Below are 57,671 nucleotides of genomic sequence, written 5' to 3'. Positions count from 1 at the left end.
CGTACAGGGCATCACGGCATAAGCGCCGTCGTAAATTCCGGCAATGCCGCACAATTGGCCGCTCCCGACGGGAACCGCGTCGATACCGAACGTGCTGGCCTGGCGGGCGTAAAGCACGAACCGTTCGTCGTCCTGCGTCTGCACGGTGACGTTGTCGCTCAGCTTCTTGTTTATGTCGCTGACCACTACCTGCACATTAAGCGTCACGAACATCGACTCATACTCGCCGGACATCAGTTCGGCATAGGTCACGGGAATCGCCGCAGGCGTCACCTGCGTCGTCTCCGTCCGGCTCACCATCTCGTCCGAAGCAGGCTTCACCTCCATCACGCCGGTCGCGGCATTCACCCCGACGACCGCGCCTTTCAGGTCGATCTCCAGCTCTTCGCCCGGTTTGCGGTAGAGCACCTCGTCGGTGCGCAGCGTGATGCCGCAGTTGGCTTTCAGGGCGCTCTGAAGCGCGATGCAGTTGTCATAATAATTGTTGTCCTGGACACTCGACACCACGATTCCGCGCATCTTCACATCCTGCGTCACCGTGTAATCGCCGTCGGCGGCCAGTTTCCGCAGGTCCGGAATGCTCAGGTAACCCTGTGCCGTCGACGAAGCCTGCACGAAGGACAACTCCTCCACGACCGACGGGTTCCGTTTGGCCGTAACGCGGATCGTCAGCGTCCGGGCCCCGGAAGTATCGTTTTCGGCGATAGATACCGCTACGGTAGCCATACCCGTGGCTTCGGTCTTCGAAAGTTCGGCCCACGAGGTGTCGTCACCCGCTACGGAGATCGTCCAGTCGCAGTTGGCCGCAACGTCGAAAGAGAGCGTCGTTGCGAACGACGGCGCGAGAATCGCATGCGTGCTCAGCGAAACCGACTGTCCGGGCAGGTCCACGCCGTCTTTGCACGCCCCGGCCGCGAGCAGCAGCGCGAAGGCTGCCGCGATCCGGAAAAAGCTATTTAAAAATCTGTTCTTCATAATGCTTACTTTTTGAGGTCTACCAATACGGGAAGGTGGTCGGAAACCGTCATCACGTTGATCTCCTCATACGACGGCACGGCTGTCCCCAGCACCTCGTATTCCGGCGAGTTGCCCGTGTAGACGAGCACATAGTCGATGCGCGACGGCGAAGTGGTATTCACGAAGGTATTGGCCGAGGTGCTGATAATCTTCCACGATTCGAGCGCCACAGCCGGCAGTTTCGACGTGTTGAGGTCGCCGGCCAGGTAAATCGGCTTGGTGTAGGAAGCATAGTTGGCGGCGATATACTCGCTGATGATCTCGAACGACCGCAACCGGTTCGCCTCTTCCTGGTGACAGAAGTGCGTGGCGATGAAGATGTAATCGTCGAACTCCGCGAGGAAGAACTTGCGGGCCTCCGTACCGGGCAGGTCGCCGGCATAGGTGGTCTTGGGCGCCGCCTTGCAGAGGATGCCGATACCATATTCACCCCCGCGGTAGTCGATCGTCTTGCAGTAATAGGGACGCAGGCCCGTGCGGTCCGCCAACTCCCGTAACTGGTCGTTGGGATGCCACGTGGTGTTCTTGTCCAACTCCTGCAGCGCGATCACGTCGGGGTCCATCAGCGAGATGACCTTGGCCGTGTTGTTATAGTTCGCACGGTCGGTCCCGGAGTTCTGGGTCCACCCCTCGCAGCGATGGGTGTTGTAGGTCGCCAGCCGGACCGAATTGGGCAGGCGGTCGTAACCCTGCCCGTCGTAGGGATTCTCGGGTTCGTTGGAGGTCATGTCCCCGAAATCGAAATCGGAGTTGTCCCCGTCCAGTTCGGAGCAGGCCGCTCCGGACAGCATGAGGCAGCAACCGGAGAAGGCGAGCAATATGAATCGTTTGATTTTCATGATCTTTCGTTTTTCAGGTTAGAAATTCAGGCCGTCGTTCCAGCCGGGATTCTGCGAAATGGCGCCCTGTGTCAGCACCCGGTCGTCGGTAGGCACAGGATAGAGGTAGTCGCGCGCTTCGTTCCACGTACGGGTATAGTCCGTGTGAACGATGACGTAACCGCTCCCGCCCCCGCTGAGGAATATCTCCTTGCCGAGTTCGTACACCACCGGCGCCGAGGTCGAGGGCTTAGAGCCCGACCAGATACAGATGTCATCCACGCCGTCGCCGTTCAGGTCGTAGGAACCCGTGCCGGGGAAATAAAGTCCCGTGAAGGGCTTTTCGAAACGTTTGCCCTCCTTCCAGCGCATGATGTCCCAGTAGCGGAGGTTCTCCATCAGCAGTTCGACGGTACGTTCGCGGCGGATTTCGAGAATCACGCCCTTGTTGTCGCCCGTCACATTGGCATAGCCCGTTTCAGCCGACGCCAGGTAGGGGTCGGGGGCGGCATTGGCTGCTTCGAGCGAGAGGTTCACAACGCCCGCACGGTCGCGCAGCGGCTTGATCGCAAGGTCGATGTCGGCCTGCGTCAGCGTTCCCAGTTCGGCCTTGGCCTCGGCATAGTTGAGCATTACCTCGGCCGCGCGGAACAACGGCATGTCGCTCGTCGATGCGTTGTACGAATCGTACTTGGCCGCCTGCAGGTATTTCACCAACTGATAGCCGGTCATCGTCGCCGCAAGGTTCGGGGCCGACAGGGCCGTGTCGTCGATGCGTTTGTAGCCGGGCGTGCGAACCGTCTGGGCGAAGCGGCCGTCGCGGTTTTTGCTCTCGTCGGGCAGTTGCATCGTCTCCCAGCCGGGCTGCGCCGTGAAAGGCGTGCCGTCCTTCATCAGGTACATGTTGGCAATGTTCTTCAGCAGGCCCGGGCGTCCCATCGTGATACTCGTCAGGTAGCCGTTTACGTCGTGCTTCAGGCCGATGGCCGTGTTATAGGCCCGGGCGAGAACGATCTCCGTGTCGATGGCTTTGAGCGACGAGAACAGGTTGAGGTAAGGCGTAGTCCCCGACGTATAGACCGAATAACCGCTCTCGGTCATAAAGCGCTTCGAAGCCGTCTCGCACGCCGAAAGGTAACTTTCGTAACCCTCCAGTCCATGGTATTTGCGGAAGGTTCCCTCAAACAGGCAGACGCGGCTCTTGAGCGCCAGCGCCGTCCAGCGCGTCACGCGGTAAACCGACTTTTCGGCAGGCAGGTTGGCGATAGCGAAATCGAGGTCCCCGATCACCTTCTGCATCACCATTTCGCGCGAATCGCGGCCCTTGTAGAGTTCCTGGTCGTCCGAAGCGATCGGACGGTCGACCCAGGGCACATCGCCGTAGTACTTCACCTTTTCAAAATAGAAGTAAGCCCGGAAGAAACGCGCCACGCCTTCATACTGAAGCCGTACATGCTCGTCGGTACAGTTGGAAGAGTATTGCAGGAAGAAATTGATGTCGCGCAGTTTTTCCCATTTCCAACTGTCGGCCTTCGCCGGAATCGTGCGGTTGCCCAGCACCTCGCTCGTAAGCGTGGTTTTGGCAATGATATCCGCCGTCTCGCCGTAGATCGTCCCGGCAGCGGGGAAAATGGTATAGAAATCGTTGGTATAGAGCTGGCACTCCTCTTCCGTGTGGAAAAATTCGTCGGGAGAGAGCCTGTCTTTCGGGAAGCGGTCGAGTGCATCCTCACAGCTGTTCAGTCCGCACGCAGCCACTCCGGCAAGTAGATAAAGAATGTATTTTTTCATAACGGCAGTCGCTTTAGAAGGTTAAGTTCAGGCCCACGGAGTAGGTCCTACACCAGGGATAGACGTTCGACTTCTTGTCCTTGTCAGCAGCAGCCTGCTCGGGATCGAGGAAATCGTTTTTCAGGGCACTCCACGTAGCAAGGTTCTCGCCGCTGAAATAGACGCGGCACTCCTTGATGCCGACCTTCGAGGTCAGCCGCTTGGGAATCGTGTAGCCGACCGTAAGGTTTTTCAGGCGGCAGTAAGCCAGGTTCTGCAGATAGCGGTCGTTGGTATAGTAAGCCGTACCGGACGACGCATTGAGCGACGTGTAGGCGCGGGCACGCGGCAGGTAAGCGTCGGGATTGTCCTCGCTCCACACCCGGCTCATGAAGTTTTTGGGAATGAACGTCGCATAGGGACGGCTGTAAGGGCCCCAGAAACGCAGGTTGTCCGCGCCGGGATACCAGTCCAGCCGGCCGATGCCCTGCATGAACACCGAAAAGTCGAATCCATACCACGAGAAGTTGAGCGTGAGTCCGTACTGATAGCGGGGCGACGAGTTGCCGATCACACGGCGGTCGCCCGGATCGTCGAGCGTACCCGCGCCGCCGTTGACGATGTTGTTGCCGTCCAGGTCGAGGTACTTGATGTCGCCGGCGCGCACGCCTTTGCCGTAAGCGCCCGTTGCGGAGTAGTAACCCGCCGCCACGGTCGAGAGGTCGATCCGCGAAGCGTATTCGGCAGCCTCCTCGTCGGTGCGGAACAGTCCGTCGACCTTATAGCCCCATATTTCGCCGTATTTCTGGCCCACATAAGGCTGGTTGATCAGCCCCGAAGGGTTGTCGCACTTGGTATACTTGGCCGTATAGTCCGAGAACGAGCCCGTAATGCCGTAGCTGAAGGTGCTTCCCGCCAGTTTGAACGAGTCGCGCCAGCCGAGCACCAGTTCGTAACCCTTCGTGCGCAGGTCGCTGGAGTTGACCTGCGGCTCCGTAGCACCGTAGATCGAAGGCAGCTTCTTGCCTGTTCCGAGAATACCCTTCGTATCGCGGATGTAGAAATCGGCCGTGAGCGACAGGCGGTTGCTGAACATATTGAGGTCGAGTCCGAGGTTCTTCGAAACGACCTTCTCCCAGGTCTGGTCGCCCGACACGGGATCGCTCACCGTGGCATGCTGCCCGAGCGCCGTGCCGTCGAACGAGTAATCGCTCATCGAACCCTTGGTCGTGATGGTCTGGATGAAATCGTAGTAACCGATCTGCTGGTTGCCGAGCGAACCGTACGAAAGGCGTATCTTGAGGTTGTCGACCGTCTTGCGCAGGGGTTCGAAGAAAGCCTCTTCGCTGATGCGGTAAGCTGCCGAGAACGAGGGGAAGAAGCCGTAACGCTTGCCGCGCGGGAAGCGCGACGTACCGTCGTAACGGCCGTTGACCTCGGCCAGGTACTTGCCTTTATAATCGTAAGCCACACGATAGAACACGCCCATGATGGCATACTCGTTACGCCCGCCGTTGAGCGTAAAGTTGTTGGTTCCCTTGGCCAGGTTGAAGTCCGAAAGATCCTCGGACAGCAGGCCGTCGTTAGCCGCCGTAAGGTCGCGGAAATACTTGGCTTCGTAGTTGTAACCGCCGATAACCGTCAGGTTGTGCTTCTCGTTGAAGGACTTGTTGTAGGTTCCGTAGACATCGGCGACGTAGTAGTTCTGGTCCCACACGACCTCCTTGTATTTATTGGGGAAACTGCCCTCGGGTTCGGTCATCACCTCGCCCGGATACTGCGAATACTGGACATTGACGCTGCGGTAGTCGTTGTGCAGGTAACCCTGCGTATAGCTGAAATCGGCCTTGACGTTGAAGTTCTTGTGCAGCTTGAACGTGGCCTCGAACGTCGTGGTAATCTCCTGCGTCTTCTTGTTGCCGAAGCTCTTTCCCTTCTGCATCATGGCGCTGTAACCGTCCATCAGGTAGTGGGTCGAAGAGTTGGTCACCGACGTGTGCGACACGGCTGTTCCGTCGGGATTCACCGGCACGAACGACGCCAGCGCATGCAGCGTGGGTTTGCGGAAGTTGTTGTACTCGTCCTCGTAACCGTAATATTTGTAGTTCGACTGGAAGAACTTGGTGTTGCTGGCGATGGTCAGCCACGGTTTGATCTCGGCCTGCAGCTTCACGCGGAAGTTATAGGACTTGAACATGTCGGGCTCGATGCGGTTGACGCCTTTCTGCTGGTAGTAGCGCCCGCTGACCATGTACGACAGCGATTTGGTTCCGCCCTTGATGTTGATATTGTGGTCCCACGTCGGGCGGCTGTCGTCGTAGAGGTAGTTGTACCAGTCGAAGTTGGCCAGGTAGACATACTGCTGGCGGCCGTTGCGCTTGTCGGTAATCACCCACGGACGCGCCGGATTCTCGGTCTTGTCGTTACGCCGCTCCCAAAGGGCCTTGTAATCGGCATCGGTATAAGAGGTGTAGGGCGTGTTCTGCGTCGACATCATGAAGAAGTCGGCGATCTTGGCCGAATAGTAACCGCGGGTCTCGTAGTCGGTCGAAGTCGTGGGACTCGACACCGAAAAATAGCCGTTGTACGACACTTCGGCCTTCTCGTTGTATTTACCGCTCTTGGTCGTGATCAGGATCACGCCGAAGGCTCCGCGGGCGCCGTAGATGGCGGCCGACGAAGCGTCCTTCAGGACGGTGATCGACTCGATGTCGTTCGAGTTGATGCGGTCGGGATAGGTTTCCACGCCGTCGATCAGCACCAGCGGGTTACCGCCGTTGGGCGAGGTCGTACCGCGGATGTTGTAGGTGGCTCCGGCTCCGGGCTGGCCCGACGAGAGCGTCACGTTGAGGTTGGGGATTACGCCCTGCAGGGCGCGGCCCACGTTCGACACGGGACGGTCTTTCAGTTCCTTCTGCGATACGGTTGCCACGGCTCCCGTGAGGTTGGCCTTCTTCTGCACGCCGTAACCCACCACGACCACCTCGTCGATGCTCTGCTGGGCATAAGTCAGCACCACATCGAAGAACGTGCGGCTGCCGACGGTGGATTTGTAGGAGTCGAAACCGATAAACGACACCTCGATCAAGGCTTCGGGCGTAAGGGCCGGAACCGTGAGGGTGAAATTACCGTTCAGGTCGGTCGAAACGCCACGGGTCTGCCCGGCGTCGGTGAGCAGCACCGTCGCACCGATCACGGGTGCGCCCTTCTCGTCCTTGACGACGCCCTTCACCGTCTGGCGCTGGGGCGCAGCGTTCTTGACGAGGATGATGCGGCGGTTTTCGAAACGGCACGAACAGTCGGGCAGCATCTCGCGCACCACATCGGCCACGGGCTTGCGGACAACCGAGACGGAAACGATCCGTTTGAGGTCGAAATCGCCGTTGTTATAGAAAAACGTGTAATTGGTAAGTCGCTCTATCTCTTTTAGAACCTGCTCGATAGAGACATTATCCTTAGTGATGCTCACCGTGGGGGGGGGAGTTTGGGCCCGTCCTCCCGTGGCCAGTAACAGCAATAGCAGGGCTACACCAAGGATTTTGGCTTGGATAAGTTTACGCATGGGTTTGTAATTTAGGTGATGGTAAAAATGGCCCGGAACGGGGTCGGTGTTCCGGATGTGAAAGCGGGAAAGTCCAGGTCCTTTCTACATAGGCGCGTATTTTTATTGTTTTTTCGGGTGTTTGGGAATGATCGTTATGTGACGCCCGGCGCAGACATAGTCCATCTCCACGACGAGCGACATGGCTTTGAGTATCTCCTCGATATTTTCCTTGCGGTCCAGTTTGAACGACATGCGTACGTGCTGCACCCACTCGTCCGGCGCGTCGATCTCGACGGCATACCAGCGTTCGAGATTGGTGAGAATATCGCCCAGCGGCGTATCGTCGAACGACAGCGAGCCGCCCATCCACTGCGAGTAGTTCTGCGTCGAAACCGCCGAGCGCGAGGCCCGGCCGCTCTTCTTGTCGAAAACCAGCCTGTCGCCGGGTTTCAGCGTCACGGGCGCCGGCAGGCGGCCGCCGTAAGCGCGGATACTGCCGCTGCAAAGGATCGCTTCCGTCGTGGCGAACTCCTCGTAGTTGATCACGTCGAACTCCGTACCGAGCACCTCGATATTCATGTCGTTCATCTGCAGGATGAAGGGACGTTCCGCGTCGTGCCGTACCTTGAAGAATCCCTCGCCGCTGAGCTCCACCACCCTGCGGCGTCCTTTCAGGTCGCCGTAATAACGGAGCACACTCCCGGCATTGAGCCAGATTTGCGTACCGTCGGGCAGCATATACTCGCCCTTGTCGTGGGCCGAAGTCACGATATTGGTCTGCACTTTCGTTTGCAGGTAATTTTTCACGACGACGTAGTTTGCCCCGATCGCGAACAGCAGTACGGCAGCCGCAGCAGCTACGATGCGCCGAATGCGGCGCAGGCGGAACCTCTCGTCGCGGCGCATCGCCTCGTGGAGCCGTTCGAGTTTGCGCTCCCGACCCGCATGCTCTTCGACATGGAGTCCGTTCCAATACGCTTCCAGTTCCCGCTCCTTCTCGTCGCGCGAGGCAGGATCGCGCAGCCAGCCCGCGAAGCGCTGCTGCACCTCCCGGGGCATATCGTTGCCGAGGAAGGTCTCAATAATGTTTTTTACTCGATTTACAGACATAACAATCTTTCCCGTTTCATAGATAAGACGGTTTGGGCGTACGATACGCACGCCTGAAAAACAAAAAAGTTTTTTTTAGATGAAGAACAGGATCAGTGTGACGAGTTTGCGCAGCTCGGAGAGGGCCCTCGAAATCTGGTTTTCGACCGTACGGATGCTGATCGAGAGCTGCCGGGCAATCTCCTCGTTGGCAATTCCCTCCTCGCGGCTCATGCGGAAAATACGACGGCGCTGCCCGGGCATCTTCTCCACGGCCAACTGAATCAGCAGCAGCAGGTCGCGGTTGTCCACGTCGGGCAATTCGTATTCGGGCAGCAGATTGACCTGTTTGGCGAAGTTCATCCGCACCGTACGGCTGTCGAAACGGTCGTAGACGGCATTGCGGGCCATCCGGAACAGATAAGGACCAAACACGGTAACGCCGGCCATCGAAGTGCGGTTCTGCCAGATTTTCAGGAACAGGTCGTGGGTGATGTCCTCGGCCTCAGCCCGGTCCTTGAGCATGCGGCACAGGAATTCCTCCGTCTTCGCCGCATACCTCATATAGAGAGCGTCGAACGACGCACGGTCGCCGCGGGCAAGTTTTTCAAGCAGTATTCTTTCGTCTTCCATGGAAATCGCCGAACATGAACAGGCGGGGTAAAAGTAATAATTTTTTACTACTTGGTTACAGTCTGTGCAAAATTTAGTCTTTTTTCACCGGAGCATCCTACAAAAAGCGCATTTCGAAATTCGGGACGAAAAAACAGCGTTTGTTTCGAATATCGAAAATAGCCGACACGGGATCGTCGCATTTCGAAAACTAAGATGCAACAAAAAGTTTTATCCACGAAATTAGAACATAACACGATGAAATATTTCGTTTTCCGACTTGGTTCTTCCGATGAAATGGAGTACGTTTGTATCAGTTCCGAGAGGGACTATGAAGAATTCAGTTTGCATGTAGTGACGCCCACAGAAGTTGGAAGGATTGCTAAACAGTGACGCAACTATGTTCCGCACATCCGGAAGCTTCGGAGGGGAGGGTTGGGAAATCCTCCCCTTTCTTTTTGTACCTGTACGAACCCTCCGCCCTTAGCCCAGCAGACTGACGATTTCGCGCTGGCGCTTGAAATAGTGGATGCGCCGCAGCTCTCCGCTGCCGGATATGAGCGTCGAAAACCGGCTCTGGGTCTTAATCCATTTTTTCACATATTCATACATCTGCGGATCGGGCGTCCGCAGCCCGTTCAGCGAGAACAACCCGATGTTCACGGCCTGGTGTTTACTGGTCGTGACATAGCTGTACGACGATTCGAGGTCGATATCCGAAAGGTACAGGAAGACCTTGTTCCCGTTCGGAAATTCCCCGTTGACGGCCAGTTTCTCCATTTCGTCGAGCATCCCGAACAACTCGTCCCGCAGCACCCGGACGCTTTCCGGCGAAATCAGGTGCATCTCCCGGTATGCACGCAGGGCGTTGAGCCAGTGCATGAAATTACTGTCGTCGAAGATCAGGTAGGTCGTCGCGACCGACTGCGCCCACACGACATATTCCTGGCAGTTGCGCTGCAGTTTTTCGGGGAGTTTCAACTCCTCGAAGGTTCTCACCGCCGGATCGCCCACCTCGTGCTGGTAGAGCCACTTGAAGAGTTTGAAACGGTTCAGATTCTCGTATTTGCCGTAAAATTCCGCAGGCAGCGAATTGCTGGCTGTTGCGAATTCGGTCACGGGATCCGACGACACTTCGCGCATAAAGGCGATGTCACGCTCCAAGATCTCGTTATAGGTTTCGAGCGGCGATGTAAACTCCTTGAATTTGAGTTGGAACGACACGTTCTCCGTTGCCGCCAGCCCCAATACCCGGTCGAGCGAAAAGTGCATTTCTGCACACAGCAGACATGCCTCGCCGAAGGTGAACGGCACTTCGCCGCGCAGTCTGCGGTAAGCAGCTTCGCGGCCTATATTCAGGATATCCATGAGCATCACGGCCGGATTCGAATGGTGCGGCGTATGTGCATGGATCGCCTCGATCAATGCTGCATTCGATTTTTCAAGCATAGGTGTAGTCAAAAAAATTCTCTTCCCAGTTTGCAAAGATACGAAAAATAATTCGGAAACAGCAATTTGCGGTTCCACCCCGGGGATAAAGCAAAGGAGGGCCCGCGGGCCCTCCTTTGCTGACAGCATGCGGATTCGTTATTTTCCGAGTCCCATTTTCTCGATGAGGGCTTTGGTTTCGGGCTTGTGGCCGCGGAAACGCACGTAGAGCTCCATCGGATGCTCCGTGCCGCCCTTCGAGAGGACATTCTCGCGGAACGACGACGCCACTTCGCGGTTGAAGATGCCTTTCTCCTTGAAGAGCGAGAAGGCGTCGGCTTCGAGTACCTCGGCCCACTTGTAGCCGTAATACCCGGCCGCATAACCGCCCGAGAAGATATGTCCGAACGAGGGGGCCATCGCCGTTCCGGGAACGACGGGCAGTACCTGCGTCGGGGTCATCGAAGCAGCTTCGAACTCCACCACGTCGCCTTCGAAAGGCTCCGTGAGCGTATGCCATGCCATGTCGGTCAGGCCGAACGACAACTGGCGGACATTGCTGTAAGCAGCCAGGTAATTCTGCGCAGCGACGATGCGGTCGACCAGATCGGCGGGAATCGGCTCCCCGGTCTCGTAATGCACGGCCCACAGGTCGAGAAACTCCTTCTCGGTAGCCCAGTTCTCCATCAACTGCGAAGGCAGCTCCACGAAGTCGCGGTATACGCTCGTTCCGGTCTGCGATTCGTATTTGCCCTCGCCCAGCATGCCGTGCAGGGCGTGGCCGAACTCGTGCAGGAAGGTTTCCAGTTCATCGAACGTCAGCAGCGAGGGGGCCGTTTCGGTCGGCTTGGTGAAATTCATCACCAGCGACACCAGCGGACGGGTCTCCTCGCCGTTTTCGATCTTCGCGCCGCGGAACTCAGTCATCCACGCCCCCGAACGCTTCGATTCGCGGGGGAAGAAATCGAGGTAGAGGACCGCCATGAAACGGCCGCTCTCGTCCGTCACGTCGTAAGCCGTCACGTCGGGATGGTAAACCCCGATCTTGTCGTTGGGCGTGAAATTCAGCCCGTAGAGCTTGTTGGCCAGCATGAAGACGCCCTTCTTCACGTTTTCGAGTTTCAGGTAAGGTTTCACCAACTCGGTGTTCAGGGCATATTTCTCATCCTTGTATTTTTCGGTGTAGTAAGACCAGTCCCAGGGCATCAGTTGTCCTTTGAAGCCGAGCGATGCGGCGTAGTCGCTCACCATGCGGTAGTCGGCATCGGCATAGGACTTGGTCGCCGTCAGCAACTCTTCGAGGAAAGCATTGACCGTCGGGGTGTTCTCGGCCATGCGCCGTTCGAGCACATAATCCGCATAGCATTTGTAACCCAGCAGGTTGGCGATTTTCAGACGCGTGTTGGCGATCTTTTTCACGTTTTCGCAGTTGTCGAACTCGCCGCCCAGCGCGATCGTACTGCGGGCGCGCCAGAGTTTCTCCTTCAGGTCCCGGTTCGACGAGTAGGTCATGAACGGCAGGTAACTGGGCTGTTGCAGCGTCACGGTCCAGCCTTTCTCGCCGCGGGCCTTGGCATCGGCGGCCATACCCTCCTTCACGAAAGCAGGCAGTTCGGCCACCACCTTCGGATCGGTGATGTTGAGCGTGAAGGCATTGGTTCCGGCCAGTGCGTTCTGCCCGAACTGGAGCGTCAGCGCCGAGAGTTCGGAGGAGTACTTGCGGTAAAGCTCTTTATCGGCATCGGACAGGGCCGCACCGCTGCGCGCGAAACCCTGGTAGGTGTCTTCGAGCAGCTTTTTATCCTCTTTTTTGAGGCGTCCCGGATGCTCGTAAACATATTTTACCCGGGCGAACAGCTCGGGATTGAGCGAAAGGTCGTTCGAGAACTCGGTCAGTTTGGGCTGCACACGCAGGGCGATCTCCTGCATTTCGTCCGACGTGTCGGCTTCGAGCAGGTTGAAGAAAATGCCCGAAATGCGGTTCAGCAACTCCCCCTGGCGCTCCAGCGCCACGATCGTATTGCCGAAGGTCGGCTTTTGGGGGTTGTTGACGATCGCGTCCACCTCGGCGCGCGAGCAGGCGATCGCAGCGTCGAACGCCGGTTCATAGTCCGAAAGTTCGATCTCGGAGAACGGCGGAGTCTGGTGGGGCGTATTCCACGCCGCCAGGAGGGGATTCGACAGATCAAGTTCGGGCAGTTGCGCTTTGGGGATCGAATTGTCGGCGCAGCCTGCCGCCATAGCGGAAAATGCCATAATTACCAGTGCTTTTTTCATTTTATATCAGTTATGCGGTTTCTTCTCGATGGGTTACAGGTCAGATTTCGGGGGCAGCGGGCGCGGCGTCTTTATCGGACGGTTCGGGTTCGTCCAGCAGGCCGCGGCTGCGAAGCATCGCTTTCTTGTCGGGGTCCTTGCCGCGGAAATCGCGGTACATCGTCATACCGTCCTCCGAACCGCCGCGGGCGAGCACCTTGCGGCGGAAATCGTCGGCGATCTTCTTGTTGAACAGGTCGCCGCTCTCGCGGAAAGCCTCGAACGTATCCTTGTCGAGCACCTCGGCCCACGTATAAAAATAGTAGCCTGCCGAGTAGCCTCCGTCGAAGATGTGCGAAAAATAGGGATAATGGTAGCGCGGCTCGATCTGCGGGATCAGTCCGCGTTTTTCGGTCAGGGACTTGCGCTCGAACTCCATCGGATCGAAAGGCGCATACTCGGTCATCGAATGGATATCCATGTCCGAAAGCGACGAAGCGATCAGTTCGGTCGTCATAAACCCTTGGTTGAAGAGTTCGCTGCGGTGCAGTTTTTCGACCAGGTATTTCGGGATCACCTCGTTCGAGCGGTAATGAACGGCATACTGCTTCAGCACTTCGGAGTCGAACGCCCAGTTCTCCATCAACTGCGAAGGCAGTTCCACGAAGTCGCCTTCGACCTCCGTGAGGCCGCGGTACTTCACGTCGTGGAACAGGAAGTGGAGCGCATGGCCGAACTCGTGGAACAGCGTCTCGGTCTCGTCGAGCGTCAGCAGCGCGGGAGTATCGCCCACCGGGCGCGTGAAGTTGCAGACGATCGACACCACGGGCGCCACACGCTTGCCGTCCTCGTAAGTCTGCTCGACATAGTTGCCGCACCAGGCGCCCTGGCTCTTGCCGTCGCGCGGGAAGTAGTCGAAATAGAGCACGCCCAGGTGTGACTGGTCGACATCGAGCACCTCGTAAGCCGTGGCGTCGGGGTGGTACAGCGGCACGACGATCGGCCGGAACGTGATGCCGTAAAGGCGGTTGGCCAGGAAGAAAATGCCTCCCTGCACGTTCTCCAGCGAGAAATAGGGCCGCAGCATCTCCTCGTCAAGCGCATATTTCTGTTTGCGGACCTTCTCGGCGTAATACCACCAGTCCCACGAAGCGAACTCGCCGTCGGGGAAGTCCTTCTTGAACAACGCCTCCATCTCGGACAACTCGCCCTTGGCGCTTTCGAGCGCCGGGGTCCAGATCTCCTCCAGCAGGCCGTACACGGCGTCGGTCGTTCCGGCCATCTGGTCGGCCACGACGTAGGCGGCGTACGACGGATAACCCAGCAGGTGGGCCTTCTCCGTACGCAGGCGGATGAAATCGTTGATCAGTTGCTTGTTGTCGTACTGGTCGCCGTTGTTGCAGCGGTTGATATAGGCTTTGTAAATCTCCTCGCGCAGTTCGCGCTTCGAAGCATAGGTCAGGAACGGGATCAGACTGGGTTTGTGCAGCGTAAAGACGTATTTACCCTTCCGCCCCATCGCCTCGGCCTTGTCGCGGGCCTGATCGCGGGCCGAAACCGGAACCCCGTCGAGGTCGGCCGCCGTAAGTTCCAGCGCATAGTTGTTGTTCTCGGCCAGGATGTTCTGTCCGAATTTCACCGACGTGAGCGACAACTCCTCGTTGATCGCCTTCAGGCGCGCCTTCTGCTCCGCGTCGAGCAGCGCTCCCGCACGTACGAAATCGCGGTAGGTCTTCTCCAGCAGGCGGCTCTGTTCGGCGTCGAGACCCAACGCGGCGCGCTGGTCGTAAACCGCCCGGATGCGTTCGAAAAGTTTTTCGTTGAGGCGGATCTTATCGCTGTGCGCCGCCATAAGGGGCATCACCTGCTCCTCAAGCGCCTGCATGGCCGGGGTATTCTCCGCGGCGCAGAGCATCCCGAAAATCAACTCTACCTGCGAAAGCATTTTCCCCGAATTGTCATGGGCGAGGATGACGTTCTCGAACGTCGGGGCGTCGTTGTTCGACGTGATGGCATCGATCTCGGCCTCGTGCAGCGACATGCCGCGTTCGAGCGCGGGCAGGAAGTGCCCGGGTTCGATCTTATCGAACGGCGGCACGCCGTAGGGAGTTTCCCAGGCAGAGAAAAATGGATTTTCACCTACGGTTTTCCCGGACTTGCAGGATACGAATGTCATGGCCAGAAAAAGTGTTAATAAAGCGGTGATACGTTTCATCGATCGTGTTATTTTATGTAACTTTGTCGCGCATTATTTGACAAAGTTATAATAAAAATCTGTAAATAAAATAAATAATACGTCTCCAACATGCAACTCTTTTACGCGCCGGACATCGTTCCCCCGCTCCATACGCTGAGCGAGGAGGAGTCGAAACACTGCATCCGCGTACTGCGGCTCCAGCGTGGCGGGCGCATTCATATAACTGACGGACGGGGCAATTTATTTTGTTGCGAAATCACCGACGACAACCCCAAACGCTGTACCGTGCGGGTTGTCAGCACCGAAGCCGGATTCGAAAAACTGCCCTACGCGCTGACGATGGCCGTCGCGCCGACCAAAAACTCGGACCGCTTCGAATGGTTTCTCGAAAAAGCCACCGAAGTAGGCGTCACGGCGTTCATCCCGTTAGAAACGGAACACAGCGAACGCCGGGTCTTCAAGCCAGAACGGGGCGAAAAGGTCGTCACCGCGGCGCTCAAACAATCGCTCAAAGCCTACCGGCCGCTGCTGGAACCGCTCACGCCCTTCCGCGAAGCGGTGCTGCGCCCGTTCGAAGGCCGGAAGTTCATCGCCCACTGCGCCCCGGCCCAGTCGCCCGCCGGCAAAGCCTACCTGGCCCGGACACTCCGTCCGGGAGAGGCGGCCCTGGTTTTCATCGGTCCCGAAGGCGATTTTTCACCTGCGGAAATCGATTTTGCGCTGGCAAACGGTTTCGAAGAGATCACCCTCGGGCAGCAACGCCTGCGCACCGAGACCGCGGCCCTCACGGCTGTGGTCATGGCAGCGGTGGTCAACGGTTAGGAATACAATAATTGCGAAATATGTTTTTTCTCTATTCACTTCTCGCCCTGGGGGTGGTGGCGGCAGCCGTTTTTGCCGCGCCGCTGCGGTCCAAAGTCTGGACCGCACTGGCCCTCACGGCCGTCGGAGCCCTGTGGTGCTCGGCGCATGCCGTCGGGGTGCTCGCCGGAACCGCCCACGAGCTGCTGTGGTCGATCCCCGGCACGATTTTCGGCGGCGACACCGGCTCGATGGACAGCCTCTCGGCGCTGTTCGTTTTAATCATTTCGGTCGGTGCGGTCTCCGCAGTGCTCTACTCGCGGGGCTACCTCGAGCACTACCTCCGAAGCAAATCCCCGGCCCACATCTCGCTGCACTACACGGCGCTGGTGGTGATGTTTTACGCCATGCTGGGCGTGGTCCTCTCCGACGGAGGCTTCTCGTTCCTCTTTTTCTGGGAACTGATGACCGTGGCGTCGTTCCTGCTGATCCTTTTCGACGCCCAGCGTCGCGAGGTCCGGCGTGCGGCGCTCTCCTACCTGATCATGATGCACATCGGCTTCGTGCTGCTCATCGTGGGTTTCGTGCGGCTCGACGCCGTCTGCGGCGCCGCCTCGTTCAGCGCGCTGGGCGAATATTTCCGCACCGAACCGGCCCTGCCGCTGCTCATCGTCTTCCTCCTCGGCTTCGGCATGAAGGCGGGCCTTTTCCCGATGCACGTCTGGCTCCCGGAAGCACACCCCGCAGCCCCGTCCCACGTTTCGGCCCTGATGTCGGGCGTGATGATCAAGACGGGCATCTACGGCCTGCTGCGCGTCACGGCTGCGCTGGGCGAACAGCCCGCCCTGCACACCGCAGGGGTGATCCTGCTCACGGCAGGCATCGTTACGGGCGTCTGGGGCGTAATCCTCGCCGTCCTGCAAAACGACGTAAAGCGCCTGCTGGCCTACTCGTCGATCGAGAACGTCGGCATCATCCTCATCGGCCTCGGCATCGCCGCGCTGGGTAAATCATCGGGCAACCAGCTCGTCGCGCTGTGCGGCATCGCGGGCGCCCTGCTGCACACGCTCAACCACTCGCTGTTCAAGACCCTGCTCTTCTTCGGCGCGGGCAACCTTCTCTCGCAAACCCGCACCACGTCGCTCGATGCGCTGGGAGGAGTGGCGAAGCATATGCCCCTCACGGCAATCCTTTTCCTCACGGGGACCGTGGCCATCTGCGCCCTGCCGCCCCTCAACGGCTTCATCTCGGAACTGCTCATCTACCTCGGGATGCTCGACGGCATCGCTTCGGGCAGTAACGTGCTGGCCTCCGCCGCCGGACTGGCCGCACTGGCCCTGATCGGCGGGCTCGTCGTCATGGCCTTCACCAAACTCTACGGCACGGTCTTCCTCGGCTCGCCCCGCACCCACGAGGTCGCCGAATCGACCGAAGCCGACAATTTCCGCATCGCCGCCATGGCCCTGCCGCTCGCAGGCATCCTCTTCGTCGGGCTTTTCCCCCGGGCGGCCGTCTCGGCCGTGACCCGCGCCGCAGGCTTCTTCCTCCGCACCCCTGCCGACGCCGCCGACTGGCTGCTCTCGCCCACGCTCTCCGCCGTAGGACGCACGGCATGGCTGCTGATTGCCGTGGTATGCCTGCTGCTTTGGCTCCGCCGCCGCACCCTGCGCACACGCACCGTCGCCAAAGGCCCCACCTGGGGCTGCGGCTTCACCGCGCCCAACGTGAGGATGCAGTACACGGGCGAATCCTTCTCCGAAGGGTTGCAGTCCATCGCCACGTCGCTGACCCAGAACAGCGGCGAAGGCTCCCCCGTGGGCAAAGGCGAAATCTTCCCTGCGGCCCACACGTTCGACATCGGCCACCGCGACCGCATCGGCAAACTCTTCTCCGCCTGGTGGGTCGAACTGCTGCGTATGATCAACCAGCGCGTGATGCGCCTGCGCACGGGCAAGATCAACCATTACATCCTCTTCGCACTGGCCTTCCTGGGGCTGGTGTTCCTGTTGTCGGTATTTAACATGATATAAAAGATGGCAGTACTCAATACACTTCTGCTCCTGCTGGCAGCCCTCGCGATTCCGGGTCTGATCAACCGCACCCGGGCGCTCCTGGCGGGCCGCAAGGGCATCCGTTTCGCCCAGCACCTCTACGACGTACGCCTGCTGCTGCGCAAAGGCGCCGTCTACTCCCCTACCACTACGGCGCTGTTCCGCACGGCTCCGTCGGTCATGCTCGGCACGGCGCTCGTCGCCGCACTGCTGATCCCCGTCGGCGACCTGCCGCCGGTGCTCTCGTTCGACGGCGACCTCGTCGCCTTCGCCTACCTGCTGGCCCTGGGCCGCGTGGCCCTCATCCTGGCGGCCATGGACACCGGAAGTTCGTTCGAAGGCATGGGCGCCAGCCGCGAAGCGTTGTACGGCGCACTCATCGAACCGGCCCTGATGCTGGTCTTCGGCACGCTGGCCCTGTTGTCGGGTTACACCTCCTTCGCCGCGATCTTCTCCGGCGACGCCGTGAACGGCGTGCAGCTCGTCGTCGTGCTGCTGCTCGCAGCCTACGTGCTGACGAAGATCGTCTTCACCGAAGCCGGGCGCGTACCGGTCGACGATCCCCGCACGCACCTCGAACTGACGATGATCCACGAGGTGATGTGTCTCGACTACTGCGGCGTCGACCTGGCGTTCATCAAGATGGCCGGATGGCTCAAAACCGCCGCACTGTCGGTGATCGCAGCCAACGCCGTCGCCGCGACCTGCTGTCCCCGCTGGTGGGCGGCGGCCCCGCTCGCAGTGCTGATTACAGGACTTTCGGTGGGCATCGTCGAATCGACCCAGGCCCGCAACAAACTCGCCCGCAACACCACATTCATTCTCACCGTCGCCGCATTGGCCGCCCTGGTCTTCTTCACGGGCTACCTGCTGCAACTTAACATCGGTATCCAATGATTCTGCCGCTGATTATCCTCTATGTCGTGACGCTCGTCTACCTGGCGATCACCGAACGGTTCCGCAACTTCGCGTCGCTGATCGGCCTTCAGGGGTGGCTGCTGTTCGCCATCGCACTGGTGCGCCTGCACGCGATCAACCCCGCCGAGCTGGCCTTCATCGGCCTCGAAACCCTGCTTTTCAAAGGCATCCTCGTCCCGGGAATGCTCTTCGCCGTCATTCGCCGCACGAAGATCAACCGCGTGAGCCGCTCCGGCTCGACGCAGTCGGGATCGCTCCTGCTGTCGCTCATGGCGCTGGCCGTGAGCGCCTCGGTCACCTACTACATCGCCGACACGACCATCGACCTGGTGTTCTTCGGCGTAGCCCTCTATTCGCTGCTGAGCGGCCTGATCCTGATCGTCATGCGCCGCCGCATCTTCTCGCACATGATCGGCTTCCTCGTGATCGAAAACGGCGTGTTCCTCTTTTCGACGGCCATCGGCGTCGAGATGCCGCTGCTGATCAACTTCGCCATCCTGCTCGACATCCTCATCTCGGTACTGATGCTGGGCATCTTCTTCACCAAGATCGACGACAAGCTCCACGCCGACGACGCCGATTCGCTCACCAACGTAAAAGACTGACGCCATGATCTGTTACCTCATCCTCAGCATCCTCGTCGCCGCAGCGGCCTTCACGGCCCGCCGCGAAAGCGTGCTGCGCCTCGCGGGCATCGTCTTCTACGCCGTGCAGGCTGCTTTTGCCGTCTGGATCGCCGCCGGAGGACTCTACGGGCAGACTTCGGCCGCCTGGTTCACCTTCGACGCTCCGGGCACGCTCTTCTACGCACTGCTCTGCATCGTCTCCGGTTTCGCCTTCTTCCACTCGAAGGCCAGCCTCCACGATTGCAGTTTCAGCCAGGTCCGTACCTACTCGGGACTCCTGATGCTCCTCACCACGGCCATCGCGGGGGCCTATTTCGCCTCGAACCTCGCCGTGACGTGGATTTTCATCGAAGCCACCACGCTCTGTTCGGCGGGCATCATCTACCACCGCCGCACGGCCCAGGCGCTCGAAGCGGCCTGGAAATACGTCTTCGTCTGCTCGACAGGTATCGCCATGGCCTACCTGGGCATCCTGCTGCTGGCCGCTGCGACCAAATGCGAGTCGCTCGGCTACGAGGCCGTAGCCGCCGCGGCCCCGGGCAGCAACGCCCTCTACCTGAAGACCGCCTTTTTGCTGATCCTCTGCGGTTACAGTTGCAAATGCGAACTGTTCCCGCTCTATACCGTGGGTATCGACGCTGCCTTCGCCGCCCCGGCGCCCGCCGCGGCATTGATCTCTACGGGACTGGTCAACGCCGGGTTCCTGGCCGTCTTCCGCATCTACAAACTGCTCGCCGCCACGGAGGTTTTCCCGTGGGTGCGCTCCGTACTGCTGCTCGTCGGCGTGCTGTCGCTCATGATCGGCGCGCTGTTCCTGCGCCGAACCAACAACTACAAGCGCTTCCTGGCCTACTCCACGGTCGAGAACATGGGGATCGCGGCCATCGGACTGGGCATCGGCGGCATCGGGGTCTGGGCCGCGGTGTTCCACGTCGTCTGCCACACGCTCGTCAAGAGCAGCCTGTTCCTCCAGATGGCCGTCGTGCGGCAGGTCTATGACAACTACCGCATCAACCGCATCGGCGACTACATCCACATCAACCGCGTAGGTGCTGTCGGGCTGCTCACGGGCATGGTCCTCATGGTGGCCTTCCCTCCGTCGCCGTTCTTCCTCTCCGAGTTGATGATTCTCAAGCAAACCATCGCCGAAGGGCGCTGGTGGCTCGTCGCCGGAATGCTCCTGCTCCTGTGCATCGTCATCTATTCCTTCTGCTCGCGCCTGCTGCGCCTCTGCTACCAGCCCAGCCAGGGCGAACTGCATCCCTCGAAAACCGCCCGCACGCTGTCGTGGTCGGCACTGTCGCTGCTCGCCGCCGCCATCGTGCTGGGCCTCTGGCAACCGCAATTTCTCCTGACGCTGATCGACCAAATCGCTTCGCTATGAATTACTACGTAACCGACAATACTGCCCGGGCCGTATCGTTGAGCGACATCCCCGAAGTCTCCTACGCCGCATTCTACGAGGACCTTTCGGCACGGCTCGCCGATGCGCGCTACCATGTGGCCCACTATTTCGCCCTTCCCGCAGGCGACAGGATGCGTTTTTTCTGCCTCCTGCTCGACGACGCCGAAAACCGGGTGCTGATCACCTCGCACGCTACGGATTATTACGACGAAGCCGAACTCCCCTCGCTCACGGCCCTGCATCCGCAGATGCACCCCTTCGAGCGCGACATCGCCGAGCGCTACGGCATCCGCTTCGAAGGCATGCCGTGGCCCAAGCCCCTGCGGTTCCCCGCCGACCGCTACGACCGCCGCAGTTCGATCGAAAATTATCCCTTCTACACGATGGAGGGCCGTTCGCTGCATGAAGTCAACGTCGGACCGATCCACGCAGGCATCATCGAACCGGGTGCGTTCCGCTTCATCTGCAACGGCGAGCAGGTCCTGCACCTCGAAATCGCGCTGGGCTACCAGCACCGGGGCGTCGAGCAGGCCTTCGAAACGACGGACAATCGTCTGCGGCAGGCATGCCTCGCCGAAGCCGTCGCCGGGGACAGCGCCGTGGCGCACGCCACGGCCTTCGCCCAGGCCGTCGGGAAACTCTCCGGCTTCCAACACCCGGCACGCCTCGAACGCGAACGCGCCATAGCCCTCGAACTCGAACGCATGGCCATGCAGATCGCCGACACGGGCGCGCTGTGCATGGACGTGGGTTATCAACTCGGGCAAGTGGCCTCGGAAGCTCTGCGCACCCTGACCATCAACACCACCCAGGCATGGTGCGGCAACCGCTTCGGCAAAGGGCTGATCCGCCCCCAGGGAACCGACCACCCGCTGACGGCCGAAAAGTCGGCGATGATCCGCCGCAACGTACGCGAAATCGCCCGCCGCTACGACCAGGTGCGCCGCGACATCAAGTCGTCGCCTACGCTGCTGGCACGCTTCGAGCAGTGCGGCATCGTTCCGCGCGACGAGATGCAGCGCATCGGCGGCGTGGGACAGGCGGCCCGCGCGAGCGGTCTGGCCCGCGACATCCGCACCTCGCATCCGTGGGGCGTCTTTGCCGGACCGCTGCGCCACGAGAGCATCGTCCGCACGCAGGGCGACGTGATGGCCCGGCTGATGGTGCGCAGCCGCGAGGTGCTGCAATCGGCCGAATACATCGACCGCCTGCTGGAAACCGGCGAACAGGAACGCACCGCGGCGGAAAATTCCGCCCCCGACTACACGGCGCCGCTGGCCCCGTCGTCGCTCGCATTCGGGCTTGTCGAAGGGTGGCGCGGCGAGAGCTGCCACGTCCTGCTGACCGACGCCGAAGGCCGCATCGCCGCCTGCCGCATCAAGGACCCGAGCCTGCACAACTGGCTGGCGCTGGCCCTCGCCGTACGCAGCGAAGGCATCTCCGACTTCCCGATCTGCAACAAGAGTTTCAACCTCTCCTACTGCGGGCACGATTTATGATTTTTAATGCTTAATTTTGCGGATATGATCTTTCCGAAAATAAAGGTGCTGCACAGCCACGGACGGCAGGCGATTCCCGATCTCGACGCCGTGGAACTCACTCCGGAGTTCCGGGGCCGTCCCGTGCTGACCGCCACCGAAGACACCGGCGACACGGAGCGCGCCGCCGCCATATGCCCCACGGGAGCCCTTACGGCCGCACCCCTGGCGCTCGACCTGGGACGCTGCCTCTTCTGCGGCGAATGCGCCCGCATCGCGCCCCGCAACGTCCGCTTCACCAACGACTACCGCATCGGCTCGCCCACGCGCGAAGGCCTCGTCGTCCGTCCGGGCGATACGCGCATAGCCTTCGACGCCGAAAAGGTGCGCCCCGAAATCCGCCGCTGCTTCTCCCGCACGCTCCAGTTGCGCGAAGTTTCGGCCGGGGGCGATGCCTCGGTCGAAATGGAACTGGGCGCCACGGGCAATGTCAATTTCGACCTCGGGCGTTTCGGCATCGGCTTCACCGCCTCGCCGCGCCATGCCGACGGTGTGGTGATCTCCGGCCCCGTCACGGCCAATATGGCCGAAGCGCTGGCGATCTGCTACGACGCCGTCGCAGAGCCCAAGATACTGGTCGCCTGCGGCACGGAGGCCTGCTCGGGCGGCCTGTTCGCCAACAGCCGCGCCGTCGACCGCACGTTCCTCGACGACCACACCCCCGACCTCTGGCTGCCCGGCGCACCGACCCACCCGATGACCTACATCGACGGCATGCTGAACCTGCTGGGCCGAAAAAAACGCGAATGACGATGCAACGGCTGAGCACCATCTTCTTTTCGTTCCTGAAAATCGGAATGTTCACCTTCGGGGGCGGCTACGCCATGCTGCCGCTGATCGAGCAGGAGCTGATCACCAAACGCAAATGGATCGAGCAGAAGGAATTTCTGGACCTGCTGACCCTTGCGCAGTCGGTTCCCGGCCCCATCGCCGTCAACACGTCGGTATTCGTGGGTTACAAGGTCCGGGGATTCGGCGGGGCCGTCGCCGCCCTGCTGGGTTCGGTTCTGCCGTCGTTCGTCATCATCCTCGTGATCGCCATCTTCTTCACCGACATCCGTCACAATCCGGTCGTCGACGCGGCCTTCAAGGGCATGCGCCCGGCTGTCGTGGCGCTGATCATCGGTCCGGTGATCTCACTGGCCCGCGGCATGCACTGGATCATGTTCATCGTCATCGCCGCCGCAGCCCTCGCCATCTGGTGGCTCGACTGGTCGCCGATCTACGTACTCGTCACAGCCGCGGCCATAGGCATCGCCTGGGAACTGGCGGTCGCAGGAAAGCACCGTCCCGAACGGAAAAAGAAAGATTAAAAGCATAGAACCATGAAAATCAGCCTATTCACCATAACGCTTTCCTGCATGCTGTTCGCCGCAGCGGCAAACAGCCGGGCCGTCGCCGGCGAACCGGCAACCGCCCCGAAAGCCGGAACGGAGCAGACGCAGACGTTGCTGCAAGCGTTCTACACCGACTACTGCACGTTCATAGCCAAAGGTCCGGATTCCGCCGCAGAGCCGAAACTTCGCGAATACCTGACCCCGGAGACCCTGCGGAAAGTGACCCGAGTCCGCACCGAACAGTTCTACGACCCGATTATCCGGGCGCAGGATTTCGACACGGATGCCGTGGCGACGATCACCGCCACGCACGTCGACGGAGCCTGGTATGCCGTAGCCTACCTCGACCGGTATAACAACAAGTGCGTCGTCATCCCCGTGAAAGCGACGGTGGAGAACGGCGCGCTGAAGATCACCGACATCACAATCCAATAACCGGCATACCGCAGGCATATGATTCTCTGGCAACTTTTCATCAGCTATCTCAAAATCGGATTCTTCGGATTCGGCGGAGGCTATGCCATGCTGTCGCTGATTCAGAACGAAGTAGTCGTACAGCACCAATGGATGACTGCCGCCGAATTCGCCGACATCGTCGCCGTTTCGCAGATCACCCCCGGGCCTATCGCCATCAACTCGGCCACCTATGTCGGTTACAGCGTCGGTATCCAGACCGGACACACCTGGTGCGGCATCCTCGGCTCCGTGATCGCCACCTTCGCCGTCTGCCTGCCGTCGCTGACGCTGATGATTCTCGTGGCACGTTTTTTCATGAAACTCAAGGGAAACCGGCTGGTCGAAGGAGCCATGCGGGGCATGCGCCCCGTGGTGATCGGCATGATAGCCGCCGCAGCCCTGCTGCTGATCTTTCCCCACAGCACCGCTCCCGGCGACCAGAACTTCATCGACGCGTGGAGCTGGGTGCTCTTCGGCGGGGTTTTCATAGGCTCGTGGCGCAAGGTCAATCCCATCCTGCTGATCGTCCTCTCGGCCGCGGCCGGAATCCTGATTTATTACGTATTCTAACCCGAACACACCATGAAGAAATCCTTGAAAAAACGTTTAAAAAACTGGAATATAGGCGACTACGTCCGCCAGTTTTCGATCGTTACCGGCGGCGTACTGCTGACACTATGGCTGACGGCCAGAATCACCGACTCGGCCCGGCAGAAAGAAGTACGGCAGGCCATGCAGCTCGTCGTGCTCGAACTGCGCGACAACCTGCAAGTTATACAGGATTACAAATGGATGTACAACGACGAGAAACGGGTCGCATACCGTCTGAAAGAGCAGGATTTCTCACTCGACAACCTCCCCGCCGACACGGTTGACTACTATACCCGGCGGATCACCGGCGGCATGGGCAAACCCTATCGCTTCCTGACCGACGCGCTGGAGATGTTCAAGACGACCGGCATCGCGTCCGACATCGCCGACAAACAGATCGTCATCGACCTTCTGCACTGCTACAACGACCTCGGGGCATTCGACAACTCGATGAATATCTACTACGACCAGCGCATGAAAGCCATCCTGCCCGAACAGATGGGGGAAACCCTGTGGTCTGCGGATACGAATATCGACAAGGCATTCGGCAAAATGCTCGCCAGCAAAAAGGTGCGGAACTGGCTCGGCATGATTCCGCGGGCTTTCGACACGCGCTACTTCGAGACGAACGAAGAAAAGATCGAAGCGATGATCGCCGAGCTGGAGAAACGCTACCGGTAGATCAGATGGCGGCCAGAACCGCCCCGCCGATGCCGAAGCGGCTGGTGAAGCCGATGCGGCGGCCTCTCCCCGCAACACCATTCCGGATGAAAAAACGTCATCGGCACGTGGCAGCGGATGCTCTTCGGCGGAGTTTAGCGGGTACGTGGCGCAAGGTCAACTTCATCCTGCCGATCGTCCTCCCGGCCGGGACGGGAATCCTGATTTACTACGTATTCTGAATCGCGGCGGCTTGGCGGCCAATCCGCCATACAGACGCCGCAGGCGCAGCAAAATATGCAGGGTTCCCAGAACACCCGCGACAAGCCCTGTTCCGTAGTGCAGCAGCCCGACCGGCGTATTGGCCCCTTTCACGCCGCACAGTAACACCACGGCCGTAACCAGCACCGGTACACACACGAAGGAGAACGCCAATATGATTCGGCTTTTGCCTTTCGTACCTTTTGCAACCAAACCTTTGTACCACCCCAGGTGGTCTTTGACATGCAGGATGCCGAACCCCGTAAACGACAGGCCGGCAAGCGTGTGAAATACCGCCCAGTCATGCCAGGCCCCATGATCCGCGCCGTGCCCCGCAACGTGCAGTTCGATCCCCGAGTATACCGTCAGGACAAAAAGGGGTATCAATATCAAATCCGTAAGAAAAATAGACCGTCTTCCTCGCATCGTTTTTTTGTTGCAAAGTAACGACTTATCGAGAAGCCAGAGAATAGACGGTGCGAGGTGAAATCTGGACTATTCGAGGTATTTCATCCGGTATGCGGTGGGACTCATTCCCGTGAGGCGGGTGAACAGGCGGGTAAAGTAACCGGAATCGTCGAATCCCAGGCTGTGGGCGATCTCCCCGATCTGCTGCGGCGTATAGACCAACATGCGTTTGGCCCTCAATACGATCTCGCTCTGAATATACCTGCTGGCGTTTTCCCCGGTTACGCCCTTCACGACTTCGTTCAGGTAGACCGGCGAAATATGCAGGGCCGCCGCATAACGGGACGGACTTCCGGCAATCCGGTCGTCCTTCGCCAGCAGGTCCCTGAACGCCAGCATGATCTCGACATGCCGCCGGTTTGCGGGCAACCGGCCGGCCGCCTTCCGCATCTCTTGCGTTATCAGACCGATAACCGCATCCGACAGGCTCCGCACGACACCTTTCGAATCGTTGTCTCCGAAATCGCCTATCCGGCGGGCGATCATCGCAAACAACTGGCCCAATTCCGCCCGCTGTATATCGGCAGGACGAAAAGGGGCCGGACACAAGGCATACTCGGCAAGCACCCGCCGGGCCGCAGGACCGACGAATGCGCCGTCCACAAAGAGAACGGACCTCCGCGCATCGCCCACATCCACAACCCGGTGGACCTGCCCCGGCTGGACAGCGATTATTTCGCCCTCCGACAGCCGGTACTCCTTGAAATCGATGGCGACACGGCAGCTTCCGCTGTCGACCATCCCGAATACATAGTAGTCGTCACGGTGGGCATATCCGACAGGCTCTTCCGGCAGAACGAAAGAGTTGCCTTTCAGGAATATCCCGAAATCGAAGCGTTGGGCCGCCTTATGCAGGGGTATGGACATTTCGCCCCGGTTTTACAACGACAGCAGCACGGCCCCGCCTGTCAGGGCCAACAGCAGGAACACGAAGAGGAACAGCAGTCCCAAAATGGCGACGAAGGTTCCGATACAGCCCCAGCGCTGTCCGCCGCCGGGCAGCGGATCGGTCAGCAGGGCGACGATAAGCCCCACCAACGGCGTGAACAGCAGGCTGATAAGGAACGCCCAGCCGAAGCCGATGCGGCGGTGGCTGCCGATAATGCCGACCAGCACGGCGAGGAAACAGCCGCTCAACAGACCGAATATTACGGTTAAAATGCTCATAGTCGTATTTAATTTCTATTTAAAATCCAGTACGAACAATCGCCCAAACCAGCGTCAGACGGCCCGCCGCAGGCGAAGGCGTCCGAAACCGCGAAACTTACCGTTTAAAGCGGTAATATGTTCCCAGGGGCAACTCTTTGCCGGCCCGGTCGGTGAAGCACAACTCGCCCCACTGCTCCTCGTGCGGCGCGCCGAATGCCTGCCTCACGGCCGTGCGGGCCAGCGTCGACGACAATCCCATCGAATAGAGGTTCAGCACCAGGAATGCCCGCTGCGGTTCCAGCAACCGGGCACAGCAATCGAGCATTTCGCCGATATTGTCCTCCAGAATCCATTTCTCGCCGTTGGCTCCGCGCCCGTAAGCCGGGGGATCGAGGATAATCCCACGGTAGCGGCTGCCGCGGCGCACCTCGCGCTGAACGAATTTCAAGGCATCCTCGACAATCCACCGCACACCCTCCAGGCCGCTCAGCTCCATGTTCTCGCGCGACCAGGTCACCACCGGCTTTACCGAATCGACATGCGTCACCTCGGCCCCGGCAGCCCGCGCCGCGAGCGTCGCGCCGCCCGTGTAAGCGAACAGGTTCAGCACCTTGGGCGTAAAACCTCCCGCAGCGACCATCTCCCGGCAGTTGTCGTAGATGAAATTCCAGTTGGCCGCCTGCTCGGGGAAGATACCCACGTGTTTGAACGACGTGAGGGCCAGCCGCATGCGCAGCCGCATCTCCTTATAGGCATACTCCACCACCCAGCGGTCGGGCATCTTCTCGCCGAGACACCACTGCCCGTGCTCGTCGCTGCGCGCATCGCGCAGGAACGAAGCGTCGGCCGTTTGCCGCCACTCTTCTTCGGAGAGTGTCCGCCGCCAGATGGCCTGCGGCTCGGGACGGCGCGTCACATAGCGCCCGAAACGTTCCAGTTTCTCGAAATCGCCCGTGTCGAGCAATTCATAATCCCCGAAATCGGGTGTAAGCTGTTCCTGCATAAAGTTTCGTATTGCAATCGGTTATAAACTTTCCAAAGCCCGCTTCCCGAGCGGTTCGTCGATCAGGGACATTTCGCATGCCGCACAGTCGAATTCCAGCCGGTAACGGTATGCGCCGCGTTCGAGATAAAGGTCGCCGCGAAGCCGCGGACGCTCCCGGAGGCATTCGCCGATCTCACGGCGAATGCAGTAGGACGAGTGCATCACACGCCGCCCGGCAGTAGCCGGCGCAAGGTCCAGCCCCCGCTCGATCGTCCGGACCCCGTGATCCCTGTAAAACGCTTCGGCCAGCCGGTTGGTCACATTCTCTTCGGCCGCAAGCTGCTCCGAGGGGTATTTCGCAGCGGGGTCCCCGGACAGGATACGGTGTTCCGGCGTCCGCTTCCGGCTGGCCTCGGCCAGCCCGGAAAGTCCTTCGCGTCGCAGTTCCGCCGCCAGTGACGCAGGCACGAACCACTCCGCACCCCGCACTTCGACCTCCCGGACCAAAAAAATCGTATCGCCGCCCTTCATCGCCTGCGTACGCAGCGCAGCGGCATTGGCATCGGAATTTTTCGCCCGATCGAGTTTCACGCTCCGTTCCGCCGAAGCCGTCACCCCCTCGCAATCTGCATAGGTAATCCGAATCCCCTCCGCCGTCGCCTCCGCCACGGCCCTGGCCGGAATGACCCGCCGCGTACGGCTGCGTTCCAGCGCCAGCGTAAAACGGCGGTCGAAATTCCGGTACACCTCCGCACCGGGGATGATCCCCTCCATGCGGTTGGGCGTGATACGATTGCCGTCCACGGCGTTGACGTTGGTTCCGGTCACGCCGCGCGGCGTGATGAAGCAGATACCGTCGCCCGGCGCCAATTCCGCCTCCCCGAGAAGCATAAAACCATTCGGGAAAACCTTCGCCACGCGGCCCACCCGTTCGCCGACGGCCTTCGGAGTGTCGAACGAAGCCACTCCGGCCCGCTTTCCGGAGAGGAAATAAGCCGACTCCCCGCGTGTAAAACTTTTCGACGGGTCGGGCCTGAAATCCGGAACGCTCTCGCCGACGGACGACCGTACGAATCCAGGACGCACGGCCAGTGCCTCGTCGACCGCCCGGCGGTAATAAGCCACAACGTTCTTGACATAAGAGAGATCCTTCAACCGACCTTCAATCTTGAATGAGGTAACGCCCGCATCCAGCAGGTCGCCAATGGATTCCGAAAGATTCAGATCGCGTACCGACAACAGGTGCTTCCCGGCGATATACGTCCGGCCCTTTCCGTCGGTCAGGTCCCACGTCAGGCGACAGGGCTGGCTGCACGCACCACGGTTGCCGCTGCGCTCGGACATCGACCGCGACAGGAAACAACGGCCGCTGTATCCCACGCAGATCGCTCCATGGACAAAACACTCCACTTCGGCCGCCGTAGCGTCGCAGATGGCCCGAATCTCCTCCAGCGACAGGTTGCGCTCCAGGATCACCCGGGCGAACCCGACCTCCCCCAGAAACCGCGCCCCCTCGGGAGTCCGGTTGCAGACCTGCGTCGAGGCATGCAGTTCCACCGGAAGATCCATCTGCCGCAGGGCCATGTCCTGCACGATCAGCGCATCGATCCCCGCCGCGATCAGTTCGCGGGCCTGTCGTTCGGCAGCCTCCAACTCACCGTCCCACAACAACGTGTTGAGCGTCGCATGAACCCTCACGCCGAAACGGTGGGCATACTCCGCAACCCGGGCGATCTCTTCTACGGAGTTTCCCGCGGCCTGCCGCGCACCGAATTTCGCACCGCCGATATAGACGGCATCGGCGCCGTAATCCACAGCGGCCACTGCCGAGGCAAAGTCTTTGGCGGGCGCCAACAATTCGACGGTTTTCATCATTTTCTTTTTGCAAAAATACAAAAAACACGACAATCCCCGAACTATCTCCCGAAAATAGCGCACACCGATTATAAACGAAGAGATGACACCGCCGAAACATGTCAATATTTAACAAATAAACCAAATTTCACCGACAACATTCCCAGTCAATATATTACAACATAAAACAAAACGGATGACAGAAAGCAAATACGACATAATACACTATAAATAAACATATTAACAATATAAGAATTATTCAAAATTCGCAATAAAGGCAATTTTTCGAAAAGTTTTCAGGCCCAAATCGAATAAAACACGCTATTTTTCTTATATTTCGGACCGGAACAACGAAAATATTCGAACTTTATTATATTCAATTTTCAACAAATGCAGTCAACCTGGATTCAGGAGGTCTGTATCGGTGTTTATTCATTTTAAATTATTACCTATGAGAAGATGTTTTACACTATTGACGGTTCTTTTCATCCTGGCGGCCAGCAGTTGCGATGACAAGACCAAAGAGGAGGTCGCTGACGTGATCGTCCTCTCGCGAAGTAGTGTCGCATTCGCGGAAAGCGGCGGAACAACCAGCGTCTCGGTAGCCACACCCTCCGAATGGAAGGTAAGTTGCCCGGACAGTTGGGTAACGCTGACTCCCGAAGAGGGCCTGCTGACCATCTCCGTAAACGGCAATGCGACCGACGATGTCCGTAGTTCGAAGATCACCGTGCAAACGGACAGCGACAAACAGGAAATCGCAGTTTCGCAGGCCTTTTCGCGGGAAACGGTACTGCTGTCGACCACCGTTTCGGATGAAATTTCATTGGACTCCGAAGGCGAAAGCGTCCTGTTCACCGTCGAGACCAACGGCCAATGGGGTGTTTCGAGCGATGCTGATTGGGTGTCCGTCACCAGCGATCCGGTCTCCGGTACAGTACGGATCGAGGCCCCGCGCAATCCCGACGCCCACCGCAACGCAACACTAACCATCCGTTCGACCAGAGGTTCGGCTACGGAATCCTGCGAGGTGGCCGTTTCACAAATCTCACGCGAGGAAAACCCCTATTACCAGATGCTCGGTTACTACGGGCTTTATGCGGAAAACTGGTATTACGGCCGCCAGCCGGTCGGCGTGGACGGCACGGGTACGTTCTGCACGGTCGAAGAAAAAGAGTACCGCAAGAGTTTCAACATCAAGGACCTTTTCCTGAAAGGCACGGTCGTAGAAGCGAAATACGATAAAAATACCCATACCATGTCGATCGAACTCGGCAGCACCCCCTGCTTCATCCGCGAGATTTCCTCAACAGTCATTCGCTACCATTACCTGCGCTACATAAACATGCAGGGAAGCGGCCTGCGCAGCGGCATGCTGACCGGCACGCTGGGCGAAGGCTACAACGACATTGCGGAAGAAAACCGCAAGGCGATCCGCCTGACCGGATTCGAGGAGCCTTATACCACGTTGGGCATAACCAGCCTGCAAAACCAGCAGTGGAGCATGTTCGGCGATCTCTACTACGCCACCGGCACGATGTACCTCGTGGACAACGACCTCCCGGCCTCCGAAGCCGCTTCGACCTCCGTGACCCGGGCCGCCGAAGCCATCACGCCGGCCGCCGAAGGTTTCCCCTTATCCAACAATTAAACCGCAGCACACATGAAAAAACTATATGCACTGATAGTCGCACTGCTCGGCATAATGGGATGCTCTGAAGAGACGATCACCTACACCAATCCGGTTCCGGGCGACGAACCGTCCGGTGTCACAGCCGAATTGGGCATCTCTTCGAAGAACACGTGGTTCGACACCGAGGACAATCTCAATGGCTCCATCGGCTTCAAAAGCCTCGGCGGCGAAGTCGTCGTGGACATCCGGACCAACACAACCTGGAAATACGCCGCCGTAAACGCCGACTGGCTGACCATCGAGAAAGACGATGTCGCCGACCAACTCGTCCTGAGCTGCGAAGGCAACAAAGTCGAAACGGAGCAGAAGGCAACGATCACCATCACCGCCGGTGACAAGACCGCCACCATCGCCGCGACACAGAATCCGTACGGCACACTCGAAATCGCCGCTTCGAAAAACAATTTCCTGATTCCTGCCGTCGGTGAACTTACCGCCGAATTCGAGGTGCAGTCGACCGACGAGGACTGGATCTTCGAAACACAGAACTGTCCGTGGCTGCTGCTCGAGCAGGAGGGCAATAAAATTAAGATGACGCTCGATCCCAACGAAGAGATAGAGGATCGTGAAACGACTTTCCAACTGATTGCCGGCAAGGGGGGGGGAAATCCCGCTTCTGAAACGATCCGCGTCACGCAGGACCGCGCCGTCTATATCCGTGTCTCGCTAAAAACCATCCCGCTTTCGCCAACTCCCACCGAATCCGATAAAAAAGAGTTGGCCGTCGAATCCAACTACGACTGGGAATACATCGTTTCTGAAAATTCAGAGTGGCTCTCCGCCACAAAAACCGAGCAGGGGCTTTCGCTCACCGCCGAAACCAATTCCAGCGGATCATCCCGCACCGCATCCATTACCGTATCGGCCGGCGACGGCAAACAGAACCAGACTGAACAGGTTATCACCGTCTCGCAGTCCGGCCTGGACCTCGACGCCTTCATTCTCGGAATCGACATCACCCAAACGAGCCTCAAGACCTACCTTCCCTTCGACAAAGCGATCGACGCCACGATCGACTGGGGCGACGGCAACGTCGAGGAAAACGTAACATCCACCTATCCGACACACACCTACACCGACCCGGGCTACTACATCGTCTCGGTCAAAGGCAGCGTGCCTTCGCTCAACTCCTACGACATTCCCACCTACGGCCTAGGCAATCAGTTCGTCGAGGTTTACAACTGGGGACGGACGGGGCTCACTTCGATGTCCCGGGCCTTCCAGAACTGCCGCGGACTGGAGCGGATTCCCGCCGACAAGACCGAAGCCTTTGCCAAGGTTACCGCCTTCAACTACGCTTTCTGCGACTGCCGGGCTCTCGGATCGATCCCCGACGGACTGTTCGACCACGCGGCCGAGGCGAAAACCTACGAGTACTGCTTCCAGAACTGCGTACTGATCGAAGAAGTGCCCGCCGACCTGCTCTACAACAGTCCCGGAATCACCTCGGTATGCTCGCTTTTCTCGGGCACGGCGATCTCGACGATCGACGAGAATTTCTTCTCTCACAACACGGAACTGACCGACTGCTCGATCATCTTCTCGAACAGCAAGATGACTTCGGTTCCCGAAAAGCTCTTCGCCAACAACAAAAAGGTTACGACTTTCAACTCGCTGTTCGCCAACACGCCCTCGTTCGAATCCGTTCCGGCCGGACTGTTCGCCAACAACCCCGAGGTCGAGTCGTTCCGCATGCTGTTCTCGGGCACAGGGCTGAAAACCATTCCCGACGGACTGTTCGCCAACAACAAAAAGGTTGAGAATTTCCAAAGCACATTCAGTAAAGCACCCATCCAAAGCGTCCCGGAGGATCTGTTCGAAGGATGCGACCAAGTTACAACCTTCATGTCCTGCTTCACCGGCTGTTCCAAACTGCAAAGTATCCCGGCCGGATTGTTCAGGAACTCCGGAGCCTTTGAGACCGTTACGAAAACCGCTTTCAACAACATCCTCAAGGACTGCGCCGCACTGACAGAAGTGCCCGCCGGCATATTCGACGGATTCTCGAAAGTAACCGCCTTCAACGACGCTTTCAGCGGCTGCACGTCACTCGCGACGCTGCCCGCCGGACTGTTTGCGACGAATACGGCAGTCACCTCGTTCTCCAACACGTTCAAGTCGTGCACCTCTTTGAAAGGCATTCCCGCAGGACTTTTCCAGGGGCTGAACAAAGTAACCTCGTTCTCGGGATTGTTCGCAGGCTGTTCGGGATTGGAAGAGATCGGAGCCAACATCATCTCCGGATGTACCGCCTGCAAGAACATCTCCTCGATGTTCAAGGATTGCAGCAACCTGAGAACTATCTCGGCCGAAGCATTCGCAGGCGCCCCCGCAATCACCAGCATCTCCAGCCTATTCGAGAACTGCACCCTGCTCGAAAACGTTCCCGAAGAAATCTTCGCCGACATGCCGGGACTGACGACCGCCACCAGTGCCTTCGCGGCATCGGGACTGAAAACAGCGCCGGCTGACCTGTTCCGCCATAACCAGGCTATTACGGGCTTCGGCAAAGTCTTCCAGAACTGCGCCGCGCTGACGACGCTGCCCGACGGACTCTTCACCGGAAACCCGAAAGTAACGGTCTATTCCAACGCCATGGAGAACTGCACGGCCCTTGAATCGGTCGGCGTCCTCTTCGGGACGAGCACGGCCGCGGTCAAATGCGACCTGTTGTTCTCGGGATGCACAACCCTGAAGACCCTGCCCGCCGGAATCTTCGACGGACTGACCGGCGCAACGGCTTTCAACAGCGCATTCGCAGGCTGTACCGCTCTGGAAACCCTTCCCGGCGAACTCTTCGCGAAGAATGTCAACGTAACGACCGTAGCCCTGTGTTTCCAAAACTGCACCCGGCTCAAAGCCGTTCCTTCGCGCCTGTTCAACGCGAATACCAAGACGAAAACCCTGTCCGAGATGTTCACCGGCTGCTCGGGAATCGAAAGCATCGCAGCGGATGCCTTTACGGGACTGAACGGCACGTCGCTAAACTTCATGAAAGCTTTCATGAACTGCACGTCGCTCAAAGAGCTTCCCGACGGACTGTTCAAAACCCAGCAGATTTCAAACTACACAAGCCTGTTCTCCGGCTGCACAGGGCTGCTCAGCGTCGGCTCCGAAGTATTCAACTGCGCCTCGGCGACCACCTTCAATTCGGTCTTCGACGGGTGTACCTCGCTCCGGCAGGTCGGCGAAAAGATGCTGGTCGGCGCCACCAAACTGACAAGCATCCTGAATCTCTTCCGCAACTGCTCGTCGCTCACGGCCATCCCCGTAAGCATGTTCGACGAGGCCGTAAAGCTCAAAACGCTGACCTCAACCTTCGAGGGCTGCATATCGCTCGAAGGCGAATCGCCCTACACGGTTGTTAACGGCGTCAGGTATCACCTCTACGACCGTACGCCCGAAAACGCCGCTGCTTCGGGGCTGACGGCGATCACTGCCGCCCTGAGCAGCTTCAAGGGATGTACGAAACTCTCGGACTACGACAAGATACCGACCACGTGGAAGGAGTAGAACATATGAAAACTATCCGGAACATGAAAAACACGATTATATTCAGTATTGCAGTGTTGTTGACCGTTTTGTCGGCAGCCTGCACCGAGACTACCCGGATCTGGCCGGAAGAAGGCGAAGGCAAAGCCTACGTGGAGGTTTCGAGCGAAAAAGTGATCTTCGACGCCGACGGAGGCAACGCCGTAATCGTTGTGGCGACAAACGCCGACGGCTGGGACTACACCAGCGAGGGCGAATGGTTCACCGTCGCCCGGCAGGACGACAACTCTCTGCTGGTCGAAACCGCGATCAACGCCGGGGCCGAAACCCTGACCGGCAAACTCACCGTCAACGGCAAAAAAGGAGGCGAGACCATTTCGCAGGAGGTTTCGCTCGTACAGCGCGCCGAACGGAGCGTCAACCTCAGCGCCCAAGGCACAGCCAACTGCTACATTGCACGAACCGGTGGCGTCTATAAATTCGATGCCACGGTCAAGGGCAACGGCGGCGGCGACGGATTCAGTGACTACATCGCCAACTACGGCGCAGGGATCGAAGACGGCGTTTTCGCAGAACTACTTTGGGAGTCACGCCACGACGGTGACAAAACCATGTCGCGCGAGATCATCGACGGCGCCCCGATCTACAGGGGCGGCTACGTGAGCTTCTCAACAGGCCGCTCGGAGGGAAACGCCGTGATCGCCGTGAAGGATATCAAGGGTGACATCCTCTGGAGTTGGCACATCTGGGTCTGCAACGACGAAATCACCTCACATGACCACGTCGATTCGGACGGCAACGTCGCTGCCGTGATCATGGACCGCAACCTTGGAGCGCTGAACAACATCCCGATGGATGTCGGCAACCGCGGCATGTTCTACGAATGGGGCCGCAAAGATCCGTTCACGCCTTCGCGTTCGCCTTATCACGCCGACACCGACGGCAACAACGTTCCGGCCTACAACGAACCGAACACCGCAATCGGCGACGGCATGGGCGCCTGGATTTACGATGCACAGGCCGCCATCCTCACCACGCCGCCGGCAAATATCCCCAACTCAGTCCGCAACCCGATGACCTATCTTCAATCCCCGTTCAACGGCCATGCCGACTGGTACTGCTCGGGAACCGACGAAAAGGCGACGCATCCGGGACTGTGGGGCAGGGAAAAAACCATCTTCGATCCCTGTCCGCCGGGTTACAAGGTTCCGGGGGCTAACCTTTGGGGTGTTCCCGCCGGCAATACCTCCATCACCAACGGCGGCACTGTCGACGAATACGATGAAAACGGCGTCAGCGCCAAATGGGACTGGAACGTCTACAAAGACTGCGGCCGCTGCTGGAAAAACACCGGCGACTACTACCCGATGGTCGGCAACATCTACTACACCGACTACATCTACGTCAGCATCTGCAACTACACGGGCGGCATGGCGTTCTACTGGACCACACAGGAGGCTCCCGAGATGAGTAAAACTTCGGTTTACTTCGTGAACTTCAACACCAACTGGTGCAATTACCGACTCGGCGAGCACGACTGTTCCGCACAGATACGCTGCATCAAGGAATAATTAAAACTATGATCGTCTATGAAATACATATTTAAATCGCTTCTCCTGGCAGCGGCCGTTTTCGCAGCGGCGTCATGCGCCAAGGACGACACGCAAAACGGCGGCGGCACGGATTCGGATTCGGGTCCCGTCATCGTCAACGCCTCGTCGGCAGCCATCGGCGGCGAAATCATCCTCAAGCTGAAAAGCGAGGCGTCCGGAATCGCCGAAAAGAGCCGCGCCCAGGGTATTCCGAACAGCAGCGGCATCGACGAAATCGACCGCATCCTCAACTCGGTGAACACCGTCCGGTTCGAACGGCTATTTCCGGACGGCGGACGTTTCGAAGAACGCACCCGCCGGGAGGGTCTGCACCTCTGGTATTACGCCAAATACGACCCGTCGGTCCCGACATCCGAAATGGCCCGGATGCTCGCCTCGTGCAAGGAGATCGAGATCATCGAATACTCGCTGGCGGCCGAAACATCGGACTATCGGCACACGGCATCCCCGGCCAGCGAGGCGCTCAGCGCTACCCGTGCCATCAGCGACGAACTGCGTAACGTTCCCTTCCCGTTCAACGAGAACGAGCGTTCGCAGCAGATGCAATGGCACTACAACAACACCGGCAATATCTTCGCACAGGAAACCCGGCTGGCCGCCGACGCCAACGTCTATGCCGCCTGGGAACTTTCGACGGGCAATCCCGACGTGATCGTCGCCGTAGTGGACCAGGGCGTCAAGCACGACCATGAAGACCTGGCCGCCAACATGTGGGTGAACCAGGCCGAACTGAACGGCACGCCGGGCGTCGACGACGACGGCAACGGCTACGTGGACGACATCTACGGCTTCAACTTCACCAATAACACGGGTGAACTGAATTTCTCTGGCGAACTGATGCACGGCACACACGTCGCCGGAACGATCGCCGCCGTGAACAACAACGGCATCGGCGTATGCGGCATCGCAGGCGGCTCGGGCAAAGGCGACGGTGTGAAGATCATGTCCTGCGAAATCCTGGGCAAGTCGGAGTCCGGATCGTCGGGCGCAGGCCTGGCCGGACAGATCCGCGCCATCAAGTACGCCGCCGACAACGGCGCCGTAATTTGCCAGAACAGTTGGGGCTACCCCGCAGGAACCATCCCCGCGACCGACTGGTCGCGCGGCTCCTACTCGGCGCTATCGCGCGCCATGGAATACTTCAACAAGTACGCAGGCCTGGACGAAAACGACAACCAGACCGGTCCGATGGCCGGCGGCATCGTCATCTTCGCCGCAGGTAACGACGCCTCGAACGAAAACTGCTACCCTGCCGCCGATCCCAACGTAGTCAGCGTGGGCGCTACCGGATTTACCGGAGCCCCGGCCTACTACACCAACTACGGCAAGTGGGTCCAGATGTCGGCCCCGGGCGGCGACCAGAAACTGAGCAACTCCTATGGAGGCGTTTACAGTACAAGCGTGGCCGCAGACGGATCATCGGGCTACGAAGGCAGCCAGGGGACCTCGATGGCCTGCCCCCACGTGTCGGGAGCCTGCGCGCTGGCGGTCAGCTACTATTACGGCACTGAAAAACGCAAGGGGCTCACAGGCGAAATGCTCCGTCAGGCATTGCTGAGCAGCACCCGACCTATTGACCGCTTCTGCGTCGGCGAATACGGACAGTACCTGGGCAATATGGGCATCGGCAGTCTCGACACCTACAAACTGCTGCTGACAGTGGCCAAGATGGACGGCATCCCGGCGCAGAAGGTCGACGTGGGAGCCACCGTAAACATCGACCTGAGCCGTTATTTCGTCGACATCAATATACTGGTATACACAGTTTCGGATCCCGCTCCCGTGAAAATCACGCTTCAGGGCGGAGTGTTGAAACTCACCGGCATCGAAAAGGGACGCACGACGATTGTCGTTTCGGACGGCGCTGCTATCCGCAAACCGATCGAGATAACTGTCGGATGACGCATTCACTAATGTTAAACGAGAATCAGAACTATGAAAACCTTCTATAAATACGCGGCATTCGTTGCGGCGGGCCTCGTGGGCCTGTGCGCCTGCTCGTCGGACGACGATACGCCGGACAGTTCCGGCAAAACCGCTGTCGCGCAGCCGCAGATCGTCGTCAGCGACCTGACGACCACCGGCTTCGCCCTGCGCTGGGAAGCAGTCGACGACGCCGGCTCCTACCTGTATACGTTCAACGACGGCGCCGAGACCTCGATCAGCGACTGCCAGGTGGCGTTCAACAACCTGGAACGCCGCAAAGAGTACGTCGTAGCCATCAAAGCCTGCCCGAAGGACCCGGCCGAGTATACCGAATCCCCCTTTACGTATATCCATGTGATAACCGACGATCTGGAGCAGCTACCCAAACCGACGATCACCCTCGGTAGCGCCTACGCATCGAAAACCATCATTTCATGGACAGAAGTCCCCGAAGCGAAACTCTACGAGGTTTCGCTCGACGACGGGGAGCCTACGACCACCGCGGAACGAACGATCGTCCTGTCGAAACTCGCCAAAGGGGAATCCTATACTTTCTCCGTCCGCGCCATGACGGCCGATGCGACGCGCTTCGCCAACTCGGAAGCCGCCCAGCTCTCGTTCGTCACCTCGGAAGACGACATTCCGCCGCTGCTCATTGCTCCGACGACGGTCATCTCCGACGCCGTGGCGTTCGACATCTACGCCTCCAGCGACGAGACCTATTATTACGAACTCCTCCCGGCCACGACCTTCGCCAAATATTCGCCCGAAGAGCTCATGACCACATTCCAGACGTACATCGTCGAATATGCCAAAAAACAGGGTATCAGCCTCCAACTGGCCATGGCCTCACTGCTCAAATCGGGAACCCAGAGCCTGCAGGTTACAGGCCTTACCCCCGAACTGAGCTACGTGATCTTCGCGTTCGGCATGGACCTCCGGGGCAACATCACCTCGAATCTGGCCAGCAAGCAGTTCAAAACCCCGGCCGACGGCTATTCCGACGGTCCGAACTACGGCGGCAGCGACTGGTTCATGCAGCGGTTCTACATCACGAACGCCTACCTCGCTCTGACGGGTTACGGCTGGACCAACTCCGTATGGACCCATTGGAAAGGAGAGGACGTAACTGACATTCGTTACCGCACGCTGAAAACCGACCTTTTCAACCAGGTCTTCGCCGATCCCTACGACCAGCAGGCCATCGCCGCGTTCCTAAAGGACCCCGCCTACGGAGTCCAGTTCAACCCCGCCCTGCTCTCGGCGACGGTCAACAGCGCCGACGGCTACAACGGCCAGACCCAGAATGTCAGCACGGGAACTTCCTACACACTGCTCACGCTGGCCACTTCGTCGAGCGGCGCCGAGACGCTCTGCGTCAATTCCGTCACCACGAAGACCAGCACGGATGCCGCCGCCTGGTTCGCGGCCTATCCCGCAACCAACGAAGCCTACGGCCCGACACACAACACGGTAGCCTGCATCATGCGAGGAGTCGACATCGCCTCCATCCGTTACAAACTTTTTTTAAGCACGTCGATTTCAGACATCGCCACGTCGCAGTACGAGCAACTGATTCAGGGATACGGCTCCGACCTGAAACCGGAATACCTGACCTCGGTCAACGGCAACGGCTTCGCCATCGTCTACCCCGAAGGGGCAGGCATCGAGCCCGAAACCTCCTACACGTTCATCGCCACGGCGACAAACACCGTAGGCGACAAGATCACCAAGTGGGGATCGGTCAAGACGACGGCTGCGCCGGGCGAAACCGCAACGGCCTCGCGTACCATGACCCGCGGCGCCGGACGACAGTTCTTCGATTTCGTCGGAAAACCCGTTACCGATCCGGCTCGGATCTTCGACCCGGCAGAGGTCGTGCGGTTGCCGGCCGGTGCGAAGCCTGAAGGCGACCTCTGGACCCTCATTCACAATACGCACAACATCAAATAAGCATACACCTATGAACAAAATAGTAGCATTTCTCTGGTGTCTCCTGTCGCTGGTGTGGATGATACCCTCCACGGCGCAGAACGCCACCGTCAGCGGTAAGGTTACCGGAGCGGGCGGTGAAGCCGTCATCGGTGCGAACGTCCTTATCGACGGAACCACACAGGGCGTTACGACCAACGTCGACGGCGTCTATACGCTGCCCAACGTCCCGGCCAATGCCACCCTTGTCTTCTCCTATGTAGGCTACAAGACGACGAAGATCCCCGTAGGCAGCAAAACCAAAATCGATGTCCTGCTGCAGGAAGACGCCGCCGAAATCGAAGGCGTGATGGTCGTGGCCTACGGTACGGCCAAGAAAGAGTCGTTCACCGGCTCGGCCGCCGTCGTGAAGGGCGGCGACCTGCAGAAGCGCATCGTGGGCAACGTCACCAAATCGTTCGAAGGAACCGTAGCCGGCGTGCAGGTAGCATCCGGCGGCGGACAGCCGGGCGAGGCCGCTTCGGTCGTCATCCGAGGCATCGGTTCGGTGAACGCTTCGGCAACCCCGCTCTACGTGGTCGACGGCATTCCCTACGACGGTTCGCTGAGCGCCATCAACCCGGCGGACATCGAAACGATGACCGTGCTCAAGGACGCCTCGGCAGGTACGCTCTACGGCGCCCGCGGCGCTAACGGCGTCATCATAATCACCACCAAGAAGGGCAAAAACGACAAAGTCCGGATTTCGTACAAAGGCAATGTCGGCATCGCCTCGCGGGCGCTGCCGCGCTACGACCTGGTGAATATGAAGGAGTATGTCGAGATGAGTTACGAGGCGCTGCGCAACAGCGCCCAATACGGTACGGGCATGGATTTCGAAGGCGCGAGCCGCTATGCGGCAGCCAACCTTGGCCAGCAGATCGGCGGCCTGAAGAATCCCGAGTACTACAATCCCTACAAAAACTACAAATGGGAGACGCTGATCGACCAGTCGACCGGAAAGATCCGCGCAGACGCCCAGGCGGCGTGGAACGAAAACTGGATGGACGAGATCAGCGACGACTCGGCCGTGCGAACCGAACACATCATTTCGGTCAACGGCGGTTCGGAACGTTCGAACTACCTCATATCGCTGGGTTACTACATGGAGGACGGCATTCTCCAGAACACCGATTTCACCCGCTATACAGGACGCGTAAGCGCCGACACGCAGGCGAAAGACTGGTTCAAGATCGGCCTGAACGCCAACTTCGCGCACAGCGAATCGGACTACCAGAACTTCGAGGACACCGCGACCTCGAACGTCTGGTATACGGCGCAGTTCATGGCTCCGGTCTATCCTGTTTACCTGAAAGACATGAATGGCGTCAACATCCTCGACGCGAACGGCAACCGGCAGTACGAATACGGTTCGGAGGACGACAACGGTTACGCCAACCGTCCTTCGGCGCAGGGATTCAACTCGAAAGCGGAACTGTTTAACAACAAAGCCTACTACGGGCGCAATTCGCTGTCAGGCCGCACCTACGTTACGTTCGGAACGATCAAGGAGGACGCAAAACTCTACGGGCTGAAATTCACGATGAATCTCGGTATGGACTACACCGACTATCAACGCACGCTGGTCAACGACAAGAACCACGGAAATGCGGCCCAGCAGGGCGGGCGCATCAGCAAAACCAACACCCGTACGCTGAGTTATACGTTCAACCAACTGCTGACCTACGACCGCACGTTCGGCGACCACTCCGTCAGCCTGCTGGCCGGACACGAGTACTACCGCTACAAGTACAACTACGCCATTGGCGAAAAGACCGGCATCGTGGAAGGCATCGATGAACTCGGACCCGCCGTTACGACCACCGACAACGACAGCTATTCGCACAACTACGCCGTGGAGTCCTATCTCTCGCGCGTCAACTACGGCTACAAGAATCGCTACTACATCGACGGCAGTTGGCGCACGGACGGCTCGTCGCGCTTCCACAAAGACGGCCGTTGGGGTAATTTCTGGTCGGTAGGCGCATCGTGGCGCATCTCCGAAGAGTCGTTCATGGAGGGAACCCGCTCATGGCTGGACAACCTGACCCTGAAAGTCTCCTACGGCGTGCAGGGCAACGACAACCTGGGAACCTATTACGCCTGGCAGGGACTCTACGACTACACATGGCCCAATGCCACCGATGCGGGAGCCTTCGTCGACAAACTCGAAAACAGGGAGGTGACCTGGGAGAAGAACGGAAACCTGAACACCGGCATCGAAGCCACGCTGTTCAACGGACGCATGGGCGTCTCGGTCGAGTACTACAACCGCAAGACGCGCGACATGTTGCTGCAAAACCCGCTGCCGATCTCGACCGGATTCAAGGGATTCAACGACAATGTAGGTTCGTTGCGCAACCAAGGTCTGGAAGTCTCGCTGCGCGGAACGATCTTCAACAAAACAAACTTCCGCTGGGACGCCACGCTGATGGGATCGTTCAACCGCAATAAGGTGCTTTCGCTGACAGGCGGACAGGACGTGATCACCTCGGGCATCCGGGTCATCGAAGTCGGCAAGCCGATCTACACCTTCTACCTGCCGAAAACCGCCGGCGTAGACCCCGCCACCGGCAAGCAGCTCTACTACGCCTACTGGACCCAGACGGTCAACGACGAAGGTTCGCTGGTGAACACGCGCTGCGACGAATACATTACCGACGACGTGGCGATGGCCACGCTGAGCAAGTATTACAAAGGCAGCCGCGAGCCGAAACTCTTCGGCAGCATCGGTTCGACGTTCACGATCCTGAAGAACATCGACTTCTCGTTCCTGACGACCTATTCGATCGGCGGATGGGTTTACGACGGCCTCTACAACGGATCGATGTATGTACAGTACGCAGGCAACAACTGGCATCAGAACGCCAAGCGCCGCTGGCAGAAGCCCGGCGACAAAACCGACGTGCCGATGCTCGAAGTGGGCGGTTCGTACGCCACGGCCGACAATTCGCTGATCGACGCCTCATATTTCGCCATCAAGAACATCACCGTCGGCTACACGCTCCCGAAGCGCTGGCTCAAGAAAATCGACATCGAATCCGTACGCATCTACGCAACGCTGGACAACATCGTCATGTTCAACCACATGGACGGCATGGACCCGCAGTATAACTTCACGGGTACGGTGGCTTACAGTTACGCCCCCTCGCGGGTCATCGCATTCGGCATCGATTTGAACTTTTAACCAAGGGAGGAAACAACTATGAAAAAAGCAATATATCTCATCATCGCACTGATCGGATTATCGGCTCCGTCGTGCAGCGATTCGATGCTCGACTTCTCGCCCACCGACTCCGGTTCGGGCAAAGAACTGCTAAAAAACGCATCCACGGCCATCTCGTCGGTCAACGGCGTCTACCGCTCGATGTGGCGCTCCGGATGGTCCACGACGGCTAACACCCACCAGTGCTTCGGCATTTCGGCCTACAACCTCGCGCTCGACTGCATGGCCGACGACCTGATCATGCAGTCGCAGGGCAACGGCTGGTTCTGGGGCGACCACTGCTACAATGTCAAGAGTAACTACACCTCATCGGCTTTCCGCTCGTACGATGTCTGGTACGCTAACTACAAATGGATCGCTAACGTAAACTACATCATCGACGTTGAATCCACGATGGAAGGGAGCGAAGCCGACGTGGCTTACGTCGTGGGACAGGCCTACGCCATCCGCGCGCTCTGCTACCTCAATCTGGCGACGTGGTTCTCGCGTGCGCCGTACAACGCCATGACGAACACCTCGCGCTGGACCGAAGCCTGTGTTCCGGTTTACACCACCGGAACGTCGATCGACACGGGAGGAAAACCCCGCGAGTCGCTGCGCACGGTTTATGACCGGATCGACCAGGACATCGACCGCGCCATCGAACTGCTCGAAAAGGGACTGAAGACCACGCTGGCCGAGAACAACAAGTCGCACATCTCGCTCTTCGTGGCGCTGGGCATCAAATCGCGCGCCTGCCTGGCCGAAGGCGACTGGAACGGCGCGTTCAAATCGGCCAAGCGCGTGATCGACGAAGGCGGCTACACGGTCGGAGCCAAAAGCGAACTGATGGGCGGCATGAACTCGCTCGACAAACCCAACGTCATGTGGGGTGCAGGCATCCAGGTCGCCGACCAGTCGGGCGTCTACGCCGGCTTCTTCACCCACATGGACAACAAGGACGGGGCCTATGCCAAAGCAGCTCCGAAACTGATCAACAGGCAGCTCTACAACCGCATCAGCGCGACCGACATCCGCCGTGACTGGTGGGACCCCTCGGACAAGGAATCGCCTTACGTCAGCAGGAAGTTTTCGTTCAGCAACCTCGCGTCGTATCTGGGCGACTACATTTACATGCGCGTCGAAGAAATGTATTTCACCGCCGCCGAAGCCGCGCTGAGGCAGGACGACATCAAGAGCGCCCGCGAACTGATGAACACCGTCATGGCCGACCGCGACCCCGGCTACAATGCCAATAACCGCAGCGGCACGCTGCTCGGCGCCACGACCACGACCTGGACCGGTTCGCTGCTCGAAGACATCATCACCCAGCGCCGCATCGAACTGTGGGGCGAGTACGGACGCCTGTTCGACGTACGCCGCCTGGGGCAGGGCATCGACCGCCGCGCGGACGACGGTTTTTCCGAAGAGTGCATCTCGACCATGAACCGCCGGAATGTAAACATCACCAAACCCGACACCTACGATTGGGTGCTGACCATTCCCAAAGCCGAGCTCGACGCCAACCCGAACATCAACGAAGAGGACCAGAATCCCTAACAAGCGATTGAAACGGTGAAAATCATGTACACTATGAAAAACATATCGAAATACCTGGGTGCGGGATTGCTGCTCCTCGCGGCTGCATGCAGCCAGACGCAGGAGGGAACCTTCTACACCCCCAACAAGGACGATGCGAAGGAGATTCATTTCATCCAGTCGTCCATCGAGAAGGAGTTTGCACAGGATGCTTCGAGCGGCATGATCGATGTCGAGATCGCCCGCCCGGGCGACAAAGGCTCCTACAAGGTTTATCTGACGGCCAAAGGCGACAACGCCGGCTTGTTCACCGTGCCGTCCGAGGTGGTCATCCCCGACGGAAAGCACGCCGTAACGATCCCGGTCGGAGTCGACCTCTCGAACCTCGTCATGGGCTCCAGCTACAAAGCTACGCTCTACATCAGCAGCCGTGAAGTCCGCCCGGGCGACAATGCAGCACAAGTCGCGCAGTACACCGACAAGGTCACTCTTTCGGCTACTTACGAACTGGAATGGGAGACCTTCTACCGCACCAACGGCGATGGCGAGGTGATTCCCCAGCTCGCGACCTACCATTACAACGGCTACTACACGGGCCGCGACTCGGGTCTGGAGGTCGAGAAGGCCATCGGCGCCAACATCTACCGCCTGAAAGACTGGGCGAGCGGCGTAACATTCAAGTTCATCGTCCACGACGACAACAGTTGCACCGTACCTGCGCAATCCATCGGCTACTACAACTCGAACTACAACGAATACGTCTACGTCTCCGACATGGCGGTTTACACCGGTAACGATGCGGCTTACAGTTCCTATCCCTGTACATTCGACGGCAAGGACACCTTCTCGTTCTACCTGATCTACTACGTTTCGACGGGCTATTTCGCGCAAGGAATCGAGAAACTGGTCTTCGACACCGACATCGACACGACACCCGTCGTAAAGATTTCGTTCAAAGGGATCGAAACCACCTCCACCGGATTCCAGGCCCCGAAACTCGCGTTCTCGCCCAACGAGTATGCGAGATCCTACAAGGCCGCGGTCGTAGCCGGCGACATCACGGCCGACAAGGACACACAGGAGCAGGTCCGCCAGCAGATCATCGACGAGAAACTGGAGGCCGTAACTCCGGTCGTAACGCTCCACAAGGCCGACGAGTCGGTATGGAACGTCCCCAAAGGCAGCTATACGGCCGTAGCACTGGCTTACGACTCGCTGAGCAACCCTTGTAAACTCTACACCGAGCGGTTCACGTGCGACCCCAACGGCGAATATGCGCCCAAATCGAATGAATTCGAGTTCTACGCACCGCAGAACAACCCCAACTACTCGCCCTACACCTCGCTCATCTGGCAGATGCAGACCAGCAACGTAGCAGCAATGAAGTATCTCTGCGTCAAGACCAACGTCGCCGACTACCTGTGCGAGGCAATGGGCGTAACGCTCGAAGAACTGACCGCAATCCGAGGCTATGACATCGCCGAGGAGATGATCGAACAACTCAACTCCGACGAGGGGCGCAGCACGGCATTCACCACACTCGACGAAGGCAGCACCTACGTCCTCGCCCTGTTAATGTACAACTCGTTCGGAGACACGGCGTTCGTTTCAAAGAGCACTTCGACGCTCGGTTACTTCGCCAAGGATTTCGACCAGACCAAAACCCTGGCCGACTTCACGGGAGCGTTCGGCGTCACGGCGACCGTCGACATCGATTCGCAATCGACGGAAGCGACTTTCCGCATGGACATCTCGCGCATCAACGACCGCGATGTCGTCATCAACGGCATGACCGACATGCGCGACTTCGCACCCCGGCTAAAGGGCTACTACGATAAGGACCTGCACATGCTCATCATCGAGCCGCAGTATGCCGGTCCGTACGACGACGCTTATGCCACGCTCGGCTTCACCAACGGCCTGTCGATTTTCTGGGGCGGTGCAAGCATGGCTGTCGGATACATCGGCGACACGCTCTACTGGGCTGCAAGCCCCTACTCGCCGGAAGAAGTCAACGGATACATGTTCCTGTTGTTCAGCGAACCGCAGGCTTCGAGTTCGAGCTACCTGCGCAAGTACGCCGGTTCGAAGACCTATTCGGCCATCAAGATGAAACCCATGAAACTCGCGCCCTCGCAAACGACCGTCCGGAATTCCGAAGAAACCCGGACCGGGCACATCGAAGCCGACGGGCGACACTTCAAGACCTATCTCGCGGGCGAAAGCATCGCTCTTCCGGCGAAAATCGCCGAGAGCGCTGCGGCCGCAGCGCCGGCAAAAGCCGCCGAAGGCAAGCGGATGCGCACGGACCTCGTGCTCCGCACCCTCTGAACGAGAAGTGCCGACAACCGATAAAACCGGGTCCCCGCGAAGAGCAGGGACCCGGTTTTTCAGTAAATTCGCAAAAAACAGCGCCTCAGCGTGACAGTTTGGCGCGAATTTACTAATTTTGCAGGTTGTAACGCGAAAACACAAAAAACTCACGATACTATGCTTACGATAAAGCAAATCCGCGATGACAAAGAGGCCGCTATCCGCAAGTTGGCCAAGAAGGGCGTGGACGCCGCGCCGGTCATCGAAAAGATCATCGACCTCGACGACCGCCGCAAGGCTCTCCAGTTGGAGTTGGACAACACGCTTGCCGCCCAGAACAAGGCTGCCAAGGAGATCGGCGCACTGATGGGCCAGGGCCGCCGTGACGAAGCCGAGGAGCGCAAACGCTTCGTTTCGGACCTGAAGGACAAATCCTCGCGCCTGCAGGCCGAGTTTACCGACGCCCAGCAGGAGTTGCAGGCCGCCATCGTCTCACTGCCCAACTTTCCCGCCGAGATCGTCCCCGAAGGCAGGACCGCCGAGGACAACCTCGTGGTAAAACTCGAAGAGAACTACACCGCGCTGCCCGAGAACCCGCTGCCCCACTGGGAGCTGGCCCGCAAATACGACATCATCGACTTCGACCTGGGCGTGAAGCTCACCGGCGCCGGATTCCCCGTCTACAAAGGCAAGGGTGCACGGCTCCAGCGCGCGCTGATCAACTTTTTCCTCGACTGCAACACCAAGGCCGGTTACCTCGAAGTCGAGCCGCCGATCATGGTCAACGAAGCCTCGGGCTTCGGCACGGGACAGCTTCCCGACAAGGAGGGGCAGATGTACCACGCCACGGTCGACAATTTTTACCTGATTCCCACGGCCGAAGTTCCCGTGACGAACATCTACCGCGACGTGATCCTCGAAAAAGAGGATTTCCCGGTCAAGATGACCGCCTACACCCCCTGCTTCCGCCGCGAAGCCGGTTCCTACGGCAAGGACGTACGCGGCCTGAACCGCCTGCACCAGTTCGACAAGGTGGAGATCGTACAGTTGTCGCTGCCCGACGCCTCCTACGAGGCACTGGACGGCATGGTAGCCCACGTCGAAAGTATCGTCAAGGCACTCGGACTCCCCTATCGCATCCTGCGCCTGTGCGGCGGCGACATGTCGTTCACCTCGGCGCTGACGTACGATTTCGAAGTCTACTCCGAGGCCCAGAAACGCTGGCTCGAAGTTTCGTCGGTATCGAATTTCGAGTCGTTCCAGGCCAACCGCCTCAAGCTCCGCTACCGCGACGAGGAGAAGAAAATCCAACTGGCACATACTTTGAACGGCTCTTCGCTGGCCCTCCCGCGCATCGTGGCGGCGCTGCTGGAGAACTACCAGACCCCCGACGGCATCCGCATCCCCGAGGCGCTGATTCCCTATACGGGTTTTGATATTATCAAATAAGTTTTTATATTTGCACACACACATTTTAACAATAAATTTTCAAAACAATGGCTTACAAAATTACCGACTCCTGCGTTGCATGCGGCAGCTGCATCGGCGAGTGCCCCACGGAGGCTATTTCGGCCGGCGATATCTATGTGATCGACGCCGACAAATGCATCGATTGCGGAACCTGCGCAGGCGTTTGCCCGAGCGAGGCTATCGTTTCGGAGTAATCACGGAATATCCGAAAGAAAAGCACACCTTGGCAACGGGGTGTGCTTTTTTCATTCACAGCAAGAAACCTGACAACAAGATGGACGATCTCGAAAAAATGAAAGCCGGGCTCTGGCTCCACGCCATCTGCCCGCAGATAGGCGATGCACTGCGGCGCACCGAAGAACTGGTTTTCCGGCTCAACCAACTGCCGCCGAGCCAGCGGGAAGAACGGGAGACGATTATCCGGCAACTGTTCGGACATGTCGGCGAATCGGTGTGCCTCCACAGCCCCTTTCACTGCGATTTCGGCGAACAGATTTCGGTCGGCGACCACTTTACCGGCAACTACAACCTGACGATCCTCGACGAAGCCCCGGTTACGATCGGCGATTACGTCTTCATCGGGCCCAACGTCGGCATCTACACCGTCAACCACGCCCTGCTGCCCGACCAACGCAACGCCGGCATCATGCGCTCACTGCCTGTCACGATCGGCAACAACGTCTGGATCGGGGGACACACGGTAATCATGCAGGGCGTAACGATCGGCGACAACGCAGTCATCGGGGCCGGGAGCGTCGTCACGCGCGACATCCCGGCCGGGGTGATCGCCGTCGGCTCGCCCTGCCGCGTCCTGCGGGAGATTACCGAGGCAGACCGGGTAACGGAAATCGCAGAATAAAGCAAACGCCCCTTTTCAGGGGCGTTTTTATTGTGTCCGTTTCATTCCGGTTATTCCCACGGCGTTTCCTCCAATCCGATTTCCCGGAAAAATTCATCCAGCGCAATTCCGTAATATTTGCAAAGCACGGCGACGGAATAGACGGACAACGAACGCTTTCCCGATTCAGCACGACTGACATTCACTCCGGTATCCATCGTTACCCGGATCTGGGACAAACGACGCTCGTTGCGCAACGATTTCAGTCTTTGCGCAATGTCGGCGAGGAATCGGGCATCTGTTCTCGGAACGCTCATTTATACAAAATAAGGGCACTTTTAGATTCTTTTTGCATACCGATCGGTATAGCATTCGAAATATTATTCTATATTTGCAGATGAAAACCATATCAAATAAAATGCTAACTTTGCAGAACAGTACGGCGTAAGCCGGGACATACATAGAAAAGGTTAAGACAAACCTTTATGCCTCCGAAAACCTAGCAAGTTGAAACCTGCGCATAAATTTGTCTGAAACCCGAGTTATGCCCCTGCCGCAAGGCAGGCGGCGGACTTGGGCGTAGGGAAATTTCGCAGAAGGGCATGCTAGGGCCTTCGGAGGAAAGAGTACCTGCGCCCTCTTTTTATTTCCGGGCGGCAGCGAAGTTTTCGGCGGGGCGCAGTAAAGCGGAGTTGCGTCACTAATTCTTCATAGAATCTGTACCGCGGCGTCCCGCCCCTTACGAAAAACCGCCCCGAAATGTTCCGGAGCGGTTTTTCAGTTTATTCGTACAGCAGGTATTTCGCCCGGCGTTCCCGGTAGCGCGCAACGTCGTCGGCCCAGCGGGCGCGGATCTCGGCGTCCGAAGCTCCTGAAAGAATCATTCCGCGCACCCAGCCCACGCCCACGAGTTTCTCGAACATCGGGGTAAAGAACTTGTCGCCCAGCCTCAGGTCGGCATAGGCGTCGATCACATATTTCAACGAAAATCCCACTTCGCGGGCCTCGTTCAGCGGCATCCCGCTCAGGTCGACACCGCGGCACAACTGCCCTTCGAGCGGCGGATGTTTCGAACCCGCCGTCGGACGGGGCGTAAAGGAGAAGGTCCGCCCGGTCATGGCCGGATGGCCGTAGACCTCGAACGGCGCAGAGGTCCCGCGCCCGAGACTCACGACCGTGCCCTCGAAAGGACACAGCGCGGCATAGAGGTAGACCGACCGCTGCGTCGGCAGGTTGGGCGACGGAGCGACAGGCAGGACATATTCGGTCGCGTGGGTATAGTTGCGGCATTTCACCACGGTGAGACCGCACTTCCGGGCCCACCCTTCGCCAACGGCCATGCGGGCGATCTCGCCCATCGTCAGGCCGTGCAGCACCGGAACCGGAATCGCCCCGACACCCGATTTGTAGCTCATATCGAGTACCGGCCCGTCGACAATATGCCCGTTGGGATTGGGACGGTCGAGCACCACGACCTGCTTTCGGAAATCGGCGCAGGCGTCCATCATCCTGAGCATCGAAATATAATAGGTATAGAAGCGCAGTCCCACGTCCTGCATGTCGACGACCAGCACGTCGAACGAGCGCATCGCCTCGTCCGAAGGCCGTTTCGTGTTGCCGTCGTAGAGCGAGCGGATCGGGATGCCCGTCCGGGCGTCGACCGAGCTTTTGACATGCTCCCCGGCATCGGCCGTACCGCGGAATCCGTGCTCGGGCGAGAAAATCGCCGCCACGTCGAAGCCGCTTCCGTGCAGCAGGTCCACGAGGTGCACCCGCCCGGCGGCATCGGCTCCCGGCGCGCCGGGCAGCTCCGCTACGGAGGTCTGGTTGGCCAGCACGGCCACGCGCTGTCCCCTGAGCAGCGGGTAATAAGCCGCAGTGTCGGTCATGCCGACTTTCACCTGCGCCGGCGCCGCGAACGCCGCAAAAAGCGAAAACAAAAGGATAAAAACAAATCGTTTCATAGAGCAAAGATAACATTTTGAGCCGGAAAATGCTATCTTTGTAAAAAAGCGTCTATATCATGAACCTTCGTAAAACAGATCACTCCGGGCTGAACCTTTTTCTGGTCCTGTCTTTTCTGATTGTCTGTTTCATCGGGGGCTATTTCCTTTGGACAACGAAAGATGTGTTGCCATTGGAGGCGGACAATACGGATTTTCTCTACGCTCCATCCCGGGCAAACGAGCTAACTCAAGAACTAGACTCCATTTATTCCTGCAAATCGGGACCGAGGATGGAAAAGTTCTTGGACACATGGCATCGGAAATACACGTCCAACGCATCGACTCTAGGCAAACAAAACGACACGCTGCGAAACGTTTACAATCTCTTTACGACCCTCTTCAACCCCGACCCTACACTTCGCCCGAGGGGTTACCGAAGCGACTCGGCTTATCGCTACGTCGTTATCCAATCGCAATTGATGTTCTGTGTCGCAGAGGACAGTATGTTTGATTATTATTACGAAAGCTCCCCTCCTCCCAAATTTCCGACCGACGGATTTTACCTTCTCCGCGAAGCGGGAGCCTATTATAAGATTTTGACCGATTTCCGACCGCAAATCCGACAGGCGGGGCTAAAACGGCTCTACCTCACCGATGAATACAAGGATGCTCTCGAACTGTTTCTGGGCAAAAACGGATACTGGCCCGACGAAGACCAGACATCCGCAGAATCGGGCCGGAAGCGGATGCGTTTCCTGCAAAACTATTGGTACATCATCAACGGACATTGGGAAGGATGGAATCTCGGAATCCCTCAAATAGGGTACATCGTCCTGAACAAATCACTCGACAAAGCCGTTGTCGAGGTACTGGGAGAATACAACGGCAACGGTGTCCTTTTACATAAAACACATTCAGGATGGAAAGAAGTAAAAGGACTTTATCATTGGGAGGAATAGCCTACGCCTGCGCGCCGAACTCCATCAGGTAACCTTTGATAAAGGCGTCCAGGTCGCCGTCCATCACCGACTCCACGGCCGAGGTCTGAACCCCCGTGCGGTGATCCTTCACGCGGCGGTCGTCGAAGACGTAGGAGCGGATCTGCGAACCCCACTCGATCTTTTTCTTCGAGGCTTCGAGCGCCTGCTGCGTCGCCATACGCTTGTCCAGTTCGCGCTGGTAGAGTTTCGACCGGAGGATGCGCATGGCGTTCTCGCGGTTCATCAACTGCGAACGGGTCTCCATGTTCTCGATCAGGTATTCGACCGCTTCGCCCGTGTCGGGGTCCTTCGCGTGATAACGCAGGCGCACAGCCGTTTCGACCTTGTTGACGTTCTGGCCGCCGGCCCCCGACGCCCGGAACGTGTCCCACTCGATGTCCGCGGCGTTGACCGTAATCTCGATCGAGTCGTCCACGGCGGGCGACACAAAAACCGATGCAAACGTAGTCTGGCGCTTGTTGTTGGCATTGAACGGCGAGAGACGAACCATGCGGTGCACGCCGTTCTCGCTCTTGAGGTAACCGTAAGCATAGTCGCCCTCGAATTCGAGCGTACACGACTTCACGCCCACTTCGTCCCCGGCCTGGTAGTCGAGCACCTTGACCTTGTAGCCGTGCGCCTCGCCCCAGCGGGTGTACATGCGCATCAGCATCGAAGCCCAGTCGAGCGCTTCCGTGCCGCCGGCTCCGGCGTTGATGTCGAGGATGGCCCCGAGTTTATCCTCCTCGCGGCGCAGCATGTTGCGCATTTCGAGTTTCTCGATGCGGTCGAGCGTCGCAGCGTAGTGGGCGTCCATCTCATCTTCGGTCACCACACCCTCCTTCACGAAGTCGGGCATCAACTGAAGGTCCTCGGCGTCCTTGCGAATGGCGTCGTAATCGTCGACCCACGCCTTGATCCCCGCCACCTTGCGCAACTGCTCGCGCGCCTTGTCGGGGTTGTCCCAGAAATTCGGTTCCTGGGTCTTTTCCTCTTCGTTGCGCAGGTCGATGCGCTTCTGGTCGATGTCGAGACAGCGTTCCAGTGCCTCCCGGCGCTGTTCGATCTCCTTGATCTGTTCCGCAAGTACCATATCTCTTAAAATTTCGTTTGCAATTTCCGGGCGGCAAATTCCAGGATGAAGTCCGCCGTACCCTCGTCTCCCAACACCGAAGTGCTGACGCAGAGGTGGTAGGTCGAAGCCACGCCCCACGTCCGCGAACTGTAATAGTCGTAATAGGACGCGCGTTTGGCGTCGATGCGCTCCATCACCGCACGGGCCTCTTCCGCACTCACCCCCTGCCGGCGGCGGATGCGCTCGATGCGGTCGGCATCGTCGGCCGTGATAAAGACGTTGACGCAGCGCGGATTTTCGCGCAGGATATAGTCGGCGCAGCGACCCACGAAGACAGCCGATTCGCGCGCCGCGACCTCGCGGATCACGTCGCTCTGGATTTTGAACAGCGCATCGTTCGACAGCACGTTGGCCGTACCTCCGTCGTCGCCCACGAACGGGGCGCGCAGGTAACCGATCATAGTCGAAATCACGCCGCGCGACTCCTTCTCGTCGGCCTTCTCGAAAACCTCGGGACAAAGTCCGCTCTGCTCGGCGGCCAGGTTGATCAGCTCCTTGTCGTAAAGACGGACGCCCAGCCTGCGGGCGATGATCTCCCCGACGGTCTTGCCGCCGCTGCCCAGTTGGCGGCCGATGTTGATGACGAATTTTTCCATAATCTTATCAATCTTTAGCGGCGTTTTCCGCCCCGTAGGCCCGGAATTTCCGCAGTTGGTAAGTCAGCATGAAGAAGGCCACCAGCGAAGCCAGGAAGTCCGACAGCGGCATCGAGCACCACACGCCCCAACTTCCGTTCCACTGGGTGTGGACATCGAAAATGTGCGGCAGGAAGATCAGCCCGGGCATCAGGAACAACAGTTGGCGCGACAGCGACAGGAAGATCGCCTTGCCGGCCATGCCGATGCTCATGAAGAAGTTCGTGGCCACCATCTGAAACCCGATGATCGGGAAGCAGAAGAAGACGATGCGCATACCCTCGACGGCAAGGCGGATCAGCTCCTCGTCGGTCGTAAAAAGCCCGACTGCCATCCGCGGCATGAATTCGCCGAGGATGAATCCGGCCGTGGTGACACACGTGGCGCCGATCATCGTCAGCTTCAGCACCCGCATCACACGGTCGTACTGCTTCGCACCGAAGTTATAACCCGCAATGGGCTGCATGCCCTGGTTGACGCCCAGCACGATCATCACGAAGAAGAACGCCAGGCGGTTGACGATGCCGTAAGCACCGATCATCAGGTCGCCGCCGTACTCCTTCAGCCCCTTGTTGATCAGGATCACGATGAAGCAGGCCGCAAGGTTCATCAGAAACGGCGACATGCCGATGGCGAGCATGTCGCGCACGATCTTCCTGCGCAGGCGGTAAATGCCGCGGCGGAAGTGGAGCAGTTCCTCCTTGTTCGAAAGTATCTGGAACTGCCATACGAGCGCGATGATCTGCGCCAGCACCGTGGCGATAGCCGCACCGCGGATGCCCCAGCCGAACCCGAAGATGAACAGCGGGTCGAGGACGGCGTTGATGGCCACCGTGATGATCGTGGCGTACATCGACTTGCGGGGATGCCCCGAAGCCCTCAGCACCGAGTTCAGACCCAGGTACATGTGGGTGACGACATTACCCAGCAGGATGACGGTCATGTATTCGCGGGCGTAGCCGATCGTGGCCTCGCTGGCCCCGAAGAAATAGAGAATCGGATCGAGGAAGACGAGCGTCACGGCGCCGAACGCCACGCCGATAATCAAATTGAGAATCAAAACGTTGCCCAACACCCGCTGGGCCGTTTCATAGTCACGCTGGCCCAGGCGCATCGAGATCAGCGTCGCGGCGCCCACGCCCACCAGCGAACCGAACGCCGCAGCAAGGTTCATCAGCGGGAAGGTCAGCGCCAGGCCCGAAATGGCCAGCGGCCCCACGCCGTGGCCGATGAAGATGCTGTCGACCATGTTGTAGAGCGACGACGCCGTCATGGCGATGATCGCCGGCACGGCATATTGTATGAGCAGCTTCCGGATGCGCTCGGTCCCGAGCTCCAGTGCCGCCGATTTTATTTCTGTTGCCATATAAAATTGTTACGTCATTACTGCGTCTCCGCGACGCAGACTTCTCTGTACTTTTTTCCGCAAAAAGTACCAAAAACTCTCCGACGGATGCCTACGCCTGCGACGAAGCGTCTAACGCTGGCTCCGGGCGGCTATTCGCGGGTTTGCAAGCAAACCGTCCCCTCCGCTCGCGCTTTTAGCCGAATCGTCGCTTCTCGGCTCCGGCATAGGGCCGGAATCGTACGTCGCAAACAATATTAGGTACAGGATGAAGAACCCGCCCCAATTCTTAACCGGAAAGCTATTCCAACTCCCAGTCCGTGCCGTCCTTGCGGTCCTTGACGCGGATGCCGGCGGCAGTCAGGCCGTCGCGGATGCGGTCCGAAGCGGCCCAGTCCTTCGCGGCACGGGCTTTCAGGCGCTCGTCCAGGAGCATCTCGACCAGCGGCGTCACGTAATCCCGGCCCGAAGCCGCCCCGGCGGCTTTCTCGTCGCGCAGGCCCAGGATGTCGAAGGCGTAGCGGCGGACGGTGGCCGTCAGCGTTTCGAGGTCGGCGGCCGTGATGGTCTGCGTGCCGTCGGCGAGCTGGTTGATGATGCGCACCCAGTCGAACAGCGCCGAAATGACCATCGGCGAGTTCAGGTCGTCGGCCATCGCCTCGGCGCAGCGGGTCTCCAGTTCGGCAGGGTCGACCGTCGAAGCGGCCGCGGGTTTGATCTTCCCGAGTGTCTCGATGCCCTTCATCAGGCGGTCCAGCCCCTTCTCGGCGGCCTGCAAGGCCTCGTTCGAGAAGTCGAGCGTCGAGCGGTACTGGGCCTGCAGCACGAAGAAGCGGATGGTCATCGGCGAATAGGCCTGCGCCAACAGCTTGTGCGACCCGGTGAACAACTCTTCGAGGGTGATGAAATTGCCCAGCGACTTGCCCATCTTCTGGCCGTTGATCGTGATCATGTTGTTGTGCACCCAGTAGCGGGCCGAATCATGCCCCAGTGCGGCAGTCGATTGCGCGATCTCGCACTCGTGGTGCGGGAACATCAGGTCCATGCCGCCGCCGTGGATGTCGAAACGCTCCCCGAGGTAACGGGTCGACATCGCCGAGCATTCCATGTGCCACCCCGGAAATCCCTCGCCCCAGGGCGACGGCCACCGCATGATGTGTTCGGGCGAAGCCTTTTTCCACAATGCGAAGTCGTACGAATGGCGCTTGTCGCTCTGTCCGTCCAGTTCGCGCGTGTTGGCGATGATGTCGTCGAGGTTGCGGCCCGACAACTTGCCGTAGTTGTATTTGGCGTTGTACTTCTCCACGTCGAAATAGACCGAGCCGTTGGCCTCGTAGGCGTAGCCGTCGGCCAGGATCTTCTTCACGAACTCGATCTGCTCGATGATGTGTCCCGAGGCATAGGGTTCGATCGAGGGGGTCTCGACGTTCAGGGCCTCCATCGCACGGTGGTAGCGCTCCGTGTAGTAGTGCGCCACCTCCATCGGTTCGAGCTGTTCGAGCCGGGCCTTCTTGGCGATCTTGTCCTCGCCCTCGTCGGCGTCGTGTTCCAGGTGGCCCACATCGGTCACGTTGCGCACGTAACGCACCTTGTAGCCCGAGGCCTTGAGGTAACGGAACAGCAGGTCGAACGTCACGGCCGGACGGGCATGACCCAAATGCGGATCGCCGTAAACCGTGGGACCGCAGACATACATGCCGACGCGCCCCGGAACGAGGGGCTCGAAGGTCTCCTTGCGG

At 58.9% G+C, this 57,671-nt stretch carries 43 protein-coding genes (2 of these 43 running past the window's edge); 23 read left to right on the top strand and 20 right to left on the bottom strand.

Annotated elements, in window-relative coordinates:
- The 9 genes from KG007_RS10610 to KG007_RS10570 all read right to left on the bottom strand — a co-directional run.
- Positions 1 to 975: the 5' end (the start) of a DUF5689 domain-containing protein gene (locus tag KG007_RS10610; protein ID WP_213348728.1), read on the bottom strand. It extends 1,245 nt beyond the left edge of the window; the window shows 975 of its 2,220 coding nt (coding positions 1–975); its start codon is at positions 973 to 975; the stop codon falls past the left edge of the window.
- Between the two features lie 5 nt (positions 976 to 980).
- On the bottom strand, positions 981 to 1,856 hold the full coding sequence (locus KG007_RS10605) for an endonuclease/exonuclease/phosphatase family protein (RefSeq protein ID WP_213348726.1): 876 nt from the start codon (positions 1,854 to 1,856) through the stop codon (positions 981 to 983).
- 18 nt (positions 1,857 to 1,874) lie between these two features.
- Positions 1,875 to 3,626, bottom strand: a complete 1,752-nt coding sequence (locus tag KG007_RS10600; protein ID WP_195461286.1) for a RagB/SusD family nutrient uptake outer membrane protein — start codon at positions 3,624 to 3,626, stop codon at positions 1,875 to 1,877.
- 13 nt (positions 3,627 to 3,639) lie between these two features.
- The gene (locus KG007_RS10595) at positions 3,640 to 7,167 is read right to left on the bottom strand and encodes a SusC/RagA family TonB-linked outer membrane protein (protein WP_213348724.1); all 3,528 of its coding nucleotides are present in this window, start codon (positions 7,165 to 7,167) and stop codon (positions 3,640 to 3,642) included.
- A 102-nt stretch (positions 7,168 to 7,269) separates the two neighbouring features.
- A complete protein-coding gene (locus tag KG007_RS10590) occupies positions 7,270 to 8,259 on the bottom strand; it encodes a FecR family protein (protein WP_249413311.1) in 990 nt (329 codons plus the stop codon).
- A 75-nt stretch (positions 8,260 to 8,334) separates the two neighbouring features.
- Positions 8,335 to 8,871, bottom strand: a complete 537-nt coding sequence (locus KG007_RS10585; protein ID WP_195461284.1) for an RNA polymerase sigma-70 factor — start codon at positions 8,869 to 8,871, stop codon at positions 8,335 to 8,337.
- Between the two features lie 462 nt (positions 8,872 to 9,333).
- The gene (locus KG007_RS10580) at positions 9,334 to 10,299 is read right to left on the bottom strand and encodes a hypothetical protein (RefSeq protein WP_195461283.1); all 966 of its coding nucleotides are present in this window, start codon (positions 10,297 to 10,299) and stop codon (positions 9,334 to 9,336) included.
- Positions 10,300 to 10,437: 138 nt separating this feature from the next.
- The gene (locus tag KG007_RS10575) at positions 10,438 to 12,519 is read right to left on the bottom strand and encodes a M3 family metallopeptidase (protein WP_213348789.1); all 2,082 of its coding nucleotides are present in this window, start codon (positions 12,517 to 12,519) and stop codon (positions 10,438 to 10,440) included.
- 76 nt (positions 12,520 to 12,595) lie between these two features.
- Positions 12,596 to 14,749, bottom strand: coding sequence for a M3 family metallopeptidase (locus KG007_RS10570; protein WP_213348723.1), 2,154 nt, complete (start codon positions 14,747 to 14,749; stop codon positions 12,596 to 12,598).
- Positions 14,750 to 14,839: 90 nt separating this feature from the next.
- On the opposite strand from KG007_RS10570, the gene KG007_RS10565 reads away from it, so the two are divergent.
- Genes KG007_RS10565 through KG007_RS10515 form a run of 11 tightly spaced genes read left to right on the top strand, consistent with a single transcriptional unit; the run spans position 14,840 to position 25,135 of the window.
- On the top strand, positions 14,840 to 15,553 hold the full coding sequence (locus tag KG007_RS10565) for a 16S rRNA (uracil(1498)-N(3))-methyltransferase (RefSeq protein ID WP_195461281.1): 714 nt from the start codon (positions 14,840 to 14,842) through the stop codon (positions 15,551 to 15,553).
- A 20-nt stretch (positions 15,554 to 15,573) separates the two neighbouring features.
- On the top strand, positions 15,574 to 17,562 hold the full coding sequence (locus KG007_RS10560) for a proton-conducting transporter transmembrane domain-containing protein (RefSeq protein ID WP_213348721.1): 1,989 nt from the start codon (positions 15,574 to 15,576) through the stop codon (positions 17,560 to 17,562).
- Between the two features lie 3 nt (positions 17,563 to 17,565).
- The gene (locus KG007_RS10555; RefSeq protein ID WP_213348719.1) at positions 17,566 to 18,480 is read left to right on the top strand and encodes a respiratory chain complex I subunit 1 family protein; all 915 of its coding nucleotides are present in this window, start codon (positions 17,566 to 17,568) and stop codon (positions 18,478 to 18,480) included.
- Positions 18,477 to 19,106, top strand: a complete 630-nt coding sequence (locus KG007_RS10550) for a hypothetical protein (RefSeq protein ID WP_195461278.1) — start codon at positions 18,477 to 18,479, stop codon at positions 19,104 to 19,106. Before KG007_RS10555 ends, KG007_RS10550 begins: the two co-directional genes overlap by 4 nt.
- 4 nt (positions 19,107 to 19,110) lie before the next feature.
- Complete coding sequence (locus KG007_RS10545) at positions 19,111 to 20,511, top strand: complex I subunit 5 family protein (protein WP_213348717.1); 1,401 nt, start codon at positions 19,111 to 19,113, stop codon at positions 20,509 to 20,511.
- Positions 20,508 to 22,031, top strand: coding sequence for a hydrogenase large subunit (locus KG007_RS10540; RefSeq protein ID WP_213348715.1), 1,524 nt, complete (start codon positions 20,508 to 20,510; stop codon positions 22,029 to 22,031). The genes KG007_RS10545 and KG007_RS10540 overlap by 4 nt, the downstream gene beginning before the upstream one ends.
- A gap of 24 nt (positions 22,032 to 22,055) precedes the next feature.
- Positions 22,056 to 22,820, top strand: coding sequence for an NADH-quinone oxidoreductase subunit B family protein (locus KG007_RS10535; protein WP_213348713.1), 765 nt, complete (start codon positions 22,056 to 22,058; stop codon positions 22,818 to 22,820).
- Between the two features lie 2 nt (positions 22,821 to 22,822).
- The gene (locus KG007_RS10530) at positions 22,823 to 23,383 is read left to right on the top strand and encodes a chromate transporter (RefSeq protein ID WP_213348787.1); all 561 of its coding nucleotides are present in this window, start codon (positions 22,823 to 22,825) and stop codon (positions 23,381 to 23,383) included.
- A 12-nt stretch (positions 23,384 to 23,395) separates the two neighbouring features.
- Complete coding sequence (locus tag KG007_RS10525; RefSeq protein WP_213348711.1) at positions 23,396 to 23,842, top strand: DUF3828 domain-containing protein; 447 nt, start codon at positions 23,396 to 23,398, stop codon at positions 23,840 to 23,842.
- An 18-nt stretch (positions 23,843 to 23,860) separates the two neighbouring features.
- Entirely contained in the window at positions 23,861 to 24,433 is a 573-nt protein-coding gene (locus tag KG007_RS10520) for a chromate transporter (protein ID WP_213348709.1), read from the top strand.
- Positions 24,434 to 24,457: 24 nt separating this feature from the next.
- A complete protein-coding gene (locus tag KG007_RS10515; protein WP_249413309.1) occupies positions 24,458 to 25,135 on the top strand; it encodes a hypothetical protein in 678 nt (225 codons plus the stop codon).
- Between the two features lie 162 nt (positions 25,136 to 25,297).
- Here the strand turns inward: KG007_RS10515 and KG007_RS10510 are convergent, their stop codons facing one another.
- The 5 genes from KG007_RS10510 to KG007_RS10490 all read right to left on the bottom strand — a co-directional run bounded on the left by KG007_RS10510 (position 25,298) and on the right by KG007_RS10490 (position 29,849).
- Complete coding sequence (locus tag KG007_RS10510) at positions 25,298 to 25,801, bottom strand: DUF4405 domain-containing protein (RefSeq protein ID WP_213348705.1); 504 nt, start codon at positions 25,799 to 25,801, stop codon at positions 25,298 to 25,300.
- 69 nt (positions 25,802 to 25,870) lie between these two features.
- Positions 25,871 to 26,710 (bottom strand): helix-turn-helix domain-containing protein, encoded by an 840-nt coding sequence (locus KG007_RS10505; RefSeq protein WP_213348703.1) that lies wholly within the window; start codon positions 26,708 to 26,710, stop codon positions 25,871 to 25,873.
- Positions 26,711 to 26,722: 12 nt separating this feature from the next.
- Positions 26,723 to 27,010 (bottom strand): hypothetical protein, encoded by a 288-nt coding sequence (locus KG007_RS10500; protein WP_213348701.1) that lies wholly within the window; start codon positions 27,008 to 27,010, stop codon positions 26,723 to 26,725.
- A gap of 97 nt (positions 27,011 to 27,107) precedes the next feature.
- Positions 27,108 to 27,995, bottom strand: coding sequence for a class I SAM-dependent methyltransferase (locus tag KG007_RS10495; RefSeq protein WP_195461269.1), 888 nt, complete (start codon positions 27,993 to 27,995; stop codon positions 27,108 to 27,110).
- Positions 27,996 to 28,016: 21 nt separating this feature from the next.
- A complete protein-coding gene (locus KG007_RS10490; protein ID WP_213348786.1) occupies positions 28,017 to 29,849 on the bottom strand; it encodes a peptidase U32 family protein in 1,833 nt (610 codons plus the stop codon).
- 433 nt (positions 29,850 to 30,282) lie between these two features.
- On the opposite strand from KG007_RS10490, the gene KG007_RS10485 reads away from it, so the two are divergent.
- From KG007_RS10485 to KG007_RS10435, 11 genes are all read left to right on the top strand, one after another.
- On the top strand, positions 30,283 to 31,482 hold the full coding sequence (locus tag KG007_RS10485) for a BACON domain-containing protein (RefSeq protein ID WP_213348699.1): 1,200 nt from the start codon (positions 30,283 to 30,285) through the stop codon (positions 31,480 to 31,482).
- 12 nt (positions 31,483 to 31,494) lie between these two features.
- Positions 31,495 to 35,037 (top strand): BACON domain-containing protein, encoded by a 3,543-nt coding sequence (locus tag KG007_RS10480; RefSeq protein ID WP_249413308.1) that lies wholly within the window; start codon positions 31,495 to 31,497, stop codon positions 35,035 to 35,037.
- 23 nt (positions 35,038 to 35,060) lie between these two features.
- Positions 35,061 to 36,587 carry a BACON domain-containing protein gene (locus KG007_RS10475; RefSeq protein WP_213348697.1) on the top strand — a complete coding sequence of 509 codons (1,527 nt, stop codon included), beginning with the start codon at positions 35,061 to 35,063 and terminating at the stop codon, positions 36,585 to 36,587.
- A gap of 18 nt (positions 36,588 to 36,605) precedes the next feature.
- Entirely contained in the window at positions 36,606 to 38,531 is a 1,926-nt protein-coding gene (locus KG007_RS10470; protein WP_213348695.1) for a S8 family peptidase, read from the top strand.
- 33 nt (positions 38,532 to 38,564) lie between these two features.
- The gene (locus tag KG007_RS10465) at positions 38,565 to 40,508 is read left to right on the top strand and encodes a hypothetical protein (protein ID WP_213348693.1); all 1,944 of its coding nucleotides are present in this window, start codon (positions 38,565 to 38,567) and stop codon (positions 40,506 to 40,508) included.
- A gap of 10 nt (positions 40,509 to 40,518) precedes the next feature.
- Positions 40,519 to 43,713, top strand: a complete 3,195-nt coding sequence (locus KG007_RS10460; RefSeq protein WP_213348691.1) for a SusC/RagA family TonB-linked outer membrane protein — start codon at positions 40,519 to 40,521, stop codon at positions 43,711 to 43,713.
- An 18-nt stretch (positions 43,714 to 43,731) separates the two neighbouring features.
- Complete coding sequence (locus KG007_RS10455; protein WP_213348689.1) at positions 43,732 to 45,291, top strand: RagB/SusD family nutrient uptake outer membrane protein; 1,560 nt, start codon at positions 43,732 to 43,734, stop codon at positions 45,289 to 45,291.
- 33 nt (positions 45,292 to 45,324) lie between these two features.
- The gene (locus KG007_RS10450) at positions 45,325 to 47,601 is read left to right on the top strand and encodes a hypothetical protein (protein WP_213348687.1); all 2,277 of its coding nucleotides are present in this window, start codon (positions 45,325 to 45,327) and stop codon (positions 47,599 to 47,601) included.
- Between the two features lie 159 nt (positions 47,602 to 47,760).
- Complete coding sequence (gene serS, locus KG007_RS10445; protein WP_195461260.1) at positions 47,761 to 49,032, top strand: serine--tRNA ligase; 1,272 nt, start codon at positions 47,761 to 47,763, stop codon at positions 49,030 to 49,032.
- Positions 49,033 to 49,079: 47 nt separating this feature from the next.
- Positions 49,080 to 49,247 carry a DUF362 domain-containing protein gene (locus KG007_RS10440; protein ID WP_195461259.1) on the top strand — a complete coding sequence of 56 codons (168 nt, stop codon included), beginning with the start codon at positions 49,080 to 49,082 and terminating at the stop codon, positions 49,245 to 49,247.
- 80 nt (positions 49,248 to 49,327) lie between these two features.
- A complete protein-coding gene (locus tag KG007_RS10435) occupies positions 49,328 to 49,912 on the top strand; it encodes a sugar O-acetyltransferase (protein ID WP_213348685.1) in 585 nt (194 codons plus the stop codon).
- Positions 49,913 to 49,962: 50 nt separating this feature from the next.
- Here KG007_RS10435 and KG007_RS10430 read toward each other — a convergent pair whose 3' ends face one another.
- Both KG007_RS10430 and KG007_RS10425 read right to left on the bottom strand, forming a co-directional pair.
- The gene (locus tag KG007_RS10430; RefSeq protein ID WP_213348683.1) at positions 49,963 to 50,208 is read right to left on the bottom strand and encodes a helix-turn-helix domain-containing protein; all 246 of its coding nucleotides are present in this window, start codon (positions 50,206 to 50,208) and stop codon (positions 49,963 to 49,965) included.
- A 465-nt stretch (positions 50,209 to 50,673) separates the two neighbouring features.
- Positions 50,674 to 51,855, bottom strand: a complete 1,182-nt coding sequence (locus KG007_RS10425; RefSeq protein WP_213348681.1) for an exo-beta-N-acetylmuramidase NamZ family protein — start codon at positions 51,853 to 51,855, stop codon at positions 50,674 to 50,676.
- A 59-nt stretch (positions 51,856 to 51,914) separates the two neighbouring features.
- Here KG007_RS10425 and KG007_RS10420 point away from each other — a divergent pair, with 59 nt between their 5' ends.
- A complete protein-coding gene (locus tag KG007_RS10420; protein ID WP_213348679.1) occupies positions 51,915 to 52,796 on the top strand; it encodes a hypothetical protein in 882 nt (293 codons plus the stop codon).
- A 1-nt stretch (position 52,797) separates the two neighbouring features.
- On the opposite strand, the gene prfB is transcribed toward KG007_RS10420, so the two are convergent.
- The 4 genes from prfB to cysS form a co-directional block, all read right to left on the bottom strand.
- Positions 52,798 to 53,910, bottom strand: coding sequence for a peptide chain release factor 2 (gene prfB, locus KG007_RS10415; RefSeq protein ID WP_195461254.1), 1,113 nt, complete (start codon positions 53,908 to 53,910; stop codon positions 52,798 to 52,800).
- Between the two features lie 5 nt (positions 53,911 to 53,915).
- On the bottom strand, positions 53,916 to 54,548 hold the full coding sequence (locus KG007_RS10410) for a cytidylate kinase-like family protein (RefSeq protein ID WP_195461253.1): 633 nt from the start codon (positions 54,546 to 54,548) through the stop codon (positions 53,916 to 53,918).
- Positions 54,549 to 54,555: 7 nt separating this feature from the next.
- Positions 54,556 to 55,953 carry an MATE family efflux transporter gene (locus tag KG007_RS10405; protein WP_213348677.1) on the bottom strand — a complete coding sequence of 466 codons (1,398 nt, stop codon included), beginning with the start codon at positions 55,951 to 55,953 and terminating at the stop codon, positions 54,556 to 54,558.
- 280 nt (positions 55,954 to 56,233) lie between these two features.
- On the bottom strand, positions 56,234 to 57,671 hold the 3' portion of the coding sequence (gene cysS, locus KG007_RS10400) for a cysteine--tRNA ligase (RefSeq protein WP_213348675.1). Its footprint extends 38 nt past the window's final position; only the last 1,438 of its 1,476 coding nucleotides appear in the window; its start codon lies off the right edge, out of view; the stop codon is at positions 56,234 to 56,236.

Origin of the sequence: Alistipes montrealensis (genome assembly GCF_018362775.1) — a bacterium.
Lineage (GTDB): Bacteria > Bacteroidota > Bacteroidia > Bacteroidales > Rikenellaceae > Alistipes > Alistipes montrealensis.
The sequence above is the reverse complement of the archived record's forward strand: the minus strand, read 5'-3'. Positions and strand labels throughout refer to the sequence as shown.

Bases quoted from the DNA above. Each gene is read 5' to 3' on its own strand.
- KG007_RS10605 (WP_213348726.1), bottom strand. From the start codon at position 1,856: ATGAAAATCAAACGATTCATATTGCTCGCCTTCTCCGGTTGCTGCCTC.
- KG007_RS10600 (WP_195461286.1), bottom strand. From the start codon at position 3,626: ATGAAAAAATACATTCTTTATCTACTTGCCGGAGTGGCTGCGTGCGGA.
- KG007_RS10595 (WP_213348724.1), bottom strand. From the start codon at position 7,167: ATGCGTAAACTTATCCAAGCCAAAATCCTTGGTGTAGCCCTGCTATTG.
- KG007_RS10590 (WP_249413311.1), bottom strand. From the start codon at position 8,259: ATGTCTGTAAATCGAGTAAAAAACATTATTGAGACCTTCCTCGGCAAC.
- KG007_RS10585 (WP_195461284.1), bottom strand. From the start codon at position 8,871: ATGGAAGACGAAAGAATACTGCTTGAAAAACTTGCCCGCGGCGACCGT.
- KG007_RS10580 (WP_195461283.1), bottom strand. From the start codon at position 10,299: ATGCTTGAAAAATCGAATGCAGCATTGATCGAGGCGATCCATGCACAT.
- KG007_RS10575 (WP_213348789.1), bottom strand. From the start codon at position 12,519: ATGGCGGCAGGCTGCGCCGACAATTCGATCCCCAAAGCGCAACTGCCC.
- KG007_RS10570 (WP_213348723.1), bottom strand. From the start codon at position 14,749: ATGAAACGTATCACCGCTTTATTAACACTTTTTCTGGCCATGACATTC.
- KG007_RS10565 (WP_195461281.1), top strand. From the start codon at position 14,840: ATGCAACTCTTTTACGCGCCGGACATCGTTCCCCCGCTCCATACGCTG.
- KG007_RS10560 (WP_213348721.1), top strand. From the start codon at position 15,574: ATGTTTTTTCTCTATTCACTTCTCGCCCTGGGGGTGGTGGCGGCAGCC.
- KG007_RS10555 (WP_213348719.1), top strand. From the start codon at position 17,566: ATGGCAGTACTCAATACACTTCTGCTCCTGCTGGCAGCCCTCGCGATT.
- KG007_RS10550 (WP_195461278.1), top strand. From the start codon at position 18,477: ATGATTCTGCCGCTGATTATCCTCTATGTCGTGACGCTCGTCTACCTG.
- KG007_RS10545 (WP_213348717.1), top strand. From the start codon at position 19,111: ATGATCTGTTACCTCATCCTCAGCATCCTCGTCGCCGCAGCGGCCTTC.
- KG007_RS10540 (WP_213348715.1), top strand. From the start codon at position 20,508: ATGAATTACTACGTAACCGACAATACTGCCCGGGCCGTATCGTTGAGC.
- KG007_RS10535 (WP_213348713.1), top strand. From the start codon at position 22,056: ATGATCTTTCCGAAAATAAAGGTGCTGCACAGCCACGGACGGCAGGCG.
- KG007_RS10530 (WP_213348787.1), top strand. From the start codon at position 22,823: ATGCAACGGCTGAGCACCATCTTCTTTTCGTTCCTGAAAATCGGAATG.
- KG007_RS10525 (WP_213348711.1), top strand. From the start codon at position 23,396: ATGAAAATCAGCCTATTCACCATAACGCTTTCCTGCATGCTGTTCGCC.
- KG007_RS10520 (WP_213348709.1), top strand. From the start codon at position 23,861: ATGATTCTCTGGCAACTTTTCATCAGCTATCTCAAAATCGGATTCTTC.
- KG007_RS10510 (WP_213348705.1), bottom strand. From the start codon at position 25,801: ATGCGAGGAAGACGGTCTATTTTTCTTACGGATTTGATATTGATACCC.
- KG007_RS10505 (WP_213348703.1), bottom strand. From the start codon at position 26,710: ATGTCCATACCCCTGCATAAGGCGGCCCAACGCTTCGATTTCGGGATA.
- KG007_RS10500 (WP_213348701.1), bottom strand. From the start codon at position 27,010: ATGAGCATTTTAACCGTAATATTCGGTCTGTTGAGCGGCTGTTTCCTC.
- KG007_RS10495 (WP_195461269.1), bottom strand. From the start codon at position 27,995: ATGCAGGAACAGCTTACACCCGATTTCGGGGATTATGAATTGCTCGAC.
- KG007_RS10490 (WP_213348786.1), bottom strand. From the start codon at position 29,849: ATGAAAACCGTCGAATTGTTGGCGCCCGCCAAAGACTTTGCCTCGGCA.
- KG007_RS10485 (WP_213348699.1), top strand. From the start codon at position 30,283: ATGAGAAGATGTTTTACACTATTGACGGTTCTTTTCATCCTGGCGGCC.
- KG007_RS10480 (WP_249413308.1), top strand. From the start codon at position 31,495: ATGAAAAAACTATATGCACTGATAGTCGCACTGCTCGGCATAATGGGA.
- KG007_RS10475 (WP_213348697.1), top strand. From the start codon at position 35,061: ATGAAAAACACGATTATATTCAGTATTGCAGTGTTGTTGACCGTTTTG.
- KG007_RS10470 (WP_213348695.1), top strand. From the start codon at position 36,606: ATGAAATACATATTTAAATCGCTTCTCCTGGCAGCGGCCGTTTTCGCA.
- KG007_RS10465 (WP_213348693.1), top strand. From the start codon at position 38,565: ATGAAAACCTTCTATAAATACGCGGCATTCGTTGCGGCGGGCCTCGTG.
- KG007_RS10460 (WP_213348691.1), top strand. From the start codon at position 40,519: ATGAACAAAATAGTAGCATTTCTCTGGTGTCTCCTGTCGCTGGTGTGG.
- KG007_RS10455 (WP_213348689.1), top strand. From the start codon at position 43,732: ATGAAAAAAGCAATATATCTCATCATCGCACTGATCGGATTATCGGCT.
- KG007_RS10450 (WP_213348687.1), top strand. From the start codon at position 45,325: ATGAAAAACATATCGAAATACCTGGGTGCGGGATTGCTGCTCCTCGCG.
- serS (WP_195461260.1), top strand. From the start codon at position 47,761: ATGCTTACGATAAAGCAAATCCGCGATGACAAAGAGGCCGCTATCCGC.
- KG007_RS10440 (WP_195461259.1), top strand. From the start codon at position 49,080: ATGGCTTACAAAATTACCGACTCCTGCGTTGCATGCGGCAGCTGCATC.
- KG007_RS10435 (WP_213348685.1), top strand. From the start codon at position 49,328: ATGGACGATCTCGAAAAAATGAAAGCCGGGCTCTGGCTCCACGCCATC.
- KG007_RS10430 (WP_213348683.1), bottom strand. From the start codon at position 50,208: ATGAGCGTTCCGAGAACAGATGCCCGATTCCTCGCCGACATTGCGCAA.
- KG007_RS10425 (WP_213348681.1), bottom strand. From the start codon at position 51,855: ATGAAACGATTTGTTTTTATCCTTTTGTTTTCGCTTTTTGCGGCGTTC.
- KG007_RS10420 (WP_213348679.1), top strand. From the start codon at position 51,915: ATGAACCTTCGTAAAACAGATCACTCCGGGCTGAACCTTTTTCTGGTC.
- prfB (WP_195461254.1), bottom strand. From the start codon at position 53,910: ATGGTACTTGCGGAACAGATCAAGGAGATCGAACAGCGCCGGGAGGCA.
- KG007_RS10410 (WP_195461253.1), bottom strand. From the start codon at position 54,548: ATGGAAAAATTCGTCATCAACATCGGCCGCCAACTGGGCAGCGGCGGC.
- KG007_RS10405 (WP_213348677.1), bottom strand. From the start codon at position 55,953: ATGGCAACAGAAATAAAATCGGCGGCACTGGAGCTCGGGACCGAGCGC.